Annotated in this window: 44 protein-coding genes and 2 pseudogenes (2 of these 46 running past the window's edge); 28 read left to right on the top strand and 18 right to left on the bottom strand. The window is 69.8% G+C overall.

Going from position 1 to position 57,671, the window contains the following annotated elements; all coding sequences use genetic code 11:
• The 5 genes from OHA11_RS45280 to OHA11_RS45260 all read left to right on the top strand — a co-directional run.
• Positions 1 to 426, top strand: partial view of an ABC transporter substrate-binding protein gene (locus OHA11_RS45280; RefSeq protein ID WP_266508184.1) — the 3' end only. It extends 912 nt beyond the left edge of the window; 426 of the gene's 1,338 nt are visible here — the last part of the coding sequence; its start codon lies off the left edge, out of view; the stop codon is at positions 424 to 426.
• A gap of 50 nt (positions 427 to 476) precedes the next feature.
• Complete coding sequence (locus OHA11_RS45275; protein WP_266508182.1) at positions 477 to 2,519, top strand: beta-galactosidase; 2,043 nt, start codon at positions 477 to 479, stop codon at positions 2,517 to 2,519.
• Positions 2,520 to 2,638: 119 nt separating this feature from the next.
• Entirely contained in the window at positions 2,639 to 4,684 is a 2,046-nt protein-coding gene (locus OHA11_RS45270; protein WP_266508180.1) for an RICIN domain-containing protein, read from the top strand.
• A 214-nt stretch (positions 4,685 to 4,898) separates the two neighbouring features.
• On the top strand, positions 4,899 to 6,590 hold the full coding sequence (locus tag OHA11_RS45265) for a dolichyl-phosphate-mannose--protein mannosyltransferase (RefSeq protein WP_266508642.1): 1,692 nt from the start codon (positions 4,899 to 4,901) through the stop codon (positions 6,588 to 6,590).
• A gap of 141 nt (positions 6,591 to 6,731) precedes the next feature.
• On the top strand, positions 6,732 to 7,136 hold the full coding sequence (locus tag OHA11_RS45260) for an ATP-binding protein (protein WP_266508640.1): 405 nt from the start codon (positions 6,732 to 6,734) through the stop codon (positions 7,134 to 7,136).
• A gap of 17 nt (positions 7,137 to 7,153) precedes the next feature.
• On the opposite strand, the gene OHA11_RS45255 is transcribed toward OHA11_RS45260, so the two are convergent.
• From OHA11_RS45255 to OHA11_RS45240, 4 genes and pseudogenes are all read right to left on the bottom strand, one after another.
• Positions 7,154 to 7,639 carry an ATP-binding protein gene (locus OHA11_RS45255; RefSeq protein WP_266508178.1) on the bottom strand — a complete coding sequence of 162 codons (486 nt, stop codon included), beginning with the start codon at positions 7,637 to 7,639 and terminating at the stop codon, positions 7,154 to 7,156.
• Between the two features lie 117 nt (positions 7,640 to 7,756).
• Complete coding sequence (locus OHA11_RS45250) at positions 7,757 to 8,128, bottom strand: PRC-barrel domain containing protein (protein WP_266508176.1); 372 nt, start codon at positions 8,126 to 8,128, stop codon at positions 7,757 to 7,759.
• Positions 8,129 to 8,314: 186 nt separating this feature from the next.
• Positions 8,315 to 9,248, bottom strand: a pseudogene (locus tag OHA11_RS45245) (anti-sigma factor RsbA family regulatory protein).
• A 337-nt stretch (positions 9,249 to 9,585) separates the two neighbouring features.
• The gene (locus tag OHA11_RS45240) at positions 9,586 to 10,491 is read right to left on the bottom strand and encodes a SigB/SigF/SigG family RNA polymerase sigma factor (RefSeq protein ID WP_266508174.1); all 906 of its coding nucleotides are present in this window, start codon (positions 10,489 to 10,491) and stop codon (positions 9,586 to 9,588) included.
• 403 nt (positions 10,492 to 10,894) lie between these two features.
• Here OHA11_RS45240 and OHA11_RS45235 point away from each other — a divergent pair, with 403 nt between their 5' ends.
• Positions 10,895 to 11,773 (top strand): RNA polymerase sigma factor SigF, encoded by an 879-nt coding sequence (locus tag OHA11_RS45235; protein WP_266508172.1) that lies wholly within the window; start codon positions 10,895 to 10,897, stop codon positions 11,771 to 11,773.
• A 134-nt stretch (positions 11,774 to 11,907) separates the two neighbouring features.
• Here the strand turns inward: OHA11_RS45235 and OHA11_RS45230 are convergent, their stop codons facing one another.
• A complete protein-coding gene (locus tag OHA11_RS45230) occupies positions 11,908 to 12,876 on the bottom strand; it encodes an alpha/beta hydrolase (protein WP_266508170.1) in 969 nt (322 codons plus the stop codon).
• A gap of 233 nt (positions 12,877 to 13,109) precedes the next feature.
• Between OHA11_RS45230 and OHA11_RS45225 the strand changes: the two genes are divergently transcribed.
• Positions 13,110 to 13,565 (top strand): MarR family winged helix-turn-helix transcriptional regulator, encoded by a 456-nt coding sequence (locus tag OHA11_RS45225; RefSeq protein ID WP_266508168.1) that lies wholly within the window; start codon positions 13,110 to 13,112, stop codon positions 13,563 to 13,565.
• Positions 13,566 to 13,616: 51 nt separating this feature from the next.
• Here the strand turns inward: OHA11_RS45225 and OHA11_RS45220 are convergent, their stop codons facing one another.
• Complete coding sequence (locus OHA11_RS45220) at positions 13,617 to 15,719, bottom strand: ricin-type beta-trefoil lectin domain protein (protein WP_266508167.1); 2,103 nt, start codon at positions 15,717 to 15,719, stop codon at positions 13,617 to 13,619.
• Between the two features lie 364 nt (positions 15,720 to 16,083).
• Here OHA11_RS45220 and OHA11_RS45215 point away from each other — a divergent pair, with 364 nt between their 5' ends.
• The 5 genes from OHA11_RS45215 (at position 16,084) to OHA11_RS45195 (ending at position 23,590) form a co-directional block, all read left to right on the top strand.
• On the top strand, positions 16,084 to 18,891 hold the full coding sequence (locus OHA11_RS45215; protein WP_266508166.1) for a beta-L-arabinofuranosidase domain-containing protein: 2,808 nt from the start codon (positions 16,084 to 16,086) through the stop codon (positions 18,889 to 18,891).
• Between the two features lie 63 nt (positions 18,892 to 18,954).
• Positions 18,955 to 19,506, top strand: a complete 552-nt coding sequence (locus tag OHA11_RS45210; protein WP_266508164.1) for a GNAT family N-acetyltransferase — start codon at positions 18,955 to 18,957, stop codon at positions 19,504 to 19,506.
• A 593-nt stretch (positions 19,507 to 20,099) separates the two neighbouring features.
• On the top strand, positions 20,100 to 21,539 hold the full coding sequence (locus tag OHA11_RS45205) for a family 2B encapsulin nanocompartment shell protein (RefSeq protein ID WP_266508162.1): 1,440 nt from the start codon (positions 20,100 to 20,102) through the stop codon (positions 21,537 to 21,539).
• Entirely contained in the window at positions 21,536 to 22,591 is a 1,056-nt protein-coding gene (locus OHA11_RS45200) for a family 2 encapsulin nanocompartment cargo protein terpene cyclase (RefSeq protein ID WP_266508161.1), read from the top strand. Before OHA11_RS45205 ends, OHA11_RS45200 begins: the two co-directional genes overlap by 4 nt.
• Positions 22,592 to 22,696: 105 nt before the next feature.
• Positions 22,697 to 23,590: a geranyl diphosphate 2-C-methyltransferase gene (locus OHA11_RS45195; protein WP_266508159.1), complete on the top strand. Its 894-nt coding sequence runs from the start codon at positions 22,697 to 22,699 to the stop codon at positions 23,588 to 23,590.
• A gap of 156 nt (positions 23,591 to 23,746) precedes the next feature.
• Here the strand turns inward: OHA11_RS45195 and OHA11_RS45190 are convergent, their stop codons facing one another.
• The gene (locus tag OHA11_RS45190; protein ID WP_266508158.1) at positions 23,747 to 25,405 is read right to left on the bottom strand and encodes an amidohydrolase; all 1,659 of its coding nucleotides are present in this window, start codon (positions 25,403 to 25,405) and stop codon (positions 23,747 to 23,749) included.
• 203 nt (positions 25,406 to 25,608) lie between these two features.
• On the opposite strand from OHA11_RS45190, the gene OHA11_RS45185 reads away from it, so the two are divergent.
• Positions 25,609 to 26,559 (top strand): TauD/TfdA family dioxygenase, encoded by a 951-nt coding sequence (locus OHA11_RS45185; protein WP_266508156.1) that lies wholly within the window; start codon positions 25,609 to 25,611, stop codon positions 26,557 to 26,559.
• A gap of 95 nt (positions 26,560 to 26,654) precedes the next feature.
• On the opposite strand, the gene OHA11_RS45180 is transcribed toward OHA11_RS45185, so the two are convergent.
• From OHA11_RS45180 to OHA11_RS45170, 3 genes are all read right to left on the bottom strand, one after another.
• Complete coding sequence (locus tag OHA11_RS45180) at positions 26,655 to 27,401, bottom strand: SDR family NAD(P)-dependent oxidoreductase (RefSeq protein ID WP_266508639.1); 747 nt, start codon at positions 27,399 to 27,401, stop codon at positions 26,655 to 26,657.
• A gap of 129 nt (positions 27,402 to 27,530) precedes the next feature.
• Positions 27,531 to 27,833, bottom strand: a complete 303-nt coding sequence (locus tag OHA11_RS45175; RefSeq protein ID WP_266508155.1) for an SCO4225 family membrane protein — start codon at positions 27,831 to 27,833, stop codon at positions 27,531 to 27,533.
• Positions 27,834 to 28,043: 210 nt separating this feature from the next.
• A complete protein-coding gene (locus OHA11_RS45170; RefSeq protein WP_266508153.1) occupies positions 28,044 to 28,688 on the bottom strand; it encodes a DUF6629 family protein in 645 nt (214 codons plus the stop codon).
• A gap of 157 nt (positions 28,689 to 28,845) precedes the next feature.
• Between OHA11_RS45170 and OHA11_RS45165 the strand changes: the two genes are divergently transcribed.
• On the top strand, positions 28,846 to 30,603 hold the full coding sequence (locus OHA11_RS45165; protein ID WP_266508151.1) for a DapH/DapD/GlmU-related protein: 1,758 nt from the start codon (positions 28,846 to 28,848) through the stop codon (positions 30,601 to 30,603).
• On the opposite strand, the gene OHA11_RS45160 is transcribed toward OHA11_RS45165, so the two are convergent.
• Together OHA11_RS45160 and OHA11_RS45155 are read right to left on the bottom strand one after the other, a co-directional pair.
• On the bottom strand, positions 30,573 to 31,490 hold the full coding sequence (locus OHA11_RS45160) for an endonuclease/exonuclease/phosphatase family protein (RefSeq protein ID WP_266508150.1): 918 nt from the start codon (positions 31,488 to 31,490) through the stop codon (positions 30,573 to 30,575). The genes OHA11_RS45165 and OHA11_RS45160 overlap by 31 nt on opposite strands.
• 83 nt (positions 31,491 to 31,573) lie before the next feature.
• Positions 31,574 to 33,307: a phospholipid carrier-dependent glycosyltransferase gene (locus OHA11_RS45155; RefSeq protein ID WP_266508148.1), complete on the bottom strand. Its 1,734-nt coding sequence runs from the start codon at positions 33,305 to 33,307 to the stop codon at positions 31,574 to 31,576.
• Between the two features lie 186 nt (positions 33,308 to 33,493).
• Between OHA11_RS45155 and OHA11_RS45150 the strand changes: the two genes are divergently transcribed.
• A complete protein-coding gene (locus OHA11_RS45150; RefSeq protein ID WP_266508146.1) occupies positions 33,494 to 34,288 on the top strand; it encodes an NPP1 family protein in 795 nt (264 codons plus the stop codon).
• Between the two features lie 13 nt (positions 34,289 to 34,301).
• Here OHA11_RS45150 and OHA11_RS45145 read toward each other — a convergent pair whose 3' ends face one another.
• The gene (locus tag OHA11_RS45145) at positions 34,302 to 35,183 is read right to left on the bottom strand and encodes an alpha/beta fold hydrolase (RefSeq protein ID WP_266508145.1); all 882 of its coding nucleotides are present in this window, start codon (positions 35,181 to 35,183) and stop codon (positions 34,302 to 34,304) included.
• A 383-nt stretch (positions 35,184 to 35,566) separates the two neighbouring features.
• Between OHA11_RS45145 and OHA11_RS45140 the strand changes: the two genes are divergently transcribed.
• The 4 genes and pseudogenes from OHA11_RS45140 (at position 35,567) to OHA11_RS45125 (ending at position 41,307) form a co-directional block, all read left to right on the top strand.
• Complete coding sequence (locus OHA11_RS45140) at positions 35,567 to 37,777, top strand: RICIN domain-containing protein (RefSeq protein ID WP_266508143.1); 2,211 nt, start codon at positions 35,567 to 35,569, stop codon at positions 37,775 to 37,777.
• 41 nt (positions 37,778 to 37,818) lie between these two features.
• A pseudogene (locus tag OHA11_RS45135) lies at positions 37,819 to 38,661 on the top strand (ThuA domain-containing protein); the annotation flags it as partial.
• Positions 38,662 to 38,849: 188 nt separating this feature from the next.
• Positions 38,850 to 40,715 (top strand): long-chain fatty acid--CoA ligase, encoded by a 1,866-nt coding sequence (locus tag OHA11_RS45130; protein ID WP_266508638.1) that lies wholly within the window; start codon positions 38,850 to 38,852, stop codon positions 40,713 to 40,715.
• Positions 40,702 to 41,307 (top strand): hypothetical protein, encoded by a 606-nt coding sequence (locus OHA11_RS45125; protein ID WP_266508141.1) that lies wholly within the window; start codon positions 40,702 to 40,704, stop codon positions 41,305 to 41,307. Before OHA11_RS45130 ends, OHA11_RS45125 begins: the two co-directional genes overlap by 14 nt.
• A 199-nt stretch (positions 41,308 to 41,506) precedes the next feature.
• Here OHA11_RS45125 and OHA11_RS45120 read toward each other — a convergent pair whose 3' ends face one another.
• The gene (locus tag OHA11_RS45120) at positions 41,507 to 42,028 is read right to left on the bottom strand and encodes a pep a2 (RefSeq protein ID WP_266508139.1); all 522 of its coding nucleotides are present in this window, start codon (positions 42,026 to 42,028) and stop codon (positions 41,507 to 41,509) included.
• Between the two features lie 303 nt (positions 42,029 to 42,331).
• On the opposite strand from OHA11_RS45120, the gene OHA11_RS45115 reads away from it, so the two are divergent.
• From OHA11_RS45115 to glgB, 5 genes are all read left to right on the top strand, one after another.
• Positions 42,332 to 42,661 (top strand): DUF5133 domain-containing protein, encoded by a 330-nt coding sequence (locus tag OHA11_RS45115; protein WP_266508636.1) that lies wholly within the window; start codon positions 42,332 to 42,334, stop codon positions 42,659 to 42,661.
• A gap of 156 nt (positions 42,662 to 42,817) precedes the next feature.
• Complete coding sequence (locus OHA11_RS45110) at positions 42,818 to 44,872, top strand: alpha-1,4-glucan--maltose-1-phosphate maltosyltransferase (RefSeq protein ID WP_266508138.1); 2,055 nt, start codon at positions 42,818 to 42,820, stop codon at positions 44,870 to 44,872.
• A complete protein-coding gene (gene treS / locus OHA11_RS45105; protein WP_266508137.1) occupies positions 44,869 to 46,599 on the top strand; it encodes a maltose alpha-D-glucosyltransferase in 1,731 nt (576 codons plus the stop codon). Before OHA11_RS45110 ends, treS begins: the two co-directional genes overlap by 4 nt.
• Before the next feature lie 14 nt (positions 46,600 to 46,613).
• A complete protein-coding gene (locus OHA11_RS45100; RefSeq protein ID WP_266508135.1) occupies positions 46,614 to 48,038 on the top strand; it encodes a maltokinase in 1,425 nt (474 codons plus the stop codon).
• Positions 48,039 to 48,123: 85 nt separating this feature from the next.
• Positions 48,124 to 50,286 carry a 1,4-alpha-glucan branching enzyme gene (gene glgB / locus OHA11_RS45095; protein ID WP_266508635.1) on the top strand — a complete coding sequence of 721 codons (2,163 nt, stop codon included), beginning with the start codon at positions 48,124 to 48,126 and terminating at the stop codon, positions 50,284 to 50,286.
• A gap of 241 nt (positions 50,287 to 50,527) precedes the next feature.
• On the opposite strand, the gene OHA11_RS45090 is transcribed toward glgB, so the two are convergent.
• On the bottom strand, positions 50,528 to 51,913 hold the full coding sequence (locus OHA11_RS45090; RefSeq protein WP_266508133.1) for an MFS transporter: 1,386 nt from the start codon (positions 51,911 to 51,913) through the stop codon (positions 50,528 to 50,530).
• A 270-nt stretch (positions 51,914 to 52,183) separates the two neighbouring features.
• Here OHA11_RS45090 and OHA11_RS45085 point away from each other — a divergent pair, with 270 nt between their 5' ends.
• Positions 52,184 to 52,501, top strand: a complete 318-nt coding sequence (locus tag OHA11_RS45085; RefSeq protein WP_266508131.1) for a TetR family transcriptional regulator C-terminal domain-containing protein — start codon at positions 52,184 to 52,186, stop codon at positions 52,499 to 52,501.
• A 94-nt stretch (positions 52,502 to 52,595) separates the two neighbouring features.
• On the opposite strand, the gene OHA11_RS45080 is transcribed toward OHA11_RS45085, so the two are convergent.
• Complete coding sequence (locus tag OHA11_RS45080; protein ID WP_266508633.1) at positions 52,596 to 53,180, bottom strand: TetR/AcrR family transcriptional regulator; 585 nt, start codon at positions 53,178 to 53,180, stop codon at positions 52,596 to 52,598.
• A gap of 164 nt (positions 53,181 to 53,344) precedes the next feature.
• On the opposite strand from OHA11_RS45080, the gene OHA11_RS45075 reads away from it, so the two are divergent.
• Positions 53,345 to 54,436 (top strand): DMT family transporter, encoded by a 1,092-nt coding sequence (locus OHA11_RS45075; protein ID WP_266508130.1) that lies wholly within the window; start codon positions 53,345 to 53,347, stop codon positions 54,434 to 54,436.
• On the opposite strand, the gene OHA11_RS45070 is transcribed toward OHA11_RS45075, so the two are convergent.
• Positions 54,336 to 54,947, bottom strand: coding sequence for a LysE/ArgO family amino acid transporter (locus OHA11_RS45070; RefSeq protein WP_266508128.1), 612 nt, complete (start codon positions 54,945 to 54,947; stop codon positions 54,336 to 54,338). The two genes, OHA11_RS45075 and OHA11_RS45070, sit on opposite strands and share 101 nt — an antisense overlap.
• Before the next feature lie 66 nt (positions 54,948 to 55,013).
• On the opposite strand from OHA11_RS45070, the gene OHA11_RS45065 reads away from it, so the two are divergent.
• Positions 55,014 to 55,943, top strand: coding sequence for a LysR family transcriptional regulator ArgP (locus tag OHA11_RS45065; protein ID WP_266508126.1), 930 nt, complete (start codon positions 55,014 to 55,016; stop codon positions 55,941 to 55,943).
• A 130-nt stretch (positions 55,944 to 56,073) separates the two neighbouring features.
• Here OHA11_RS45065 and OHA11_RS45060 read toward each other — a convergent pair whose 3' ends face one another.
• A complete protein-coding gene (locus OHA11_RS45060; RefSeq protein ID WP_266508124.1) occupies positions 56,074 to 56,607 on the bottom strand; it encodes a hypothetical protein in 534 nt (177 codons plus the stop codon).
• 627 nt (positions 56,608 to 57,234) lie between these two features.
• On the opposite strand from OHA11_RS45060, the gene OHA11_RS45055 reads away from it, so the two are divergent.
• A protein-coding gene (locus OHA11_RS45055; RefSeq protein ID WP_266508123.1) for a DUF4032 domain-containing protein crosses the window boundary here: on the top strand, positions 57,235 to 57,671 show its 5' portion. Its footprint extends 814 nt past the window's final position; the window shows 437 of its 1,251 coding nt (coding positions 1-437); it begins with the start codon at positions 57,235 to 57,237; its stop codon lies off the right edge, out of view.

Here is a 57,671-nt window from a genome sequence, read left to right as displayed (position 1 = left end):
GCCTGGACCAAGGGTGACAAGGCGAGCACGGAGAACGGCGGCAGCTCCCTGGCCCTGCCCACGCTCGGCAAGAACAAGGAACTCGCCTACGCCTTCGTCGAGTACGCCAACTCCGGCGCCGGCGTCCAGACCCGCATAGACGAGGGCGCATTCCCGGCGACCACCGCGGAGCTCCAGGACAGCGCGTTCCAGAACAAGGAGTTCGAGTACTTCGACGGGCAGAAGGCCAACGAGATCTTCGCCGACTCCGCGGCCAACGTCGCCTCCGACTGGTCGTACCTGCCCTTCCAGCAGTACGCCAACTCGATCTTCAACGACACCGTCGGCAAGGCCTACGTCGGTAGCACCAAGCTGACCGACGCCCTCAAGACCTGGCAGGACGCGTCCGTCAAGTACGGCAAGGAACAGGGCTTCACCGTCGAGTAGTCGACGCACGCCCCGACGCCGCCCCCTTGTGACACACCGGAAGGACCACGATGATCTCCACCCTCCTGTCCCAGCTGAACGGGCCGGACGGTGACTCCACCCCATGCCTCGCGTACGGCGCCGACTACAACCCCGAGCAGTGGCCTCGCGAGGTGTGGGACGAGGATGTCCGGCTGATGCGTGAGGCCGGTGTCAACGTGGTCTCCGTGGGGATCTTCTCCTGGGCCCGCATCCAGCCGGCCCAGGACCAGTGGGACTTCGGCTGGCTCGACGAGATCATGGGCCTGCTGCACGAGAGCGGCATCGGGGTCGACCTGGCCACCGCCACCGCGTCCCCGCCGCCCTGGCTCACCACGGCGCACCCGGAGATCCTTCCGGTGACCGCCGCCGGTGAGACGGTGTGGCCGGGGGCGCGGCAGCACTGGCGCCCCACCTCGCCCGTCTTCCGCACCCACGCACTGCGTCTGGTGCGGACGATGGCCGAGCGGTACGCGGACCATCCCGCGCTGGTGGCCTGGCACATCTCCAACGAGCTGGGCTGCCACAACATCTACGACTACTCCGACGACGCGGCCCGTGCCTTCCGCGACTGGCTGCGCGACCGGTACACCACCCTCGACGCCCTCAACCACGCCTGGGGCACGGCCTTCTGGTCGCAGCGCTACAGCGACTGGGAGCAGATCCTGCCGCCGCGGCTGGCCGCCTCCCACCCGAACCCCACGCAGCAGCTGGACTTCAAGCGCTTCTCCTCGGACGCGCTGAAGGAGTACCTGCGCGCGGAGCGGGACGTACTGCGGGAGATCACGCCGGACGTGCCGATCACCACCAACTTCATGGTGATGGGCAACACCAAGGGCATGAACTACCCGGACTGGGCGGGCGAGATCGACTTCGTCTCCAACGACCACTACGTCCACCCGGGCCCGCAGGACCGCGACGAGCTGTCCTTCTCCGCGAACCTCACCAGCGGTATCGCGAACGGCCGTCCGTGGTTCCTGATGGAGCACTCCACGAGTGCCGTCAACTGGCAGCCCGTCAACGTGGCCAAGCGGCCGGGTGACCTGGCCCGCGACTCGCTGCTGCACGTCGCGCACGGCGCCGACGCCGTGTGCTACTTCCAGTGGCGCCAGTCCGCGGCCGGTGCCGAGAAGTACCACTCCGCGATGGTGCCGCACGCCGGTGCCGACAGCGAGGTCTTCCGCGCGGTCACCGCCCTCGGCCAGACCCTCAAGGCCCTGGCCCCGGTCGCGGGCACCGAGCGCGAACCCTCCCGCGTCGGAATCGTCTACGACTGGGAATCATGGTGGGCGAGCGAGCAGGACTCCCACCCGACCGCCCTGCTCGACTACCGCCAGGAGGCGCTGGACTGGTACTCCGCCCTCCTCGCCCTCGGCGTCCGGGCCGACGTCGTCACCACCTCGGCCGACCTCGACCGGTACGACCTGCTGATCGCGCCCGTCCTGCACGTGATCCCGGCTCCGCTGGCCAAGGAGCTCACGCGGTACGTCGAGACCGGCGGCCACCTCGTCACCACGTACTTCTCCGGTGTCGTCGACGAGAACGACCACGTCTGGCTCGGCGGCCACCCGGGAGCGCTGCGCGACCTCCTCGGCATCCGTATCGAGGAGTTCGGGCCGCTGCTCGAAGGGGACAGCGTCGACCTGGACGGCGCCGGCCCGGGCACCCTGTGGACCGACCGGATCACCGTCACCGACCCGGCGGTCGAGGTGCTGGCCCGCTACCGCACCGGGACGTACGCGGGCAGGCCCGCCGTCACGCGCCGTGCGGTGGGCCGGGGTTCGGCCTCGTATGTCTCCACCCGGCTCGGCGCCGACGGGCTTGCCGGTCTGCTGCCGGGGCTGCTCGACCCGGCGGGCGTACAGAGCGAACTGCCCGCCGACGCACGGGGATCGGTCGAGCAGACCGTACGCCGCGGACCCGACGGCCGCTTCCTGTTCCTGGTCAACCGGACCGACGGGAACGTGCCGCTGACCGGCCTCACCGGAGAGATCCTGGTCGGCGACACGGACACCGAGGGCGGTCTCGTCCTCGGGCCCAGGGACGTCGCCGTGGTGCGACAGCCCGCCGGCTGACCCACTCCCCCGCACACCGCCGACTCCTCGAACGGCACCGCGCTGGTTCGAGGGCCATCCCTCCTGCCCGACGGGCGGGAGGTACACCGCAGCGCCAACACCGTAGTTGGGAGCACACGATGGCACGCCGCACCCGCAGCAGACGGCTCCTCGGAGCCGCCGGCCTCACCGCCCTGGCCACCGGGGCCGCTCTGGTCTCCGCCCCGTCGTCCACCGCACAGGTGACGGCGGCGGACCCCGCAGCCGTCACCGTCCGGCCCGACCCCTCGTACGAGCAGGAGAAGTTCGAGGGCTGGGGCACCAGCCTGGTCTGGTTCGCCAACGCCACCGGGGACTACCCCCAGGAGATACGCGAGAAGCTCGCCAGGCTCCTCTTCGGGGACGACGGCCTGGCGCTGAACATCGCCCGCTACAACATCGGCGGCGGCAACGCCCCGGACGTCGAGGACTACCTGCGCGCCGGCGGTGCCGTCGAGGGCTGGTGGAAGGCCCCGGCAGGCACCACCCGCGAGGACACCGACTGGTGGAGCGCCGACGACCCGGCGGACTGGAACAAGGACGCCGACGCGACCCAGCGCTGGTGGGTCGACCGCATCAAGAACGACATCGACCACTGGGAGACGTTCAGCAACTCCCCGCCGTGGTTCATGACGAAGAGCGGTTACGTATCCGGCGGGTTCAACGCCACCGAGGACCAGCTCAAGGCCGAGTCCGTCGACGACTTCGCCGCCTACATGGCGGGCGCGACCAAGCGTCTCGAGAAGGCCGAGGGCATCAAGGTCGACACCGTCGACCCCTTCAACGAGCCCAACACCGGCTACTGGAGCACCCGTCTGGGCGCCGACGGCAAGCCGGTCGGCGGCCGTCAGGAGGGGGCGCACATCGGCCCCGAGCTCCAGCAGAAGGTCATCAAGGCCCTGACTCCCGCGCTGGAGAAGGCGAAGACCAAGGCGGAGATCTCCGCGATGGACGAGACCAACCCGTCCATCTTCTCGACGAACTGGAACACCTACCCGCAGGAAGTGCGGGACCTCGTCGGCCAGATGAACGTCCACACCTACGGCACCGGCCAGCGGACCACCGTACGTGACCTGGCGAAGGCGGCCGACAAACCGCTGTGGCAGAGCGAGGTCGAGGGCGACTGGGGCGACGGGCAGAGCTTCACGGACATGCGGCCGGGGCTCGGCCTCGCCCAGCGCATCGTGGACGATCTGCGTGAACTGGAGCCCAAGGCCTGGGTGTTCTGGCAGCCCGTCGAGGACTACGACAACATGAAGCCGGGCGGCGAGTCGGCCAAGGGCGGCAACTGGGGCAGCATCCAGCTCCCGTTCAGCTGCACCTCGACGGACACCCTCGAATCGTGCCCGATCCACACGAACACGAAGTTCGACACGGCCCGGAACTTCACGCACTACATCAAGCCCGGTGACCGGCTGATCAAGACGGACGACACGTCCAGCGCCGCCGCCGTCTCCAAGAAGGGCAACGGCGCGACGGTCGTCCACGTCAACAGCACCACCGCCGCCCGCACGGTCACGGTCGACCTGTCGAAGTTCGGCAAGGTCAGCCGCAGTGCCACCGTCACGCCGGTCGTGACCAGCGCCGACGGCAAGCTCGAACGCCACAGGGCCGTCAAGGTGAGTGACCTCAGGGCCACCTTCACGGTGCCCGCGCAGTCGGTGACCTCCTTCGTCGTCAAGGGCGTCTCGGGTGTCGCGAAGGACGCCGCCGAACTGCGCAAGGGCCACACCTACGAGCTGACCGGCGTCCAGAGCGGCAAGTCGCTCACCGTCGCCGACAACGGCACGAGCCTGGTCATCAGGACCTCGGCTGGAGACGCGGCCGGCCAGGAGTGGAAGCTGCGGCAGATCTCCGGCGACACCGGCAACCGGCAGCGGTACGTGTTCACCAACGCGGTGGAGGGCAAGCGCCTGGCGGTCCGTGACGGCGCCCCGGTGCTGGAGGCCGACTCCGGTCCGCGCGACAAGGCCACCCAGTGGATCATGTCGACGACCGGCGACGGCACTTGGACCCTCGTCAACGCCGCCACCGGACGCCTGCTGGAGGTCGGCGGCCAGGCCACCAACGACGGTGCCGCCGTCACGCTGTGGACGCCCAACTCCGGCTCCAACCAGCGCTGGAGGGTCTCGGACGTGACCGACTAGGACCGGCCGCCGCCCGAAGCGGGGGCCCGGACGCGCCCTCCTTTCCGCACAGCCCTGTGCCCGCCGTCGCGCACGGCGGGCACAGACGTGCGTTCGCGGCCGTTTCTCACCCGGCCGTCTCGCCCGGCCACTCCATCGAGGGGGTGGCCGAAAACCCATAAGAGGAACAACCGTTCCCTACGATGACCCGGTGACCAGTGACATCGCGGCGCAGGTGGACGCCGAAGCCCGCGCGAAGACGGAGTCCTCTCCCTGGGTGAGGCGGCTGCACCGGTTCGGGTACACGGCCGGCCCACGGTCCGACACCCGCGACCTCCTGGTCCCGCCCTTTCCGGAACCGGGCACGCGCGTCGGGGAGGCCCTCGGCCTCAGCCCGGCACTGGCGTACCGCGCCGCGAGGGCGATGGGCTGGCTCGGTCCGGTCCTCGTCGCCCTCCTCGCCGGAGCGATCCGCTTCTGGCACCTCGGCCGGCCGCGGGCCGTGGTCTTCGACGAGACGTTCTACGCCAAGGACGCCTGGTCGTTGCTCGAGCTCGGTTACGAGGGGACGTGGCCGGACCGCAAGATCGCCGACGCGCAGATCCTGGCGGACCCTCAGGTGATCCCGCTGTCCGACGCCGGGAGTTTTCTGGCGCACCCGCCGATGGGCAAGTGGGTGATCGCCCTCGGTGAGTGGATGTTCGGTCTGAACCCCTTCGGCTGGCGCTTCATGACGGCGGTGCTCGGCACGCTGTCGGTGCTCATGCTGTGCCGAATAGGCCGCCGGCTGTTCCGTTCGACGGCACTGGGCTGTCTCGCCGGGCTGCTGATGGCGGTGGACGGCCTGCATTTCGTGATGAGCCGCATCGCTCTGCTCGACCTCGTCGTCATGTTCTTCGTCCTGGCGGCGTTCGGGTGCCTGCTGGTCGACCGGGACCGGGCGCGGGCCCGTCTCGCAAAAGCCCTGCCGGTGGACGCGGACGGCTTCGCGGGCCCGCACCGGCACACGGGCGAGCGTGCGGGGACGGGGGTAAGGCCGTGGCGCCTCGCGGCCGGTGTCTGCCTGGGCCTGGCGTCGTCCAGCAAGTGGAGCGGCCTCTACGTCCTGGCGTTCTTCATGGTGATGACCGTGCTGTGGGACGTCGGCTCCCGCCGCGTCGCCGGGGCCCGCCGCCCGTACCTGGCGGTGCTGCGCAAGGATCTCGGCTGGTCGGCGCTGTCCCTCGCACCGGTCGCCATGGTCACGTATGTCACGACCTGGACCGGCTGGTTCCTGACCGACAAGGGCTACGGACGCCACTGGGCGGACGACCGGGGCGGCCCGTGGTCATGGATCCCGGCCCCCCTGCGCAGCCTGTGGCACTACGAGTCCGCGGTCTACGAGTTCAACGTGGGGCTGAGCGACTGGCACCGGTACGAGTCCAACCCGTGGAGCTGGCTGATCCTGGGGCGGCCGGTGGCGATCTCCTACGAGACGGACTTCGCACGGGACGGCTGCCGCACCGCGTCCGGCTGCTCGGAGGCTATCCTCGCGCTCGGGACGCCCCTGCTGTGGTGGTCGGCGTGCTTCGCGCTCCTCTATCTGCTCTACCGGTGGGCGCTGCGCCGCGACTGGCGCGCGGGAGCCGTCCTGTGTGCGGTGGGCTCGGCCTATCTGCCGTGGTTCCACTATCAGGACCGTACGACCTTCTCCTTCTACGCGGTCGCCTTCGTGCCGTATCTGTGCCTGGCCGTCGCGATGTTGGTGGGCGCGATGCTGGGGCCGCCGGGGTCGAGTGAGAATCGCCGGGCCCGGGGAGCGGTGGGCGCGGGGGTCCTGGTGCTGCTCATCGTCTGGAACTTCGTCTACTTCTTCCCGATCTATGCGGGCACGACGATCCCGTACTCCGACTGGCACTCGCGCATGTGGCTCGACACCTGGATCTGACGTCATCCGCACCGGACCGGACGAGTAAGCCCCTTTGCCGTCGGGAAGCAGCAACGATGGGAAGCAAAGCAAGCGCCACCGCCCCACAGGGAGCCGGCTGGGGAGGGCGAGAGGGCGACCGAGCCGCGTTGGGACGACAAACTGCCTGCTGAGGAGACGTACACCCAGACCACCGAATTCGGCGGCGAACCGCCCGACGTGACGGGCGCACGACTTGCCGCGGAGGCGTTTCTCCTTGCCCTGACGCGCGCGTCCCCGCCGACCGAACCCGAGCGCTGGGACGACATCCTGCTGGTGGTCACGGAGCTGGCCGCGAACGCGGTGCAGTACGCACCGGGGCCGTTCGTCCTGCGCATGCGGCGTACGTTCGACGGTGTGCACGTGACGGTGCACGACACCAGCACCACACCACCGGCGCCCCGGCCCTTCCGCCCCGGCCGGAACGACGGGGGCGTGGGATGGCACCTGATCCATACGCTGTGCGACCAGGTGAGCGTGGTGACGGCCGAGAAGGGCAAGGACATTCACGTGTTCATGCCGTGGTGAGGAACGGTGAGGAACTCCTACGGCGAAGTCTGGAGCGGCACGACAACGCGGATGGTCTTGCCGCCTCCCGGACGTCTGTCGACGGCGATCTCGCGCGACAGCCGGATGATCAGCGGCCAGCCGTAGCCGTTGCCGTGGTGCACCGGGGGAAGGTGGCCCGAGCCGTAGACCGCGGCGGGGATGACGTCACTGTTGTCGTGCACGGTCAGCCTCACCCCCTCATGCGTGGGCGTCACCTCGAACCCGGCCAGCCCATCCCCGTGGCGAATGGCGTTCGCGGTCAACTCCGAGACGACGAGCAGGAGATCGATGAGAGCCGGCTCCGTCGCCCTGCGGGACGGGGAGTTCCATCGCTCCAGCACCACGGCCCGGACATGGGCACGGGCCATCGCCGCGGTCGTGACCGGAACCGCCGACAGCGACGCCCCGCCGGGCGTGCGGTCGGGCGTGCGGTCGGGCGTGCGGTCGAGCGACGCGAAGGCGGTCGTGTCGATTCGGTCCATATCGGTCGTCCCTGAGATCCGCTTCCTTTGTGCCCGGTCCCAGAACGGGGCCGTCCACATCCGCCTTCCCGCTGAGCGCGCACCCATGGGTGCCAATTCCCCGACCGGCGCACCGGGTCAGGACGCGCTCGCCTGTCGCGGAGGCAGATTCCGGTAGTAGTCGCCGACGCCGGCGAGGTATTCGGGGTCCAGCGTCTCGCGATCGGTCTTGAACCGCGGCGCTCGCTTGATCTCCTCCGCGGTGCACGCCACCCGGACCTGCTGGGCCTTCACGTCGACGGCGGTGACGAGGCCCGCGGGTATCAGCACGCTGCTGCCGAACAGCCAGACTCCGGTGTCGACGATCAGATGCCGCCACCCGGAGCCGTCGGCCTGTCGGCCCACGTGCCCCATCGTGCCGTCGGCCGCCACCACCGTGAAGCCCGCCAGCCGCTGTCCCTCCGTGTGCCCGCTGTCCACCGCGTACGACCAGATTCTGTCGGTGCCCACGCCGCTCCTTCGGTCTCGTGTCACGTCCGGGCGGAGGACCGCGGCCGGGACATCCGTCGCCCGCCGTGCCGCTCCCCGCCATGCCCCCACGGGCAGGGCTCCCCGCCATGCCCCCACGGGCAGCAAATACCCTGCTGCGGGACGGGCATTCGCAATAATTTCGCCGAAAAAGTCCGCTCGCGTGGTTTACGCGCGAGAGACGTAGCTGCGGATGGTCGTGCCGTGCTCTCCGGTGTGCACGCGCACCAGGTCCGACAGGTGGTGAACGAGCAGGAGGCCTCGGCCGCCGAGCTGATCGGGGGGTGCCGGACGGCGGCCTGCGAGCGGGTCGGTCAGGCGGCCGGTGTCCTGGACCTCGCAGACGATCTGCTCGCTCTCCGCCCACAGACGCAGTGTTCCCCCGCCGTCGGCGTGCACCACGCTGTTCGTGGTCAACTCCGCCACGACCAGCGCCAGATCCTCCAGGCGAAGCGCGCTCATGCCCCGTTCGCGTGCCTCGTGGAGCGCGAAGTCCCGGGTGACCGGCAGGGCTTCGACGTCGAAGCGGAACGTGGCCGCCCCGGGCGGACATCGCAGCGGTTCGTTGTAGCGCGAGCACCTTCGCGGGGTCGTAGGCGTCACTGGCCGACCGGTGGCCCGCGGTGATGACGAGGGGGTGCGTGGCGTGGGCATCGGCGAGTACGTGGTCCGGCAGCGACCGGGCGTCGTACGGGCACAGGATGATCAGGTCCCGCCCGCGGAACGCCGCGTTGATCAGGGCCTCGTGCTGGACGCAGGCCGGATACTCGGTGGCGGTGCGGCCGGACCAGATCGGTTCGCCGATGATGCGCACGCGACCGCCCCGGCGTTTGTCGGCGAAGGCCCGCAGCACCGACGGGATGATGCGGCCGGGGTTCCGGCCGGCTCTGGTCATGTCGACGAAGTGCACGGCCTCGGCCGCTGACCCCAGCGCCGTGGCGATCAGTTCCAGCCGCGGGACGGGGGCGGCCACCGCGACGGGCTCCGACGCCGCGAGTCCCGCCAGGAGGAAGGGCACTGTGCCGGCCACGTACTCCTGGTCACCGCGGTAGAAGAGCGCGGGATGGACGAAGGGGGCGTCCTCGGTCGCCGTCGTCGTCATGCCGCCCCACCAGTCGTCGGGGGTAGGGGCCGGGAGGGTTGTACAGTCCGCCGCCGCCCGGCCCGGGTCGCGTGGGCTTCGGGCCCGAAGCCGGCCGTCCGCCGAATCGGGCCGGGGTGACCCACCGCTGCGGGACCTCGACACGGACAACGATGTGTCCGTGCTGCCCATCGGGTCCACCGGTGCCACCCCGGGGGGCCACAATACGCCGTCGCACTGGCGTTCCATAAATGTGCCCGGGGCCTAGCCGACTACCCCGTGGTCCGGGCGCGCGCTCGAGCCCGGACCACGGGGTTCACCGGGCGACGGCTGCACCGTCGGCCTCGTGGGCTTCGCGTCACGCGGCCCTGGTCCGTCCGTCGGTGTCGGGGCGACCGGCTCGCGGCTGCTCGCCCAACGCCTCGTCCCTGACGCGCGCGCAGCTGCGGCTGATGAGCCGTGAGACATGCATCTGGGAGATGCCGAGCACGTCGGCGATGCGCGCCTGCGTCATGTCCTCGAAGAAGCGCATGTACAGGATGGCCCGCTCGCGTTCGGGCAGTCGGCGCAGTCCTTCCTTGGCCGCCTCGCGGTCGACGATCACGTCGTACGAGGAATCGACGTCACCCAGGGTGTCCGCGAGGCTGCAGGTGTCGTCCGCGGACGACAGTTCGGCGTCCAGGGACAGCGTGCTGAAGCTCTCCAACGCCTCCATCCCGGCACCGACCTCGTCCTCCGTCAGTCCGGTGTGCGCCGCGATCTCGGCCACCGTCGGCTCTCCGGCTCCGGGGTTCGACGTGAGTTCGCGACGGGCCAACCGCACCTTGTTGCGCAGATCCTGGACCCGGCGGGGCACTCTCAGCGCCCACATCCGGTCCCGGAAGTGCCGCTTCACCTCACCGGTGATGGTGGGCACGGCGTAACTCTCGAATGCCCCGCGCGAGGGGTCGTAGCGGTCGACCGCCTTCACCAGGCCCATGGCCGCGACCTGGCGCAGGTCCTCGACGGACTCGCCCCGGTCGCGGAACCTGCCGGCGATCCGGTGAGCCATGGGAAGCCACGCCGTCACCAGTGCGTCGCGTACGGCGTCCCGCTCGGGCCCGTCGTCCAGCTCGGCCAGCCGGGCGAACTCGGCCGCGGCGTCAGGGGCGTCGTCGTGCCGATGTTTCGCATGGGCGGACGGCCGGGCAGGTGAGTCCGGCCGAGCGGCCGTCTCGGTGCGTACGTGCCTGTCAGATCGACTTGTAGACAAATCGTTAAGCATAGGGATCCGCTCCTGAACATTGGCTTTGCGGGGGAATGCCGCAGGAGGAGTGCTGTCCGAGCCACCCGGAGGCCCCCGGAGCACACACCTGGTCGCTCCTACGGACGTGCCTCCGGTCCGAAGCACGAAAATCCGCTTGCCCGGGCTTCCCGAGGAGAAACACCGCTTCTCGAAATCGACCGCACCCCGTGGCGGCGAGTTCCGCGCACGGCAACGGGCTCCGACCAGGCCGCGCCCGTGGTCGGTGCCCGGCCCGGCCCCCGCCCAACAGCGGGAAGAAAAGGGCGACTTCCGGCCAGATCCGCCCTGGAGCTGCCCCCAATTCCCTCTCCGGTGGAGTGGGAGGCGTGAAGGAGGGCAAGCGGGCTTTGACACATCAGCGGCGACGAGTGGGGTGGACGGAATGGCAGCCGTGACGGCAGGCGACTCAACGGCCACGGCACAGGTGACGCAGACGGTCGACGAGACAGCACTCCCGCTCATCGACGAACCGTCGCGGATCAAGCCGCAGGACGCTCGCGATCTGTCCCGACAGTTCTTCGACCGCCTGTCCGTGCTGGAGGAAGGCACGCACGAGTACCAGTACGCGCGCAACACCCTGATCGAGATGAACCTGTCCCTCGTGCGGTACGCGGCCTCCCGGTTCCGTGGCCGGGGCGACTCGATGGAGGACATCGTCCAGGTCGGCACCATCGGGCTCATCAAGGCCATCGACCGCTTCGACCTGTCCCGCGAGGTGGAGTTCACCTCCTTCGCCGTGCCCTACATCGTCGGCGAGATCAAGCGGTTCTTCCGCGACACGAGCTGGGCCGTCCATGTGCCGCGCCGACTGCAGGAAGCCCGGGTCGAGCTGGCGAAGGCCACGGAGGAACTGCGGACCCGTCTGGGGCGTGCGCCCACGACCGGCGAGCTGTCGCAGCTCATGTCGCTGCCCGAGGAGGAGGTCATCGAGGCCCGGAAGGCGGCGAACTGCTACAACTCCTCATCGCTCGACGCGGCCCTCACCTCCGACGGCGACTCGCAGGGCGAGACCGTCCTGGCCGACTTCATCGGCGAGGACGACCGGGCGCTGGAACTCGTGGACGACCTCCAGTCCCTGACCCCCCTCATCGCCGAACTCGACGAGCGGGAACGGCTCATCATCCATCTGCGGTTCGTCGAGGAGCGCACCCAGTCGGAGATCGGCGAGATCGTCGGCATCTCCCAGATGCACGTGTCGCGGCTGATCAGCCGCATCATCAAGCGCCTGCGCGCCGGTCTGCTGGATCCCGCGGTGGCCTGAGGCGCCCACCTGCCGCCCACCTGGCGACCGCCGGTCCCGCATCGGAGTGAGCACCGCCCGGTCTCCCGTCCCTGTGCGCGATGCGCGGGGGCGAGAGGCCGGGGTAGTGGTGGTGGTAGTGGCCGCCCGGGCGGTCAGCCGGTGGCGAGGGCGCTCCTCAGCGCGGCCACGGCCTGGCCGACGGCGGCGCGGGCCGCCTGGGTGTCGGCGAGGGCGTTGAGCATCACGAAGTCGTGGATGATGCCCTGGTAGCGGACCGCCGTGACGGGGACGCCCGCCTCGCGCAGCTTGTTGGCGTAGGCCTCGCCCTCGTCGCGCAGGACGTCGGCCTCGCCGGTGATGACCAGGGCCGGCGGCAGACCGGTGAGCTGCTCGGTGGTGGCGCGCAGCGGGGAGGCGGTGATCTCGGCGCGCTGCTTCTCGTCGGTCGTGTACTGGTCCCAGAACCACTGCATGGCGTCGCGGCGCAGGAAGTAGCCCTCGGCGAACTGGTGGTACGAGCCCGTATCGAAAGCGGCGTCGGTGACCGGGTAGAAGAGGACCTGCTGGACGAGGGACACGTCGCCGCGCTCCTTGGCCATCAGGGTCAGGGCGGCGCTCATGTTGCCGCCGACGGAGTCGCCCGCCACCGCGATGCGGGAGGCGTCCAGTTGGTGGCCGGCGCCCTCGGTGACGACCCACCGGGCGACGGTGTAGTTCTGCTCGATGGCGACCGGGTAGCGGGCTTCGGGCGAGAGGTCGTACTCGGGGAAGACCACGGCCGCGTTCGCACCGACGGCGAGTTCGCGGACCAGGCGGTCGTGGGTGTGGGCGTTGCCGAAGACCCAGCCGGCGCCGTGGATGTAGATGATCACCGGGAGGACGCCGGAGGCGCCCGCCGGGCGGACGATACGGGCCCGGACCTGGCCGGTGGGGCCGCCGGGGACCGTGACCCACTCCTCGTCGATGTCGGGCTTGGCGATGTCGCCCGACTGCACCTCGTCGACCACCTTGCGGCCCTCGGCCGGGCCGAGGTCGAACAGATACGGCGGGTTCGCGGTCGCCTCGGCGAAGGCCGCGGCGGCGGGCTCCAGGACCGGGCGGGTGCCAGTGGTGTCGGACATGGCGATCTCCTCGGATCGGGTGCCGTGGGCAGGCTCCGACGGCGGTTTCCACCGGAGCGGCGGCACACCATGAAGGTAGCGCGCTACTAAGTCGTGCGCAACTCATTAGGGTCCGATAGAATCGAGGAGACTCGAACAGTGGAGTGGAGATCACCGTGCAGCGCACCGGAGCAGGCACTGGAACAGGCACAGGCACCCAAGCAGACACCCACGCGGGAACAGGGAGCGACACCGTGAGCACAGCCGGGGCCGAACCGGCCCAGGAAGGTTCCCTGCTCCTGGACGACCAGCTCTGCTTCGCCCTCTACGCGGCCTCCCGGGCGGTCACCGCCCGCTACCGGCCCCTGCTGGACGAACTCGGGCTGACCTATCCGCAGTACCTGGTCATGCTCGTACTGTGGGAGCAGGACGCGATCTCCGTACGGGACCTGGGGAACGCGCTCCAGCTGGAGTCCAGCACGCTCTCCCCGCTCCTCAAGCGCCTTGAGGCGAACGGCCTGCTGTGGCGTGAGCGACGGGCGGAGGACGAGCGTTCCGTCGCCCTGCGCCTCACCGACGCCGGGGCCCGGCTGCGGGACCGTGCGGACACGGTCCCGCTCGCCATCGGCGACGCCATGGGCCTGACACCCGAACAGGACGCCACGGCCAAGCAGTTGCTCCGCCTGCTGACCACAAACGTCACCCGGTGAGGACGCGCCCCTTAAAGGGCGCGCCCAGCCCCCACCGACTCGCGGACGAAACTACTGCCGGGTCCACTTCTGATTCGCGGCGCCACTACACGTCCAAAGGACGGTCTTCGTACCGTTGGCGGTCGCCGCGTTGTAGGCGTCCAGGCAGAGGCCGGAACTGACGTTGGTCACGGTCCCGTCGGCGTTCACGTTCCACTTCTGGTTGTTGCCACCGTGGCAGTCCCAGATCACGACCCTCGTGCCGTTGGTGCTTCCCGAGTCGTACGCGTCGAGGCACTTGTTGCCGTAGACCACGAGTTCCTTGCGCGCGGTGTACGTCCAGGACTGGTTGCCCCCGCCCGCGCAGTCCCACAGCTGGCCCTGGGTGCCGTTGGTGATGGTGTTGTTGTCGACGTCGAGGCAGCGGCTCGACTGCTGCCCGATGAACTCCGTGCCGTTGGTGCCGGGCAGCGGCCGTACCTCGATCGCGTCCAGGTCGGGTGTCCAGGCGGAGGCGTTGGAGAACGTCAGGGTGTTCGCCGAGCCCTTGGCCAGCGAGACCTCGACCGAGACGGTTCCTGTCGTGGTCCAGGAGCCGGTCGGCGGGAAGGAGACCTTGGTGGACGCCTGCCCGTTGACCTGAAGCACCGCCGTACGGGCCGTGCTGTCGCCGTTGATGTAGGCGATGTCGACGACCTTGGTGCCCGTGTCGGCCGCCGCGACACCGTTGAACCGCAGGGTGTTGGCTGAGCCGTTGCCGACGCCGCCCACCTTGCTGCCGCCGGAGCAGGTGGCGCAGGTGGCGTTCGCCGCGGAGCCGCTCTTGGTGTTGCCGGCCGCCTCGGCCTCGTACGTGGCGCTCGCCGCCTCGGTGGCGCCGGTGACGGTGAGCATCACCGAGTCCTTGGCGGGGACGCTGACCGTGTAACTCGTGCCGAAACTGCCCACGTTGGCCCGCGTCCAGAGGTTGCGGACCGTCGCCGACGCGTTGGTCAGGCCCAGGTCCGACCAGCGGACGGTCATGTTCTGCGCGCTGGAGGTGCGGTTGAGCAGGACGACGGCCCGCTTACCCGTGCCGGACAGGACCTTGCCGTACACCTGCAGCCCTGTGGTGTCCTCGGCGACCTTGACGCCCTGGAGGCCGCGCGGGTCCTGGTCGACCCCGATGACCTCCGGGTTCTTCAGGATGTTCGCCGACTCGGTGCTCATCGTCGCCAGGTTGTTGCCGGCGAGGAGCGGCGCCCCGGAGATGGCCCAGAGGTTCATGTGGCTGCGGTTCTGGGCGGCGGTGAAGCCGTCCATGCCGACCATCAGCATGTCCGGGTCGTTGTAGTAGCCGGTGTGCTGGGCAGTGGGGTGCACGTTCGCGTCGTAGTTGGCCAGCATGCTGTCCCACGACGGGGAGTTGCCGTGGAAGATGATGTCGGTGTTGGTCCGCCACAGGGCGGCCATGCCGGCACCCCAGTTCCACGGGTTCTGCTTGCCCCAGTTGCAGATCGACAGGGTCAGCGGCCGTCCGGTGGTGGCCGTCGCCTGTGCGGCCGCGTCACTGATGGCCTGGTAGGTGGTCCTGGCGTCGAGGCCCTCGACGTCGCCGCCGCACCAGTCGACCTTGACGTAGTCGAAGCCCCACCGCGAGAACTGGAGCATGTCCTGCGCGTAGTGGCCCTCGCTGCCGCTGCCCGGGGCCGCGGGACGGCCGGTCGGGAAGTAGTAGCCGCAGCCGTCCCGGCCCGCATCGGTGTAGATACCGGCCTTGAGGCCCTTGCTGTGGATGTAGTCGGCGATGGCGCTCATGCCGCCGGGCCACTCGGACTCGTCGATCGTGATGTTGCCCGCGCTGTCGCGGGTGCCCTGCCACCAGCCCTCGTCGAGATTGATGTACTTGTAGCCGGCCGCCGGCAGGCCCGCCGCGACGAACGCGTCGACCTGCGCCTTGATGACGTTGTAGTCGATCTTCGCGGCGAAGGTGTTCCAGGAGGCCCAGCCCATCGGGGCAGTGGGAACCGGGATCTGATTCGTCGTCACCGCGACCGGCCGGGCCCGGTCGAGATCGACGGTGCCCTGCTGCTGGAGGCCGACCAGGGCACCGGCGGCCAGGGCCAGAACGGCCGCACGGACCACGACGGCCCGGCACAGACGTCTCGCACGGGGAGCGAACTGCTGAAAGGGCATGGGGTTCCTTCCGGGGACGCGGCAACCCAGCACACACGATTGGTCGACATATCGAACTACGCACGAGTTGTCGAACCGGTGGGACGCCGAAGCTAGGGCCCCCACCACACGGAAGTCAACGGATCGTCACCACCGGATTTCCATCAGCCGCACACGGCCCGGGAGTTGGCGCTCTCCACAGACCCCTGGCCTCATGAAATTAACCGGAGTCGAACGCGCCGGAAGCGTTGACGTGATCCCACCCGAAACTTATGTTTTGGTCGAACTTCCGCACGCCGTACGGCATTTCGAACGTTTGATGCCTCCGCCCATCCGCCGTCCGCCCGACGCCCGGTCCCGACCCCCGCGCAGAGACGAGGAACGCATGGCCCCCTCCCTCCCCAGACGCAGGCTCCTCCAGGCCGCGCTGTTCGCCACGGCGGCCCCGGCGTTCTCGTACACCGCGGGAGATGGCTCGGCCGCGGCCGCCACGCTGCCCGCACCCTCCGCCTGGACGCTCCGGCCGTTCGAACTCAGGGACGTGAAGGTCGGTCAGGGCGTCTTCGCCGCCAAGCGTCAGCTGATGCTCGATCACGGGCGCGGCTACGACGTGAACCGGCTGCTCCAGGTGTTCCGCGCCAACGCCGGGCTCTCCACGGGCGGCGCGGTCGCCCCGGGCGGCTGGGAGGGCCTGGACGGCGAGGCCAACGGCAACCTCCGCGGCCACTACACCGGCCACTTCCTGACCATGCTGTCGCAGGCGTACGCGAGCACCGGCGACCAGGTGTACGCCGACAAGACAGGGACCATGATCGGCGCGCTCACCGAGGTGCGCGCTGCCCTGCGCAAGGACCCGGCGGTGCTCAGCGTCGCCGGGAGGTTCGGCACCGCGGTGGAGAACGTGCGCGGCTCCTACCAGTACGTCAACCTGCCCGCAGCCATGCTGAACGGCTCGGCGGCGATCACCCTGTCGGCCTGGGTGAAGCCCACCCACAACGCCAACTGGACCCGGGTCTTCGACTTCGGCAACAACAACACCCGCTACCTGTACCTGGCCGCCCGCAACGCGACCGGCGTACCGCGCTTCGCCATCACGACCAGCGGGCCCGGCGGGGAACAGGGCCTCAACGGCACCGCCGCGCTGCCGCTCAACCAGTGGAGCCACCTGGCGGTGACGATCTCCGGCAGCACCGGCACCCTCTACGTCAACGGCACCTCCGTCGCCCAGAACACGTCGATGACCCTCAACCCGTCGTCCCTGGGCACCCTGGCGAACAACTGGCTCGGCCGCTCGAACTTCGCCGACGATCCGGTGTTCGCGGGCGTCTACGACGAGTTCAACGTCTGGTCGCGGGCGCTGAGCGCGGCCGAGATCACGTCGCTGCAGAGCAACCGCGCCGCCGCCTCCTCGGCGGGCCGGGGCACGCTGGCCTCGTACGCCTTCGACGAGACCACGGGCGGCACCTTCGCCGACGCCTCGGGCCGTGGGCTGACCGCCACCCTGCGCCGTACGTGGGGCGGGCCGAGCCACGCCGGGTTCCTCGCCGCGTATCCCGAGACGCAGTTCATCGACCTGGAGTCGCGGACCAGCCCGGACTACACCAAGGTGTGGGCGCCCTACTACACCGCGCACAAGATCCTCAAGGGCCTGCTGGACGCGTACCTCGCCACGGACGACGCGCGGGCACTCGACCTCGCGTCCGGCATGTGCGACTGGATGCACTCCCGCCTGTCCAAGCTGCCCGAAGCCACCTTGCAACGGATGTGGGGCATCTTCTCCAGCGGCGAGTTCGGCGGCATCGTCGAGACGATCGTCGACCTGTACACGATCACCGGCAGGGCCGAACACCTCGCGCTGGCCAGGCTGTTCGACCTCGACACGCTCATCGACGCCTGCGCCGCGAACACCGACACGCTCGACGGACTGCACGCCAACCAGCACATCCCCATCTTCACCGGGCTGCTGCGGCTGTACGACGCGACGGGCGAGGCCCGCTACCTCACCGCGGCGAAGAACTTCTGGGGCATGGTCGTCCCGCACCGCATGTACGGCATCGGCGGGACCAGCACGGCCGAGTTCTGGAAGGCGCGCGGGGTCATCGCGGGCACGATCAGCGACACCACCGCCGAGTCGTGCTGCGCGTACAACCTGCTCAAGCTCAGCCGGATGCTGTTCCTCCACGAGCAGGACCCGAAGTACATGGACTACTACGAGCGGGCCCTCTACAACCAGGTCCTCGGCTCCAAGCAGGACAAGGCCGACGCGGAGAAGCCACTCGTCACCTACTTCATCGGCCTGACGCCCGGTCATGTCCGGGACTACACCCCCAAGCAGGGCACCACCTGCTGCGAGGGCACGGGCATGGAGAGCGCCACCAAGTACCAGGACTCGGTGTACTTCAGGAAGGCCGACGGGAGCGCGCTGTACGTCAACCTGTACAGCCCCACCACCCTGACCTGGTCCGAGAAGGGCGTCACGGTTACGCAGACCACCGACTATCCGAGGGAGCAGGGCTCCACGCTCACCTTCGGCGGCGGCAGCGCGGCCTTCGAGCTGCGGTTGCGGGTGCCGTCCTGGGCGACGAGCGGTTTTCGAGTGACGGTCAACGGCGGTGCGGTGAGCGGGACTCCGGTCGCGGGGAGCTACTTCGCCGTGTCGCGGACCTGGCGCGGCGGGGACGTCGTGAAGGTCACGATCCCCTTCCGGGCCCGGGTCGAGAAGGCCCTCGACGACCTGGGGCTCCAGACTCTCTTCTACGGTCCGGTCAACCTGGTCGCTCGCAACTCCGGTACGAGTTACCTGCAGTTCGGGCTCTACCGCAACGCCGCCCTCTCCGGTGACCTGCTGCCGAGCCTCTCCCCCGTGTCCGGCAAACCGCTCCACCACACGCTGAACGGCACGGAGTTCGCCCCGTTCTTCGAGGGCACCGAGGACCCTGCGCACGCCTACTTCAGGCGGTCCGAGCCCAAGGTCGTCTTCGGCACCACCGACTCCGGCGTCACCAACCCGGCCAGGTCCGACGGCACCACGCTCCTGGACGAGATCTGGGCCGGCGCCCCCTTCGGCACCAAGGCCGCACTGGTCTCGCGCGCGCAGAGCACGGTCAACTCCTGGGTGTCGGCGGGCCTTCTCAGCCAGGCCGACGGCCAGAAAGTGGTGACCACGGCACAGAACGCCTCGTACGTGTCCTGACGCGCTGTCCGTACATGGCTCCGTGGAAGCGAGTGGGCGTCACGGTCGTGGGACGATCGGGCCATGCTGCTGGAGACCCCCAGGCTCGTGCTGCGCCGCTTCCGTGCCGAGGACGCGGCGCCGCTGGCCGCGTACCGGTCCGATCCGCTGGTGGCCCGCTACCAGGGCTGGACCGCGCCGGTGTCGCTCGACTCGGCGGTCCGGATGGTCCGGGGGTTCGCCACGGGGTCTCCGGAGGACCCGGGATGGTTCCAGTACGCGATCGAGCTCAAGGCCGACCGCTTCCTGGTGGGAGACGTCGGGGTGTGCCTGCACGAGAACCTGATGCAGGCGGAGCTCGGTTACACGCTGGCCGGCGACCGGCAGGGGCACGGCTATGCCACCGAGGCCGTACGAGCGGTTCTCGGCGACCTCTTCGAGCGCCGCGGGCTGCACCGGGTATCCGCCGAGTGCGACGCGCGCAACGACCGCTCGGCCCGGCTGCTGCGGCGGCTCGGTTTCGTCCAGGAGGGGCTTCTCCGCCAGGCCACCTGGCTCAAGGGCGAGTGGACGGACGACCTGGTGTTCGGCCTGCTGGCCACGGAGTGGCCGCCGTCCGGCGGGGGCGGCGCGTAGGTCCTCGTACCCGGAAGCGGGCGTCGGACAACGGACGTTGGGCCAGTGGGACTGAGCTGAGTCCCCGTCGTCCGGAAACGCTGCCCGTGGTGTCCGAGACGTTCGTGCGCCCTCTGCGCCGGTGGCAGGGGGGCCGGGCGACCGGCGTAGGAGCACACACCCGTCGGTGGCCCGCTCCATGCGACGGATCCCCACCACTGGGGCGTGAACACGCCCCTTTCACGCGGTTCCCGACCGCCACCCGTGGCTGTTTGGCTTGACACGCAGCCCGGGCGGCCCAGGCGTCCGCACCGTCACGAGGTCGTTGTCGTGGCGTCCGCCTCCCCGGAATCCGTCCTCGACCTCCACCGCCTCCGTGAACTCACCCGAGGGCCCCGGCGCATCGCCGGGGTGATCCCGGAATCTCCCCGCCTGTCGCGGGGCGCGCCATGTCGGCCCGGGAGCCCGCGAACCCGTTGCCCATCGCCTCCTTCGCGGCCACGGGACACGTCCGGACCCCGTCCACGGCCAGGTCGTACGCGCCATCTCCGAGCCCGCCACCGTCGAGTGTGTGCTCGCGTCCACCCACGTCCGCTCACGTATTGGGAGGAAATGTGTCTGCCCCGGAAGGTTCCCCCGAAAGCGCCGCCGGCCCAGCCGCCGGATCCGCCGACGGACCACGGTTCACCAGCCTCAGCACCCAGGCTGCGCGTCAGCTCGCCACCACCACCAAGTCCGAACCCCAGATGCAGGCCATCACCTCGCGATGGCTGCTCAAAATGCTGCCGTGGGTCGACGTCAAGGGCGGCACCTACCGGGTGAACCGGCGGCTCCAGCTCCGGGTCGGCCGGGGCAGGGTGCAGTTCGAGCAGAACGGCGCCGACGACATCAAGGTCATCCCCGAGACACTGACCGAACTGCCCGCCCTGCGCGGCTACTCCGACACCGCCGCCCTGAAGGAGATCTCCTCCCGGTTCCGGGTCCGGGAGGTGCGGGCGGGCCAGGTCCTCTTCGACGCCGGGCAGCCCGTGTCGGAGGCGTATCTCGTCGTCCACGGCCGGTTCACCCGCTACGCCACCGGCAAGTACGGCGAGGAGGAGGTCATCGGGGTCGTCACGGACGGCGACGGGATGGGGGACGAGGCCATCGGCCAGGCCGACCCGCTGTGGCTCAGCTCGGTACGGGCCGAGACACCGGGCGTGGTGCTGGCCCTGAGCTGGGACACCCTCATGCAGTTCGTGGGGCGCACCCCGTCCCTGGCGGCCCAGTTGGACGCCTTCGCGGAGCAGCAGAGCAAGCCCATGAACCGCAAGGGCGAGGCCGACGTCCCCATGCAGGCCGGGCACGTGGGCGAGCCGACCCTCTCCGGCGGCTTCGTCGACTACGACCTCGTCCCGCGCGAGTACGAGCTGTCCCTGACCCAGACGGTGCTGCGGGTCCACTCCCGGGTCGCCGACCTCTACAACAACCCGATGAACCAGACCGAGCAGCAACTGCGCCTGACCATCGAGGAGATCCGCGAACGCCAGGAGTGGGAGCTGGTCAACAACCGCGAGTTCGGTCTGCTGCACAGCGTCGACTACGGCCAGCGCGTCAGCACCTACTCCGGTCCCCCCACACCGGACGACCTCGACGAGTTGCTGTCGATGCGCCGCAAGACCCGGGTGTTCCTGGCGCACCCGAAGGCGATCGCGGCCTTCTTCCGGCAGTGCAACCGGCGCGGACTCGTGCCCGGCACCGCGACCGTCGAGGGGCACGAGGTGCCCGCGTGGCGCGGCGTTCCGTTCCTGCCGTGCGGCAAGATCCCGCTCAGTGCGCAGCACACGAGCAGCATCATCGCGCTGCGCACCGGCGAAGCGGACCAGGGCGTCGTCGGCCTCTATCAGACCGGCATTCCCGAGGAGTACCAGCCCGGTCTGAACGTACGGTTCATGGGCATCGACAGCACCGCGATCATGAGCTATCTGGTCACCGCCTACTACTCGATGGCCATCCTGGTGCCGGATGCCGCGGGCATCCTGGAGAACGTCCAGGTCGGGCGGACCGCGGAATGAGCGCACCAGCGGTATCCGGTTCGCCACTGCGACTGCCCGGACCACCGAGCCTCGCTCCCGCGCGGGCCCGGCCGGGCGGGGCGATCCCCGGGCTGCGGTACCGGCCCGCCGCCCCCGCCGACCCGGAGAAGGCCGCGGAGGTCGACCGCAGGCTGGAGGCCTGGGCCCGTCGGCTGGAGATCTTCCCCAAGGCGTGGACGGGGGACTTCGCGGGGTTCCGGTTCGGCCGGGCCGTCGTCCTCCAGCATCCGGGGGCGGCCGACCTCGAACGCCTCACGGCGGCGGGCAAGCTCCTGCTCGCCGAGAACATCGTCGACAACTGCTACTGCGAGGAGGACGAGGACAGGGGCGGCTCGTCGCGGGGGCTCGGCGGCCGGCTGATCACCGCCCAGTCGGCGCTCGACCCCTTCCACTGCACGCCCGAGCTGGAGGAGCCGTGGCGGCACGGCGTGCAGGCCGACGGGCCGCTGCGCTCGTACCACTGGGCCCTCAAGGACTACGCCGCCGTCGCCACGCCCAGCCAGACCGACCGGCTCGTCCACGACCTCGCCCGGCTGCACCTGGGCTACCTCGGCGAGGCCGCCTGGTCCGAGATCAGGTACGTACCGCAGGTCTGGGAGTACCTGATGATGCGGCAGTTCAACAACTTCCGTCCCTGTCTGTCGATCGTCGACGCGGTGGACGGCTACGAACTGCCAGAGGCCCTCTACGCCCGGCCCGAGATCCAGCGGATCACCGCGCTCGGCGGCAACGCCACCACGATCGTCAACGACCTGTACTCCTTCACCAAGGAACTGGCCAACGACCCCACCCATCTGAATCTCCCGCAGGTCATCGCAGCCAACGAGCGGTGCGGGCTCAAGGCCGCCTATCTGAAGGCCGTCGAGATCCACAACCGGATCATGGAGGCGTTCGAGGAGGAGTCCGCGGCCCTGTCCGCCACCTCTCCCCTGATCGAGCGCTACGCCGAGAGCCTGGCCGCCTGGGTGTCCGGCAACCACGAATGGCACGCCACCAACACGCACCGCTACCACCTTCCGAACTACTGGTAGCGCCACTACTGGTAGCGCCGGCACTGGTGGCAGCCGCTCTCGCGACCGAGCTCCCTCGCCCCAACTCCCTTGCCCCATCGCCCTCCGCGCCACGAGGAGTCACCTTTGACCATCACCGACGCCCACACCACGGCCACGGCCACGGCGGCACCGGTTCCGCCCCAGACCACGTACCAGACCCGCGTCGCGGACTACTGGAACGCCGAGGAGAACCCGGTCAACCTCGAACTCGGACAGATCGACGATCTCTACCACCACCACTACGGCGTCGGAGACGTCGACTGGTCCGTGCTCGACGAGGACGACAGCGACCCCGTCCGCCGCCGCGCCCGGATCACCGCCGAACTGCACCGCCTGGAACAGCTCCAGGCCGAGCTCCTCGCCGCCCGGCTCGGCCCCCTCTCCCCCGCCGACCGTGTCTTCGACGCCGGCTGCGGGCGCGGCGGCGGGAGCGTGGTCACCCATCTGCGGTACGGCTGCCACGCCGACGGTGTCACGATCTCCAGGAAGCAGGCCGACTTCGCCCAGGAGCAGGCCCGTAAGCGGGGCATCGACGACAAGGTGTCCTACCACCACCGGAACATGCTCGACACCGGCTTTCCCTCCGGTGCGTACGCGGCGTCCTGGAACAACGAGTCCACCATGTACGTGGAGCTGGACCTGCTGTTCGCCGAGCACGCCCGGCTGCTGCGCCGCGGCGGCCGCTATGTGACGATCACCGGGTGCTACAACGACACCTACGGGCGGGCGTCGCGCGAGGTCTCCCTCATCAACGCCCACTACATCTGCGACATCCACCCCCGGTCGGAGTACTTCCGGGCCATGGCGCGCAACCGCCTCGTGCCCGTCCATGTGCAGGACCTGACCGCCGCCACCATGCCCTACTGGGAACTGCGCAAGCAGGCGGACCACTTGGTCACGGGCATCGAGGACACGTTCCTGACCGCGTACGAGAACGGCAGCTTCCAGTACCTGCTGATCGCGGCGGACCGCGTCTGACGCTACCGGGCCCCGTCGTGTCACGGATGCCATTGGCGAATCCCGTCAGACCTTCAGCAAGTGGGCGGTGAGTCCCAGCGACACGCCGTAAACCCGGCGTGTCGCTGGGACTCTCGCAACAGTTACTTCGCCCGGCGGATTCGCCACCGGCATCTGTCAGGCGTCGGGGGCCGCATACACCCGGCGGCCGTCGACGAAGGTCTGCAGGACGCGCGTCGCGGAGATCTCCTCGGGCGGTCCGGCGAAGGGGTCGCGGTCCAGGACCACAACGTCGGCGAGCTTGCCGACGGTGATGCTGCCGGTGGTGTCGTCGAGGTGGTTGGCGTGGGCGCTGCCCGCGGTGTATGCGGCGACGGCGGCGCCGAGGTCGAGTCGCTGGTCCGGGAGGAAGGCAGGGGTGCCCTCGGGTGCGTCGGGAGCGACGCGGTTGACGGCGACGTGGAGGGCCGCCAGGGGGTCGGGGCTGGTGACCGGCCAGTCGCTGCCCGCCGCGAGGGTGGCTCCGGCGCGCAGGAGGTCGCCGAACGGGTACTGCCACGCGGCCCGTTCGGGGCCGAGGAACGGGATGGTGAGTTCGTCCATCTGCGGTTCGTGGGCGGCCCACAGCGTCTGGAGGTTGGCGGTCGCGCCCAGTGCGCGAAAGCGCGGTACGTCCTCGGGGTGGACGATCTGGAGGTGGGCGAGGTGGTGGCGGGTGTCGCGCCACCCGTTCGCCGCGCGGGCCGCCGCGACGGCGTCCAGTGCCTCGCGCACCGCGCGGTCGCCGAGCGCGTGGAAGTGGACCTGGAAGCCGAGCGCGTCGAGTTCGGTGACGTACTTCTTCAGCTCGTCCGGCTCGACGAAGCTGAGGCCGGAGTTGTCGGAGGCACAGCCGCAGCCGGTGAGATACGGGCCCAGCAGGGCGGCGGTGTGGTTCTCGGCGATGCCGTCCTGCATGACCTTCACGCTGGTGGCGCGGAACCTCCCGCGGCCCGACTGCTCCCTGCGTTCCACGAGTTCGGGGATCTGTTCACCGCCGCGACCGCGGTCCCACCACAGGGCACCGACGACCCGGGCGGTGAGCAGGCCGCGGTCCACGGCCGCGTGGTAGGCGGGCGTCGGATCGGTCATGTTCGCGAACTCGCCGACGATGGCGTCCTGCCAGGCGGTGACCCCGTACGAGTGCAGCACCGCCTGGGCCCGTAGCAGCGCGGCGAGTTGTTCCTCGGGTGTGCGGTCGGGCATCAGGCGGGACACCAGGTGGGCCGCGCCTTCCTGGAGCATGCCGGTGGGGTTGCCGTCAGCGTCCCGCTCGATGCGGCCGTCGGCGGGGTCGGGGGTGCGGGCGTCGATGCCGGCCCGTTCCAGGGCACGGGAGTTGACCCAGGCGCCGTGGTGGTCGCGGTTGGGCAGGAACACCGGCCGGTCGGGGACGACCGCGTCGAGGAGTGCGGCGGTGGGGGTGCCGCCGGGGAAGGCTTCCATGGACCAGCCGCCGCCGGTGATCCACTCGACGTCCGGATGCGCGTCGGCGTACGCCCTCACCCGCCGCAGGTACTCCTGGGGGTCGACGGTGTCGTTCAGGTGGCACAGGCCCAGTTCGGTGCCCGCGCCCTGGGGGTGGACGTGGGCGTCCTGGAAGCCGGGCAGCAGCAGCCGTCCGCGGAGGTCCACGACCTCGGTACCGGTGCCGATCAACTCGTGGACCTCGTCGTGGCCGACGGCGACGATCCGCCCGTCGCGCACGGCCACCGCGGTGGCCCGGCTGCGCGCGGCGTCGACGGTGTGGACGGGTCCGCCGGTGAGGACAAGATCGGCGGCGTGGGGGTGGGACATGGTTCAACGCTCCGGAGGAGAGGGGTCGGGCGGCCGTACTGTCCATCGGGAGTTCGAGATGATCGGTCGTGGTCACGTACGAGTATCCGAGATGCGCGCCGAGGCCGACAGGGACGAAGCTCCGCGGACGCGCCCTGTCGTGTGCCGGACCGAGCGGTCATGCTTGGCCCGACGAGTCGGAACGAGCGATCAACGGAGCCCGTATGACGACGGACAGGGGCACACAGATCGAGGTGAAGCCGGTCGCGGGTCACATCGGCGCCGAGATCACGGGCGTCGACCTGGCCGGGGATCTCGACGACGCGGTGGTCGCCACGATCCGGGCGGCGGTGCTGCGCTGGAAGGTGGTGTTCTTCCGCGGGCAGCGCCTGGACCACTCCTCGCACGTCGCGTTCGCCCGGCGGTTCGGCGAACCGATTCGCCTCGGCAGACGCGGCAGCGCGTCACCCTCCGACTTCCCTGAGGTCGAGACGACGGCCGACCGGCTGGAACTCGGCGGACGCTACGGCATGGACCACGACGAGTGGCTGCGCAGGCGCCGGCACTCGCTGCTGCGCGGCTGGCACTGCGACCACGGCGCCCGCGTCGATCCGCCGGCCGCGACCATCCTGCGCGCCGAGGACGTGCCTCCGTACGGCGGCGACACCACCTGGTCCAACCTGGCGGCCGCGTACGCGGGACTCTCAGCACCTCTGCGCGACTTCGTCGACGGGCTGCGCGCGGAACACCGGCTGGGGGTCGGTTATCAGCCACGGCCCGGCGACGACGCGTACGTACGCCATCTGCTGGACCGGCAGCTCGCCTCCGACCATCCGCTGGTGCGGGTGCACCCGGAGACGGGCGAGCGGGTGCTGTTCGTCAACGGCTACTACGTCGAGCAGATCCTGGGGCTGTCCCGCATGGAGAGCGCGCCGCTGCTGGAGATGCTCCTCGGTCAGGCGACCCGGCCCGAGTACACCGTGCGGTTCCGCTGGGAGCCGGGGAGTGTGGCCTTCTGGGACAACAGGGCCACCATCCACCTGGCTCCCAGCGACACGACGCACCTCGACCATCCCCGGGTCATGCACCGGGTGATGCTCGCGGGCGATGTCCCGGTCGGCGTGGACGGCAAGCCGTCGGCACCGATCGTGGGGAGCGAACCGGGGCGCTGGTGAGACCACCGGGCGGGCCGGGAGCAGCGCGGTCCGGAGAGCGCTGTCCGGGGGATCGCGCGGTCCGGGCGGCGCGATCCGGAGGTATCGCGCGGGGCTCAGCCCGCCTTGGCCTGGGCCGAGATGCCGCCGTCCACCGGCATCGCGACACCGGTGACGAACGACGAGCGGTCGCTGCACAGCCAGGCCGCCGCCTCGGCGATCTCCCGGGGCGACGCCATGCGCTTCTGGATCTGCGGGGCGATGAACGCCTGCTCCAGGTGCGGGAACTGCTGCACCGCCTCGTCGATCATCTCGCTGCGCGTCGTACCGACCACCAGCGCGTTGACGCGGATGCCCTGGTCCCCGTACTCGGACGCCGCCGCGCGGGTGATCCCCAGGATGGCGTGCTTGGCGGCGACGTACGGGACGGAGGCACCGGTCGCGTAACGGCCCGCCGTACTGCTGGTGTTGACGATGGAGCCGCCCTTGCCCGACGCGAGCATCACGGGCAGCTGGTGCTTCATGCAGTTCCACACGCCCCGGACGTTGACGTCCATCGTGCGGTCGTACACCTCGTCGTCCATCTCGTGCAGCAAGGTGCCGACGCTGGCGTAACCCGCGTTGTTGAAGGCGGAGTCGAGACCGCCGAAGTGTTCCACCGCCGCCTCGACCACGCGGCGGACGTCGGCCGCGACAGCGACATCGCCCGGAACCGGGAGGGCCCGGCCGCCGGCGGCGGTGATCTCCTCCGCGAGCGCGTCCAGCCGCTCCGCACGGCGTGCCATCAGGACGACCGCCGCGCCCTCCTCGGCGAACAGACGCGCGGCAGCCGCACCGATACCGCTGGACGCGCCCGTGATCATGACCGCCTGGCCTGCGAGCAGGCCCTGCGGTCCCCCCTGTGTGATCTCTTGTCCGGTCATCGGGCGAGCATACGCAGGACGACATCGGCCGCAGCAGGGGCGAATCAGCCCCTCCGGTCAGCCTTCCGGTCAGCCCCTCCGGCCGCTGAACCGCCGCGCGACGATGTCGATGACCCACGCGTTGGCCAGGGTGGACACGACGAGTACGACGTACAGCCCGGCCATCGAGATGTCCGGCACGGCCAGGGCCACCAGACTGGTGGGGGCCGTGAACAAGAACGGGATCACCGCGGCGAAGTTGGCGTCATCCTGCGGCTGCGACGCCACGACGGCCAGCCAGACGATCAGCACGGCGGACGCCGCGAGGTACAGGCGGGCGGGCCAGGTGCCGAAAGGAGCGCCCAGCGTCCGGCCCTCGGTGACTGTGCTCATCGTGCTTGCTCCCTCGTACGAGAGGTACCGGCTGCCCCGGTGCCCCGCTGCGGTCCAGTCTCTTCGGACGAGATCGTCGGGGCCTGAGTTCGGATACTCATCAGTACGCCGCGGGTACTCACGTACTTGTCGCCGCTGGTGTCCTCCTCCGGGGACCCCGGGGCCCGGGGCCCGGGGACCTGCGCCACTGCGCCCAGTGACAGACACAGGTCACGATCCGGCGGACACGCGGGGCGCGCGCGGTGACACGACCCGCCCGCGCACCCAGCCGTACAGCACCACCGAGCACACCGCCGCGAACGCGCACCACGTCGAGACGAACTCCAGTTCCCACACCACCCAGCAGATCGCCGCGCCGACGGCTACCAGGCCGCCCATGAGCAGGAGCAGCCGGTCACCGGAGAGCAGCAGCGCGCCGACCGTGGCCAGCAGATAGCCCACCAGGATCAGTTCCGCCTGGGAGAGCCCGAGGACGTATCCGACGGTGTGGCCGCGGATGTCGGCCGTCACGGAGTGGGTGGCGAGGTTGTACGAGAGGGCCGCCGCGGTGCCGAGACCGGCGGCGAGCGGGATCAGCAGCCGACGCCGGGCATGCGGTGGCGCCGCGCACAGCACGCCCACCGGGACCCACAGCGCCAGCAGCGGAAACGCGATCACCGCCCAGGCCGCGGTGGCGGGCCCGGTGCCTCCGCCGGAACGCCAGACCACGGACTCGACCACCTGATGGACCCCGAGGAGCAGCGGCAGTGCGGCCAGCGGAAGGTCGCCGGCCCTGCGGGTCCGCGCCACGCAGGCCACTCCGACGGCGGCGATGCCGCAGCCCGCCACGAGATCGGCCGTCGCGCTCCAGCACATCACGCCACCACCAGGGGTTTCGTCTCACGGGCTCCGGCCCTTGCGGTGGCCACGCTACGGCCCGGTTTGGCGACGCCCGCGCTGACACGACCGCCATGGCCCTGACCGGCGGCAGGAGGATTGCCGGGACAGTAAGCGCTCTCTAGACTCGCGTGCGATGAACTCGGAATCCTCGGCACCGGAAGCCTCGGCGGACGACTCCTACTTCGACTACTGCCCCTGGGACTTCGCCCGTCGTGCCTCCGAGGAGCAGCGCGCCGCGCAGGCCGCTCTTCAGCAGCGACTGGCCGACGGCGGCGCGAGCTTCGGCCCGTGCTGCTACGTCTCCCCCGCCGCCGGTGTGTTCACCGACGTGCTGCGGCTGGGCGAGAACTCCTATATCGCCGGGCATGCCTACGTCACCGGCGAGATGACGGCGGGCGCCGACTGCACGGTCAATCCGTACGCCACCGTGCGGGGCCGGATCGTCCTCGGGGACGGTGTGCGGATCGGCGCCCACAGCTCCCTGCTCGGCTTCAACCACGGCTTCGCGCCGGACCGGCCCGTGCACCGGCAGCCCCTCACCAGCAAGGGCATCACCGTCGGCGACGACGTGTGGATCGGCTCGCACGTCGTCGTCCTCGACGGGGTGACGATCGGCGACCACTGTGTGGTGGGCGCGGGCGCCGTCGTGACCAAGGATCTGCCGCCGTGGACCATCGCCGCCGGCAACCCGGCCCGTCCGCTGCGCGACCGCCGCGGTCAGGGGCCCGCCAGGGTACGGGCGCCGGAGGGCGGCCTGGGAGATGCCGTCGCACGGTTCGCGGACCGGGCCCGGGGGCAGGCCGGCGATCTGCTCGCCCGCAACTGGAACGCGGACACCGGCCGCTACCGCGACCGGCCCGGAGCGGCCGAGACCGTCCGTGCGCACTGCGACGCCGTCGAGATCGCCGATCTCCTCCTGCACTCGCCTCCACCGCACCTGTCCGCCGCCGAACACGCCGAGCGGCTGCGCGCCCTGCAGGACCCCGTCAGCGGGCTCGTGCCCGAACTCGCCTCGGATGGCGGTCCCGGTGTGCTGCCCGCCCCGGCGGCGGACGGCTGGATCGACGACGGCACGGCCGAGTACCACGTACTGTCCGTGGGTTACGCGCTGGACCTGTTGGGCTCCCGCTTCGCCCACCCGGTCCACGTCGTACGGCACATGACGGCGGATCGGCTCGTCGCACGCCTCGACTCCTTGCCGTGGCGGACCGGGGCATGGTCGGCCGGGGCCTGGGTGGACTGCTGGGCGACCGGCGCGCACCGGAACCTGGAGTTGGGTGCCGAGGCGGGTGCGCCCGGCGCGTTGGAGGCGCTGTTCGGCTGGCTGGGCACCCGGGTGGGTCCGTGGACGGGGATGTGGGGCGAGGCCGCCTCACCCGCGGCGGGCCGGCTGCAACTGGTCAACGGCTACTACCGCCTGACGCGCGGCTCGTTCGCGCAGTTCGGGCTGCCCGTGCCGTATGCGGAACGGGTGGTGGACACCGTGCTGGCCCACGGCGGTGATCCGCGCTGGTTCGCGGCGGACCGGCAGAACGCGTGCAATGTGCTGGACGTGGCGCACCCGCTCTGGCTCGCCGGGCAGCAGACCCGCCACCGGGCTGCCGAGGCGCGGGCCTGGGCCGAGGAACAGCTGGCCCAGGTGCTGGAGCGCTGGCGGGACGGGGCCGGTTTCGGGTTCGGTCCACCGGGCGAGGGCGGTGGTGGTCCGGGCCGGGATCCGGGTCTCCAGGGCACCGAGATGTGGCTGGCGATCATCTGGCTGCTGGCCGATCTGGTAGGGGTGGCGGACCGGCTGGGATATCGGGCGCGTGGCATCCATCGCCCGGAAGCGGCACGCTCGGCCGCTCTGCGGATCCCGTCTCACCCAGCCCCGATCGACAACTCACCGTAATAGAAGCCGTGGTCGGAGCTGGCGGTCCAGCGGACACCGGTGTCGCGCCACCGTGCGGAGCCCCGCACACCCCAGGTGAGCAGGTAGTCGATCTTGCGGCCGTCGCCGTAGGTCGGGTGGAGGTACGGCGGCCCGGTCTCACGCGGGCCGCTCGCCTCGGTGGCGTCGTACAGGTCGTCCAACTCCCCCGCTTCGGGCGTGGCGTTCAGGTCACCGGCGAGGACGACCGGGCCGTCGGCGCCCAGTATGTGGGTGCCGTCCGGTTTCCAGCCGTGGCGGATGAACTCGGCCTGCTCCTCCCGTTCCCGGCTCTTCGTGGCGCCGACGGTCAAGTGCGTGCTGCACGCGGTGACTTGTGAACCCGGCAGGACCGGATGTCCAGGAGCACGGATGACGGCGCAGATGATGCCCCGCTCCCCGTTCCTGCCGTCCGGGTTCGGCAGCAGCGCCGGCGGCAGGAGTTGCGCGGCCGAGTGGAACAGGACGCTGTTCCCGAACGGCTGTCCGTCGGCGCAGTCGGTGCCGGTGTCGACGAAGGCGCTGCGCATGCCCAACTCCCGGGCGAACCGCTCCCCTTGGGCCTTGCAGACTTCCTGGAGGCCGATGAACAGCCACCGGTCGGGGTCGCCGAGCGTGAGCCGCATGATGGCGTCGGCCTCGTCCTTGATCCAGTCGCCGGCGTCGCCCCGGTGGCCGACGTTCCCGTAGATGTTGAAGGTGCCGACGTAGTACCCGGGGGTGGCCTTCGGCGCGGCGGCCCCTTCGGGCGGGGCCACCCTGCTTGCGGGGGCGGCTCCGCTTCCCGCGGGGAGTGCCACCAGAACGCACATCAGGGCCAGCGCCAACGCCCTGGCCCTGCCGCGTCTGTTCGTACGACGCGTGGTCATGGCTCGACGGTACGGTGCGCCCGTGGGCCCGGTTGGGCAAAGCGTCGGATGTGACTGGCCACACCTCAGGGGGCGGACGCGCGTCAGCGCCGCCGGTAGACCGTGATCGAGTGGCCGACGTTGTCGATCGGGGTGCTGGTGTCGAGCAGCGCGGTGAGCCGCCCGTCGGCCTTGGCCGCCGCGGAGTCGGACACGACGAGCAGCCCGTGCACCTCGCCCAGCGGGGCCTTCAGCGGGTTGGCCGCGTCGATTCCGTAGTACGCGGGCACACCGGCACCCTTGAAGACGAGCCACACCCGCTCGCCCGGGTGGTCCCGGCGGAGGCGATCGGCGAGGCGGCCGAGGTCCTGGCCCCAGTCGACGTTCGAGTCGTGCAGCCGCAGGCGGGTCTTCGACGGCCCGCCGAACGCCTCGTTGGAGTACGGCAGGTAGTACGGATACGTCCGCAGCGAACTGACGGCCACGAAGCACACCAGCGCGGCCGTCACGCCGTACACCCACCGTCGGCGGACGAGCGTCACACCGGCGGCGGCGACCGCCGCGAACATCGGTACGAAGATCGCGTACCGGACGCCGAGGTCGCGGGCGCCATGCATGGACACGGCGAGCAGCAGGGCCGCGGGGGCGAGCACGTACGGCGCCGCGGGCCGGAGCCGACGCAGTGTCAGCATCGCGACGGCGCCGGCGAGCCACAGGGCGAGCATGCCGAGCGGTGTCTTCACCAGGAGCGCGGCCGGCAGGTAGTACCAGAGCGAGCCCTCGTAGAGCCGGCCGAACAGGAAGCCCTGCCAGACCTCGTACTCGAAGCCGAACTGGATGCGCATGCCGTCCCGGTAGGCCTCCGGGAACGGCAGCCACGCGGCGATGCGGCCGCGCATCCCGGGGATGTCCGGCACGGTCTCGGGCTGTGTCCAGCGCAGCCGCGGGTCGACGACGAGATAGGTGGCCCACACGACGGCGACCGCCACGACCGCCATGCCGACGGCGGCCGCGGCGCCGTACGCGAGGCTGCGCATCCGTTCGCGTGCGCCGAGCCCGGGTGTCCTGCGGGCGTACCAGTACGACAGGACGCCCAGCAGCATCAGTGCCGGAACCATCGCGAGCATGCTCATCCTGGTGGCCACGGCCGCGCCCATCGCCACTCCGGCGAGCGGGAGGCAGAGGTACGGCTGTCGCCGCGCCCGCCACAGCAGCCATACGGACGTGAGCAGGAAGCCGGCCGCGGGTACGTCGAGGGTGGCCAGTGATCCGTTCGCGATGATGTCCGGTGAGAACGCGTACAGGGCGAGTGCCGTCAACCCGCCCGCCGGGCCGGTGAGATCGCGGGCGAACGCGAGGACGACGAGCCCGAGCAGGAGGGTCAGCACGATCACCGGGAGCCGTGCGTACAGCATGATTCGCTCCGGGTCGTTGCCCGACTCGTACAGCAGGCTGCGGCCCAGGGCCATCTGGCTGCCGACGAAGTGCGGGTCGAGGCGCGCGTCGGTGAACACCAGCCCGGAGGCGATGATCAGCTTGCCCAGGGGCGGGTGTTCGGGGTTGTAACGGAGGCTGTGCTGCTTGAGGTAGACCTCGGCCGTGGCCACGTACACGGGCTCGTCGATGGTCGGGGTCTGCTCCACGGCGGTCGTGACCATCGCGACCGTCATCTGGGCGAGGAGTGCGACGACGGCCAGCACGTACAGCGAACGCCTGTGGCGCAGAAAGCGCTTGAGTCCGTCGAAGCGGCCTGGCCGCCCGCCCGTTGCCGTCGATGTGGGCAGGTCGGGCGCGGTGTGCTCGTCGCCGTCGGGCCCGGTGATCCGCGGCGCGCTCATGCGACCCACCCTCCCATCATCCGCACCCCTCGTGGCGCACTTTGTGAGCGGCGCGCCCAAGTGTTGGGCCGTCCGTAACCGATGTGACGCCTGAGGCCTCTTGGCACGGGGGTGAAAACCCGCGACCCTGAACTGCACATGTCACAAAGGGGAGTTGGCCTGTACAGGGCCGATGAGGAGGACACTTTGAACGGCAGTCCGGCATCGAAGCCTTCCGGATCTCGGCGTCTGCGCCGGAGGTCGCTCGGCGTCCTCGCGGGCGCCGCCGCTTTGGTCTTCGCTTTCCCGTCCACCGCCCTGGCGGCCCCGCCCGGCGCTCTGCCCGCCAACGCGGAGGGACTGGACCAGACGTTCCAACCCGCCTACGACTACGACACGGACGGCTGTTACTCGACGCCCGCGATCGGTCCCGACGGCACCGTCAACGGCGGCCTCAACCCCAGCGGTGCCCTCAACGGCCAGTGCCGTGACGCCTCGGACCTCGACAACACCAACAGCTACTCGCGCTCCAAGTGCAACAACGGCTGGTGCGCAATCGTGTACGAACTTTACTTCGAGAAGGATCAGGCCGTGGCCGGCAGCGGGCTCGGCGGGCACCGGCACGACTGGGAACACGTCGTGGTGTGGGTGCAGAACAACGTGGCCCAGTACGTCTCGACGTCCAACCACGGCTCGTTCACGGTCCACAACCGCTCGGCGATCCGCTGGGACGGGACGCACGCGAAGATCGTCTACCACAAGGACGGTATCAGCACGCACTGCTTCCGGGCCGCTACCTCGGGCGACGAGCCGCCGGAGAACCACAAGGGGACCTGGCAGTACCCGCCGCTGGTCGGCTGGAACGGCTATCCCGCGGGTGTGCGCGACAAGTTGACGTCGTACAACTTCGGCAGTGCCACGCTCGGCATCAAGGACAGCACGTTCAACTCCCACCTGTCCTCGGCCAAGCCGTCCGGGATCGCGTTCGACCCCAACGCCTGACCGGACGTCACACTCAGGGCCCGTCCAGGCCGCCGTCCGGGAACGGCGGCCTCCCGGTCCTGCCGGGAGCGCCGCCGTCGGGGCCGTCCGGCAGGACCCGGGCGGCGAAACCGACGACGTCCTGGACGACCCGTTCGGGCTCTTCCCAGTACAGAACGTGCCCGGCGCCCTCGTACACGACGAGGACCGAGCCGGGGATCGCGTCGAGGATCCGCTGCTGGTCGGCGCGCGGCAGAACACTGTCCGCGTCGCCCCAGAGCACGAGCGTGGGGACGAGGATGCCGCGCAGTGTCGCCGCCAGGTCCGCCTCCAACAGGCCGCGCATGGTCTCGCGCCACACCCGTGCGGGCACCTTCAGGTTCTCCTCGGCCATCGTCGCCAGAAGTCCGCGGCCCAGCGGCCGGGTCGCGAGATCGCCGAGCAGGTCCTCCACGAAGGCGCGCGGCACAGGGTCTTCGAGTGCTCGGACCCTCTCCCAGAGGGCCGTAATGCCGGGCTTGTCGGCGAGCGTCGCGGGGGCGCCCACCAGGACGAGGCCCGCGACCCGGTCGGGATGACTGCCCGCGACCAGGCGTGCGGCTACCCCACCGCTCGACGCCCCGACCAGGACAGCACGGCGGATGCCGACCGCGTCGAGGAACTCCACCAGGTCGTTCGCGAAGTCCTCCGGACGGTAGCCGTCCGAGGGCCGTTCGGCGTCTCCGTGGCCCCGCTGGGTGGGGGCGTATCCGCGCACCGCGGCGGGGAGCCGCCGGAGCAGCGGCTCGAACATCCACCAGGAGTCGGCGAGGCTGTGCACGAAGACCACGGGGAGGCCGTCCGGATAACCCGCCTCGGCATACGGAAGGACGAGTCCGCTCCTCAGCTGGGCGGACTTCACCGCGATCGTGCTCACGGCGGCCCTCCTGACGTCGGTCGGCCCCTTCGCACGCGGACCCGCGGGGCGGCACCACGATCTCTCTCATCGTAGTGAGAGGTACGGCGGACCGCCCGTCCACGCCGGGACGGTCCCCCGCTTTCTTGGGGACTGCCCGGCCGCTCCCCTGGGCTCCTGGGCCCCTCCCCGGGGACCCCTCGGCTGCATCTCGCTGACGTCTCCGGACGCCATGTCTTCAATTCCTTGCGGGCCTGAGGCGATTTCTTGCTCTCTTTGCTTCAGATCTTGACGAGCTTGGTTCAGACCTTTAGGTTCACCGATCGCTAAGGCCCCACGCGTGCGCTCATGGTTCACGTTCCTGGACGGTGAGCGCTCAACCCCCCACTCGCACAGGAGAATCCGTGATCGGATCGACGAGATCACCCGGCCGTCGGATACCCACGTTCCTCGCCACCCTCGCCCTGGTGGCGTCGGCCGCGACCGCCGTGGCCGCCGCCCCGCCCACGAAGGCCGCACAGGCCGCCGCCCTCCCCACCGGCTGGGCCACCGTCGTCAACGCGGGCAACGGCAAGTGCGTCGACGCCCGCGCAGCCGCAACGGCCGACGGCACCGCCGTCCAGCAGTACGCGTGCAACAGCGGTCAGGCCCAGCAGTGGCAGCTCCAGGACACCTCCGACGGCAACGTGCGGGTCGCGGGCCGCGGCGACGCCACGAAGACCTGGGACGTCGCCGACGTCTCGGCCGCGGACGGCGCGGCCGTGCAGCTGTGGACGTACGGCGGCGGGGCCAACCAGCAGTGGCAGGCCGTCGCGGAGAGCGCCGGGACCTATCACTTCGTGAACCGGCACAGTGGCAAGTGCCTCGACGTGCCGAGCGCCTCGACCGCCGACGGCACCCAGCTTCAGCAGTGGACCTGCAATGGCTCGGCCGCCCAGTCCTTCCACGTCAACGCCGTCGACACCCAACAGCCGCCCGGGACACCGGACTTCGGCCCGAACGTGACCGTCTTCGACCCGTCCACGCCGGCCGCCACGATCCAGAGCAGCCTCAACTCCGCCTTCGCCCAGCAGGAGACCAACCAGTTCGGCACCGCGCGCAAGGCCTTCCTCTTCAAGCCCGGCACGTACACCGCGGACGCCAACGTCGGCTTCTACACCCAGGTCGCCGGCCTCGGCCTCTCCCCCGACGACGTCACGATCCGCGGCGCGGTGCATGCCGAGGCCGACTGGTTCCAGGGCAACGCCACCCAGAACTTCTGGCGTTCGGCGGAGAACCTGTCCGTGACTCCGACGTCCGGCACCGACCGCTGGGCCGTCTCGCAGGCAGCCCCGTACCGGCGGATGCATCTGCGCGGCAATCTCCAGCTCGACGACGGCGGCTGGTCCAGCGGCGGCTACATGGCCGACGCGTTGATCGACGGACAGGTCAGGTCGGGCTCGCAGCAGCAGTGGCTGTCACGGAACACCGAGTGGTCCAGCTGGACGGGCTCGAACTGGAACATGGTCTTCGTCGGCGCGCAGAACGCCCCGGCCACCAGCTTCCCCAACCCCCCGTACACGACGGTCGACCAGACACCCGTCTCCCGTGAGAAGCCCTTCCTGTACGTCGACTCGGCCGGCGCCTACAAGGTGTTCGTGCCCTCCGTACGCACCAACTCGCGCGGCACCACCTGGGCATCCGGCACTCCGGCGGGCGCCTCGCTGCCGCTGTCGGACTTCTTCATCGTCAAGCCGGGCGCGACGGCGGCCCAGATGAACGAGGCGCTCGCACAGGGCAAGAACCTGCTGGTCACCCCGGGCGTCTACCACCTGAACCAGACCCTCAAGGTGACCCGCCCCGACACCGTCGTGCTCGGTCTGGGCCTCGCGACACTCATCCCGGACAACGGCATCACCGCGATGACGGTCGCCGACGTGGACGGCGTCAAGCTCGCCGGGATCCTCGTCGACGCCGGAACGACCAACTCGGCCCAGCTGCTCGAGATGGGCCCGAGCGGCTCCTCCGCGGACCACGGCGCCAACCCGAGCTCCCTGCACGACGTGTTCTTCCGCGTCGGCGGCGCGACCGTGGGCAAGGCCACCACCAGCCTCACCATCAACAGCGACGACGTCATCGGCGACCATCTGTGGATCTGGCGCGCCGACCACGGCAGCGGCGTCGGCTGGAACACCAACACCGCCGACACCGGGCTCGTGGTCAACGGCGACGACGTCACCATGTACGGCCTGTTCGTCGAGCACTACCAGAAGCACCAGACGATCTGGAACGGCAACGGCGGCCGCACGTACTTCTACCAGAACGAGATGCCCTACGACCCGCCCAACCAGGCGGCCTGGATGAACGGCTCCACCCAGGGCTACGCCGCCTACAAAGTCGCGAACTCCGTGACCAGCCACCAGGTCTACGGCTTCGGCAGCTACTGCTACTTCAACGTGAACCCGGGCGTCACGGCGGAGCACGCCATCGAGGCCCCCAACAACGCGAATGTGCGCTTCCGCAGCATGGTGACGGTCTCGCTAGGCGGCACCGGCACGATCCGGCACGTCATCAACGACCGCGGTGGCCCGTCCAACTCCACCACCAACGTCGCCAACCTCGTCAGCTACCCGTGACCGTGAACAGGCCTGTACTCGTGAGAAGGAAGGGACGTTCCATGCTCGGAATCAGATCCTCCGCTCCGGCGCGCGTCACTCTGCGGGTCCTCGCCCTGCGGGTCCTCGTACTGCTGGCAACGCTGCTCGGACTCGCGGCCCCGCCCGCGCAGGCGACCTCCACGGCAGCAGCCCCCTTCAAGGTGCTCGCCCTCTACAGCGGTACGTGGGACGCCGCGCACATCAGTTTCGTCCGCGAGGCCAACCAGTGGTTCCCGGCCCGGGCCGCCGAGAACGGCTTCGCCTACACGGCGAGCACCGACTGGAACCTGCTGGCCAACGGCGGCGTGAACGCGTACCAGGTCGTCCTGTTCCTCGACGAGCTCCCGCACACCGCCGGCCAGCGGGCGGGCTTCGAGCGGTACATGCGCGGGGGCGGCGGCTGGCTGGGCTTCCACGTCTCCGCGTTCACGACCGAGGCACAGAACTGGCCCTGGTACCACCAGCAGTTCCTGGGCAGCGGGAACTTCAGGTCCAACACCTGGGGGCCGACGACCGCCGTCCTGCGCACCGAGGACCGTACGCACCCCTCGACCGTGAACCTGCCCGCCACGTTCACCTCGTCGGTCAGCGAGTGGTACAGCTGGTCGAACGACCTGCGCCAGAATCCGGACATCAAGATCCTGGCCTCGGTCGACCCCAGCAGCTTCCCGCTGGGCACGGATCCCAACCAGACCTGGTACAGCGGGTACTACCCGATCCTGTGGACCAACACGAAATACCGGATGCTGTACGCGAATTTCGGCCACAACGCGATGGACTACGCCACGAATACCCCTCTGTCGTCCACCTTCGCCAGCGCAAACCAGAACCGCTTCCTGCTCGACGCGCTGAAGTGGCTCGGCACCGGCTGAACCGTTCTCTCCTCACAGACCGTCCGGTCGGGTCGTTCGAGGGTTCGTGACACACCCACCGCCGCCGTGGGCTAGATTTCGAAAGCCCTCGATTCCGGATTCCCTCGGAGGGGCGCTCTGCAAGAATTCTGGAGCGGTACATGCACCCCTTGGAAGTTGTCCGACCGGTTTCGCCATTGATGCAGGGAGGGCTCGCGGACAGTCTCTACGAGACGGCGGACCGCGATCCCACCCTGTCGCAACTGGCGCGCCGCTCGGACACCTCGCCCGCGGACTGGTCCCCGGTGACCGCGGCCGAGTTGCGGGACGAAGTGGTGGACGTGGCCCGGGGTTTCATCGCGGCCGGGATCTTCCCGGGCCACCGTGTGGCCGTCATGGCGCGCACCCGCTACGAGTGGACGGTGCTCAGCTACGCGCTCTGGTCGGTGGGCGCCGAGATCGTGCCGATCTATCCGACGTCGTCGCACGAGCAGGTCGGCTGGATCCTCAAGGACGCCGGCTGCGTCGCGGTCGTGGTGGAGGACGAGCAGGCCATCATGACGGTCGGCTCCGTGTGCGCCTCACTGCCGACCCTGCAGCACGTCTGGCAGTTGGACGCCGGGGCCCTGACGGACCTCAAGGAACAGGGCCGGTCGGTACCGGTCACCACTGTGGAGTCGATGCGCCGGATCGTGCTGCCGGACTCGACCGCGGTCATCGCCTACACCTCGGGCACGTCGGGACCACCCAAGGGATGCGCCCTGAGCCATCGCAGCATGGCGAGCCCCTGCGACGCCCTGCTGGCCGGGTGGGGCCACACGGCGGCGCGCCCCGGGCAGCAGCCGGCGGTCCTCGCCTTCCTGCCCTTCTCGCACGTGTACGGCCTGATGGTCCAGGGGCTGTGCATGCGCGGCGGAATGCTGATGGGACACGAGCCCGATCTGCGCGCGGAGAAGCTGTCCGCGGCCCTGCTGTCCTTCCGCCCCACGTTCCTCTACGCCGTCCCGTCCGTCTTCGAGAAGATCTACAAGAACTTCCTCCGCAAGGCTCAGGAGGCGGGCCGCGGCGCCCTGTTCGAGCGCGCGGTCCGCACGGCACAGGACTTCGCCAAGGCCTCCGAGCGGCACCGGCTGGGAACAGGGCCGGGCCCCGGATTCGACCTGCGACTGCAACACACCCTCTACGAGAAGACGGTGTACCGGAAGCTGCGTGCGGCACTGGGCGGAAGAGTGTGCGGCGCGGTGTCGGGCGGCTCACCGCTGAACCGTGAACTCGCCCTCTTTTACTCGGGAATCGGAATTTTCGTCCATGACGGATACGGACTCACCGAAACCAGCGGCGGAATTACCGCCCAGCCGGTTGGCCGGGAGAAATTCGGAACTGTCGGACGTCCTCTTCCCGACGTGGAAGTCCACGTGGCCGAGGACGGGGAGATCCTGGTACACGGACCCTCGGTCTTCCAGGGCTATATCAACGACGAGACGAGCACCCGGGCCGCACTGCGGAACGGCTGGCTCGCCACCGGCGACCTCGGCCGGCTCGACGCCGAGGGCTATCTGAGCATCACCGGCCGCAAGAAGGACACCGTCATCACGAGCAGCGGCAAGAGCGTGGCTCCCGCGGCTCTCGAAGAACGTCTGCGGGTCCATCCGCTCATCCATCAGGCGGTGGTCGTGGGTGACAACCGGCCCTGCGTGGGAGCGCTGATCACCCTCGATCAGGAGTTCCTCGCGCACTGGCGCGCGGTCCTCGCCATCCCGGGCGAGGCCCAGGACCGCGAACCGCGCGAGGAGAACGCCCTGCGCGAAGAGGTCAAGCGCGCCGTCGCCGCGGCCAACAGCACCGTGTCGCGCTCGGAGTCCATTCGCGTGTACCGCGTACTCCCCGAACCGTTCGACGTGGCCAACGGCATGCTCACTCCCTCGATGAAGCTGCGCAGGGACGCCATCGCGCACCGCTACGCCGCCGAGATCGAGGCCATGTACCAATCGTCCTCGCGCGTTCCCCGGAGCCTCACGACCACTGATCCCTACGGCTGGGACGACACGGACAATGTCTTCGGGTGAGCGACAAGTACGGGGTGCCCGGCTGCCGGCGCTGGCCGGATTGACGGTACTGCTGGGGGTCACCGTGGCCTGTGGCAGCACGGAAGCGGGGGCGGGTACCGGGGCCCACACCGTCACGGCCTCCCCCACCTCCCGCCCCGCGCCGTCGCACGCTCGGTTCGTCGAGGAGATCGAGTGGGCCGACGGGCGCCGCGTGGGCATGTACTACGCCGCGGGACGCGGGCTCATGGAGCAGCACCAGGACACTGCGGGCGGGGCGTGGAGCAAGCCGCGTCTCGTGTACGCGACCGAGTCCGATCCGTGCCAGAGCATCACGCTCAAGGCGTTCGACGGTACGGTCGCGGCCATCGCGAACTGGGGCGTCTACTGCTCCGACGGTGAGCCGCCGATGGAGTCGATCGCCGCGGTAGGCACCGAGAACCTGTCGACGTGGGACACGAAACTCACCAAGGAGTTCGACGGCTGGGAGAAGGTCGAGGCGTCGGGCGACAACGAGCAGCTGACCTTCGGCAGAAACTCGACCGAGTGGCTGACCCGGCTGCGCTGGAGCCGAACGGACGGCTTCGGAGACGTGGAGGAGATCCGCCGGTAGGCCCCACCGCTGCGCAGCGACACGTTTGCTGTGCAACAACACGTTCTCTCTCGCAACGCCCCTCCCACCATGCCCCTGTGAACAAGCCATCGGCCCGCGGCGCCTGAGCGGTCGCGGGCCGGTGCGGCGTTCTCCCGGAGTCCGGATCTACCCGGAAGCCGGATCTACCCGGAAGCCGGATCTTCCCGGAGACCCGGATCTACCCGGAAGCCGCGACGAGGACCTCGTCCTCCAACAACCCGGGCATGGAAACCGCCAGCGCCCGTACGGGCATTTCGCGGGGCATGCGGCGAGCCTCCCGCAGACTGGGCACGGGTACGGCCGGGACCAGCGGGGCGCGCTCGATGGCGCGGGCCCGGCGCGAGAACCAGACGATCTTTCCGCCGGTGCCCGTGCCGCAACAACCCCAGCCGTCGCTCAGCGCGGCGATGTGGACCAGGCAGCCGCGCGCCGGGGACTCCGGGTGGAACTCCCCGTCGCTGTCGGCGATGGCGGTGATGAGGTGCTGGCCGTTCCACCACATCTCGATCGTGGTGTTCTTGTCCGCCGCGTGCTCCTCGATCGAGCGGAGCAGCATTTCGGCGCAGTGACAGACGGGTTCGACGAGGTTCTCAAGGTTCCAGTACCGGAGACGGGCGGCCAGAACGCGCCTGACCTGATCGACCCGCTCCGGGCTGACCTCGACGTCGAGGTGGTAGTAGCAGGGCACTACGGTCTTCATCGTCGTTGGCTCCTCACCGGCGAAGCTCTTGCTTCTCCTCGCCCCTGCGGGCCGAGCCCCGAACACGAAGCGTGAGCAGCGATCGCTCCTGAGTCAGTCCCAGAGTGGGAGCGGTACTCCATTCGTGCAACACGAGAGCGCACCGGATGTAGTTGAAGCGACAACAGGACGTCGAGTGTCGCCACGTGCACCATGGGTGAGGGCGTCGGCCGCTGTAGTCGGTCGATGCCTCTCCGCGCACAGGCTTCACGCACGATCCGGGCGAACTGTGCGCATTCGAGGGAGTGGAAGGTGACCAGTGAAATGCTGCTGCCTGCCAAAACCGAGGTCGCCAGGCATCTTGAGCTGTACCGAGCCTGGGAACGCATGATGCTCGCGGCCCCCGCCGACCGTGCGGCGCGGGGCAATTTCGAGGACACGGGCTACACGCTCTGCGTGCTGATGGGAAAGCGCTGCGCACGCGAGGCCGTACACGCCGCCGAGCGCTATCTGGCGGTCGGTCCGGGCGCCCGCCGCCGGGACCGGCCCAAAAGCGGCCCGGCCGACAACCGACGGCCAGGTCGACCCGGCCAGTCCGGTCGACCCGGCCAGTCCGGTCGGCCCGACGGACTCGCGGCAAGCCCGGTGACGTAGAGCGGCCAGCCTTCTGGCCCAACGGGAGCCGGCCCTGAGGCATAGCAGGGCCGGCGTCACAGCCACGCGTTTCAAGACCCAGCGGCGAGGACAGCGCAGCACGCCGGACAAGCCCAGATCGCAAGGGCAGCGAGAAAGACGACGGAGGTGAGATCCATGACCGACAACCCGGCCGACAGCCGCGTCCCCCCTGCTGGCCGCGTGCCCCTCGTTCCGATCGGCCGCGTCCCTGTGGTAGACGTCCGCCCGGCCGTCGACCGCGGCACCCGCCCGGCGAAGGCGGTCGTGGGTGAAACCTTCCAGGTCACCGCCACCCTCTTCGGCGAAGGTCACGACGCGGTCGCCGCGAACGTCGTCCTGCGCGATCCGGGGGGCCGCGCCGGCCCTTGGACGCCCATGCGCGAACTCGCCCCCGGCACCGACCGTTGGGGCGCCGACGTCACCCCCGGAGCGGTGGGCGAGTGGGCGTTCTGGGTGGAGGCGTGGTCCGACCCCGTGACCACCTGGCGCCGGGCCGCCGGTATCAAGATCCCGGCGGGCATCGACGTCGGACTGGTCCTTGAGGAGGGCGCCGAACTGTACGAACGGGCCGCCTCCGGGATCCCGCACGAGGCGGGCAGAGCAGCGGTACTGACCGCCGCGGACGCTCTGCGCGACGAGTCCCGGCCGCCCATCGCCCGCCTCGCCGCCGCACTCACCCCCGACGTGGACACGGCGCTCGCCGAGCACCCTCTGCGGGAACGGGTCTCCCGGTCGGCCCCGCTGCCGTTGCTGGTGGAGCGGGAGCGGGCGCTGTACGGCTCCTGGTACGAGTTCTTCCCGCGCTCGGAAGGTGCGGTGGCCGAACCCGGCAAGGCGCCGGTCAGCGGCACCTTCCGGACCGCCGCGCACCGGCTGCCCGCGATCGCGGAGATGGGCTTCGACGTGGTGTACCTGCCACCGATCCACCCCATCGGCACGACCTTCCGCAAGGGCCCCAACAACAGCCTGTCGGCAGACCGTTGGGATGTCGGGGTCCCGTGGGCGATCGGTTCACCGGAGGGCGGGCACGACGCCGTCCACCCCGATCTGGGCACGATCGAGGACTTCGACGCCTTCGTACGCACGGCCGAGAGCCTGGGCATGGAGATCGCCCTGGACTTCGCGCTCCAGTGCTCGCCGGACCACCCGTGGGTCCAGAAGTACCCGGAGTGGTTCCACCACCGCCCCGACGACACGATCGCGTACGCGGAAAACCCGCCGAAGAAATACCAGGACATCTACCCGATCGCCTTCGACAAGGACATGCCGGGCCTGGTCGCCGAGACCGGGCGGATCCTGCGGTTCTGGATGAGCCACGGTGTACGGATCTTCCGCGTGGACAATCCGCACACAAAGCCGGTGGTGTTCTGGGAACAGGTGATCGCGGACATCAACCGCACCGATCCCGATGTGATCTTCCTGGCCGAGGCGTTCACCCGCCCGGAGATCATGCACGCCCTGGCACGCATCGGTTTCCAGCAGTCCTACACGTACTTCACGTGGCGCAACAGCAAGGCGGAACTGACCGAATACCTCACCGAACTCTCCGGTGACGACGTCGCCGCGTACATGCGTCCCAACTTCTTTGTGAACACGCCCGACATCCTGCCCGGGTATCTCCAGCACGGCGGCCGGCCCGCTTTCGAGGTACGGGCCGTTCTGGCGGCGACGCTCTCCCCTTCCTGGGGAATGTACGCCGGATACGAGCTGTGCGAGAACACCCCGTTCAGGGCGGGCGGTGAAGACTATCTCGACTCGGAGAAATATCAACTGCGGCCCCGGGACTGGGAGTCGGCCGAGCGTGACCGACGCTCCATCGCGCCTCTCATCGGTTCCCTGAACCGGATCAGACGGCAGCACAGCGCACTGCGCCGGCTCAGGAATCTCCACTTCCACGACGCCGACAACGACGCGGTGATCGCGTACAGCAAGCACACCGAGTCCGACACGGTTCTGGTGGTCGTGAACCTCGACCCTCACCACACCCAGGAGGCCACGGTCTCGTTGGACATGCCACGGCTCGGCCTCGACTGGCACGAGTCGATGCCGGTGCGCGACGAGCTCACCGGCGAGACCTACCACTGGGGCAGGACCAACTACGTACGCCTTGAGCCCGGCCACCGAGCCGCGCACGTACTGACCGTCCTGCGACCGTCCTCACCGCCAACCGGAGGGTCACCCACACCATGATCGTCAACGAGCCCGTCCCGGACACGTTCGAAGACACCCCGCAAAAAGACCGGGACCCACAGTGGTTCAAACGCGCCGTCTTCTACGAAGTCCTCGTCCGCTCCTTCCAGGACAGCAACGGCGACGGCATCGGCGACCTCAAAGGCCTCACCGCCAAACTCGACTACCTCCAATGGCTCGGCGTCGACTGCCTCTGGCTCCCCCCCTTCTTCAAATCACCCCTGAAGGACGGGGGGTATGACGTCTCCGACTACACCGCCGTCCTCCCCGAATTCGGGGACCTCGCCGACTTCGTCGAATTCGTCGACGCCGCCCACCAACGCGGCATGCGCGTCATCATCGACTTCGTCATGAACCACACCAGCGACCAGCACCCCTGGTTCCAGCAGTCCCGCACCGACCCCACCGGCCCCTACGGCAACTACTACATGTGGGCCGACAACGACAAGCAATACCCCGACGCCCGCATCATCTTCGTCGACACCGAAGCCTCCAACTGGACCTTCGACCCCGTCCGCAAGCAGTACTACTGGCACCGCTTCTTCTCCCACCAGCCCGACCTCAACTTCGAAAACCCCGCCGTCCAGGAAGAAATCGTCTCCGCCCTGCGGTTCTGGCTCGACCTGGGCATCGACGGCTTCCGCCTCGACGCCGTCCCCTACCTCTTCGCCGAAGAGGGCACCGACTGCGAAAACCTCCCCGCCACCCACGAGGTCCTCAAACGCGTCCGCGCGGAGATCGACGCCCACTACCCCGACACCGTCCTCCTCGCCGAGGCCAACCAATGGCCCGAGGACGTCGTCGACTACTTCGGCGACTACAGCGCCGGCGGCGACGAATGCCACATGGCCTTCCACTTCCCCGTCATGCCCCGCATCTTCATGGCCGTCCGCCGCGAATCCCGCTACCCCGTCTCCGAAATCCTCGCGAAAACCCCCGCCATCCCCTCCGGCTGCCAATGGGGCATCTTCCTGCGCAACCACGACGAGCTCACCCTCGAAATGGTCACCGACGAAGAACGCGACTACATGTACGCGGAATACGCCAAAGACCCCCGCATGCGCGCCAACATCGGCATCAGGCGGCGCCTCGCCCCCCTCCTGGACAACGACCGCAACCAGATCGAACTCTTCACCGCCCTGCTGCTCTCCCTGCCCGGCAGCCCGATCCTGTACTACGGCGACGAGATCGGCATGGGCGACAACATCTGGCTCGGCGACCGCGACGCCGTACGCACCCCCATGCAGTGGACACCGGACCGCAACGCCGGCTTCTCCTCCAGCGACCCCGGACGCCTCTACCTGCCCACGATCATGGACCCGGTCTACGGCTACCAGGTCACCAACGTCGAAGCGTCGATGTCCTCCCCCTCGTCGCTGCTGCACTGGACGCGGCGCATGATCGAGATCCGCAAGCAGAACCCCGCCTTCGGCCTCGGCTCCTACACCGAACTGCCCTCCTCCAACCCCGCCGTCATCGCCTTCCTCCGCGAACACGGCGACGACCTCGTCCTGTGCGTCCACAACTTCTCCCGCTTCGCCCAGCCCACCGAACTCGACCTCCAGGCCTTCAACGGCCGCCACCCCGTCGAACTCATCGGCGGCGTCCGCTTCCCCGCCATCGGCGAACTCCCCTACCTCCTCACCCTCGCCGGCCACGGCTTCTACTGGTTCCGACTCCGCGCGGTAGCTCCCCACACCAAACAGCGATTGATGGTGTGCGCCTGAAAGGACGGGTCGCCATGCGCAAGGTCGTATCACCCCGCCCCAGCAGCCACAGTCCAGCTCTTCTGCTGACGTCGCTCGCGGGCCTGCTGCGGACGTGGTTGCCGGAGCAGCGCTGGTTCGCGGGCAAGGGCCGGCGGGTCACGGACCTGGCTCTGCTGTCGGTGACCGAGCTGCATCCGGGATGCCTGCATCTTCTCGTCAGTACGCGGCACGACACCGCCGCTCAACTGCCCGGGGACTGCTACCAGTTGCTTCTTGGCGTCCGGGAGGTCCTGCCGCCCCGGCTGGCCCACGCCCGTATCGGCCGGGCGAGCGAGGGACCGCTGGCGGGAATGATGGTGTACGACGCCCTTCAGGAACCCCGGTCGGCGGATCTGCTCCTGGAGCGGCTGCGCACTTCGGGCACGGTGGGCCCACTGCGGTTCGAGCGCGAGGCGCAGGTGACGATTCCCGCCGGTCTCACCCCGCGCCTCCTCGACGCGGAGCAGTCCAACTCCTCACTGGTGTACGGGGATTCGTACATCCTGAAGATCTTCCGGCGTGTCCAGCCCGGCATCAACCCGGATCTCGAAGTGCCCTGGGCGCTGGCCCGGCGGGGCTGCACGCGTGTGCCGACCCCGGTGGCGTGGTTCAGGACCTCGCAGCCGCAGGTGGCGACGCTGGGCGTGCTGCAGCCCTTCCTGCCCGATGCCGCCGACGGATGGACCCTGGCACTTGAATCACTGGCCGCGGGAAGGGACTTCACCGGCGAGGCGTACGAACTGGGGCGGGCGACGGCCGAGGTGCACCTGGCGCTGGCCGACGCGTTCGCCCTCGGGGCCCCGATCGGACGCCGGAGCAGACGGCTCGCCGCTTCGATGAACGAGCGGCTGGACGCCACGAGCCGGTCGGTACCGGATCTCCTGCCGTACGTGGCCGGGCTGCGGGGCGCCTTCGACGCGCTCGCCGTCCTCGACTCGGGCCGTCCGGCGCAGCGGATCCACGGCGATCTCCACCTCGGTCAGATACTGAGGGCCGGGGAACGGTGGTTCGTCATCGACTTCGAGGGCGAACCGGCCCGCCCGATCGACGAACGTCGGCATCCCCAGCCCCCCGTACGCGATGTCGCGGGCATGCTCCGTTCCTTCGACTACGCCGCCCGCAGCCGTCGCCCGTGGCGTCCGGAGTGGGCACGGCGCTGCCGGGACGCGTACTGCGCCGGGTACACCGCCCAGGCACGCTGGGACCCGCGCGCCGAGCCCGAGCTGCTGCGCGCGTACGAGACGGACCGGGCCGTGTACGAGGTGCTGTACGAGGCTCGGCACCGGCCCGACTGGCTGCCCGTGCCGATGGCGGCGATCGCCCGTCTCGCCGAGCGCGCCGCCCCCGCTCCCTCCGGCACCGGTCCACAGAAGCCGGTCCCGTCCTTCCACTCTTTCCACAGCGCTCAAGGAGGCTGAACCCGTGGCCCGCAACATCACCGCAGCCGTGACTCTTCCGGTGACCGAGGACGTCCGCCCGGCCACCCGGCCATGTGCGGTTCCCATGGACGCGACGGATCGGGAGCGTCTGCTGTCGGGCGCCCACCATGATCCGCATGCGCTGTTGGGGGCCCGTCCGGTGCCGGAGGGAATCGTCTTCCGCGCGTTGCGGCCGTTCGCCGTGTCCGTGGTCGTGTCGTTGGCGAACGGGCTGCGCATGGAGCTGGACAGCGAGGGTGACGGCCTCTTCTCGGGTGTGCTGCCGCTTGATTCGGTTCCCGAGTACACCTTGCTGGTGAGGTACGACGGCTGCGGTGAACTGGAGGTGCAGGATCCCTACCGGTTCCTGCCCGCTCTCGGTGAGTTCGATCTGCATCTGTTCGGCGAGGGGCGGCACGAGCAGCTGTGGAAGGCGCTCGGTGCCGAACCGATGGTCCACCAAGGGGTGGCCGGCACGCGCTTCACCGTATGGGCGCCCAACGCGCGGGGCGTCCGGGTGGCCGGGGACTTCGGCCACTGGGACGGGACCGCGTTCCCGATGCGGTCCCTGGGCTCGTCCGGGGTGTGGGAACTGTTCCTGCCCGGTATCGGCGAGGGCGCGCGGTACAAGTTCGAGATCACGTCCCGGCACGGCCACCGGTTCCTCAAGGCCGACCCGATGGCACGCCGGACCGAGGTACCGCCCGCGACGGCGTCGATCGTGACAGCGTCCCACCACGAATGGGGCGACCAGGAGTGGCTGGCGCACCGCGCGGACATCGCAGTGCACGAGGCACCCTTCTCCGTCTATGAGATCCATCTGCCGTCCTGGCGCCCAGGATTGACGTACCGTCAACTGGCGGAGGAGCTACCGGCGTACGTCAAGGACCTGGGCTTCACGCATGTGGAGCTGATGCCGGTGGCGGAGCACCCCTTCGGCGGCTCGTGGGGCTACCAGGTCACCGGCTTCTACGCGCCGACCGCCAGGCTCGGCACGCCGGACGACTTCAAGTACCTCGTCGACGCCCTGCACCGGGCCGGAATCGGCGTGATCATGGACTGGGTACCGGCTCACTTCCCGAAGGACGACTGGGCGTTGGCCCGCTTCGACGGGGAACCGCTGTACGAGCCGGGCGACTCGCGCCTCGCCGAGCATCCCGACTGGGGAACCTACGAGTTCGACTACGGTCGCATCGAGGTGCGCAACTTCCTGGTCGCCAACGCGGTGTACTGGTGCGAGGAGTTCCACATCGACGGCCTGCGGGTCGACGCGGTGGCATCCATGCTGTACCTCGACTACTCACGCGAGCCGGGCCAGTGGACGCCGAACGTCCACGGCGGCCGGGAGAACCTCGACTCGGTCGCCTTCCTCCAGGAGATGAACGCGACGGTGTACCGGCGGGTGCCGGGCGTGATGACCATCGCCGAGGAGTCGACCGCCTGGGACGGGGTGACCCGCCCCACCGACAGCGGTGGTCTCGGCTTCGGCCTGAAGTGGAACATGGGCTGGATGCACGACTCGCTCGGCTATGTCGCGCACGAGCCGGTCCATCGCAGGTACCACCACCACGAGATGACGTTCTCGATGGTGTACGCGTACAGCGAGAACTACGTCCTGCCGATCTCCCACGACGAAGTCGTCCACGGGAAGCGGTCGTTGGTGTCCAAGATGCCGGGCGACTGGTGGCAGCAGCGGGCCACCCAGCGGGCCTACCTGGGCTTCATGTGGGCGCACCCCGGCAAGCAACTCCTCTTCATGGGTCAGGAGTTCGCCCAGGGCGCGGAGTGGTCCGAGCAGCACGGGCCCGACTGGTGGCTGCTCGACCCGTCGTACGGGGCCGAGGCCGACCACCGGGGTGTGCGGGACCTCGTCCGGGAGCTCAATCGGCAGTACGTGGTGACTGGTGCGCTCTGGGAGCGGGACTGCGATCCCGCCGGGTTCGCGTGGGTCGCGGGGGGTGCGGCGGACGACAATGTCTTCGCGTTCCTGCGGTTCGGCGCGGATGGCTCGCCGCTGCTGGCCGTGTCCAACTTCTCGCCGGTGGTGCGGCACGAGTACCGGTTGGGTGTTCCGGAGGGCGTGGCCGGCTGGTGCGAGGTGCTGAACACGGACGCCGTGTGCTTCGGGGGGAGCGGCGTTGGCAATCCCGGCGCCGTCAAGGCTGACGCTCGGGGAGAGCAGGGGTGGGCGGCGAGTGTAGGGGTGACGTTGCCGCCGCTGGCTACGGTGTGGCTGCGGCCGGCGTAGCGTTTTTCGCCCCCGCCGCCCCTACCCTCCCCCACTCTCGGCTTCGCTCGAGCGGGGGGACCCCCATCGTCACTACTCGGGGGGCCAGCCCCCCGAACCCCCCGCTCCTCAAACGCCGGAGGGGCTGGTTACCAGCCCGTCCGGCGTTTGAGGACGAGCACGTTCAGCGCGATACGGGGGTCTGGGGGCGGAGCCCCCAGAAACGGACGGCAAGGGTAGGGGCGGCGGGGGCGAAAAAGGTCTACGTGCTCCCCCTGTACCGGCGCAACGCCGGCATCGTCGCCGCCAGTGTCAACATGGTGACGACGACGAGCAGGCCACCCCCGGCGACGGCCGCACGCGCACCCAGCGCGGAGCCGGCCGTGCCATGGAGCACGTCGGCCAGCCGCGGCCCCCCGGCGACGACGACCGTGAACACACCCTGCATCCGGCCACGCAACTCGTCGGTGACGGCCGACAGAAGAATGGCCCCGCGGAAAACCATGGAGACCATGTCGGCAACCCCCGCGGCGGCGAGGAACACCACGCCCACCCACAGGTTGGCGCTCAGACCGAAGCCGGTGATGGCCACTCCCCAGGCAACCACCGCGGCGATGACCATGAGCCCGTGCCTACGGGCCCGCGAGAACGTGCCGGACATGAGTCCGCCAAGCACCGCACCGATGGGAATCGCCGCGAAGAGAAGCCCGAGCGCGAGGCCCTCGCCGTACGGCGCATACGTCTGGGCGGCGAGTTGCGGAAACAACGCCCGCGGCATGCCGAAGACCATGGCGATGATGTCGGCGAGGAACGACAGCAGGAGCACCTGGTTGAGGGAGATGTAGCGGAAGCCCTCCGCGATCCCCCGCAGGCCTGCCCGGCCGGCTGCCGCCGTGGTGGTGACGAGGGGCGGCAGCGCGGGGAGCCGGTAGACCGCCCACACCGTGGCGCACAGGGCCAGGGCATCGATCAGGTACAGCTCGGCGAGGCCCGCGACCGGGATGAGGGCTCCGGCCAGCAATGGACCGGCGACGAGGCCGGTCTGCATGACGGTCGAGCCGAGCGCGTTCGCGGCGGCCAGTTCGTCCTCGGGGACCAGCCGGGCAATGGAGGCCTGGCGGGCCGGGGAGTTGAGGCCGAAGAACGCCTGCTGGACGGCGAGCAGCACCATCAGGACCCCGACCGATTCGAGTCCGGTGACGGCCTGTATCCAGAAGAGCAGGGACGTGACGGCTATCCCGATGTTCGTGACGAGGAGGAGCTTGCGCCGGTCCACGCTGTCGGCGATCGCACCACCCCACAGCGCGAAGACGACGAGCGGCAGGAGTCCCGCGAAGCTCGCGTAGCCGACCCAGGCCGAGGATCCGGTGATGTCGTAGATCTGCTTGGGTACGGCGACGGCGGTGAGCTGGCTGCCCACGGCCGTGACGATGGTCGAGGACCAGAGTCGGCGATAGGCGGGGCGGCGCAGCGGCCGGGTGTCCATGGCCCAACGGCGCCAGCCGCGGCTTCTCTTCGGTTGCGCCGGTTCGGCCGGTCCCGCCGATTCCACTGGCTCGACCGGTCCCGGTGATCCGGTCTGCGACTCGGCGCTGTTGTCCGCACCGTTCTTGCTCGTGTCCACACCCGTCCTGATTGCTCGATACATCTTTCGATTCGGGATCACTATCGCCGATACGGGGCGGCCTTCGCCGGGCGGACCGATCCGTGGACGGGCGGACGGGCCCGCCGCCGGCGAACCTGCCCCGCCAGGTCGGCACGGTGTCCAGATGCAGGCCGCTGTCGCGGGCGATGCGCGCCTCGGAGCACCCCGGGGCCGCGTACGGCAGGACCTGCACGCACATCCGGTTTCGCGGTGCCGTCAAGTTCACCGGCGGGGACGGCGGGCAGCACCTCCGTGTGCGCGCACGTAGAGGCGGTGGCAGATGCCACCGCCTCGGACCTCTGTCGGCGCGGCTGCCTGCTCGCCAAGGGCACCGCCGAGCTTTCGGAGCAGGATCCAGCCGTCGCGGCAACCGCCCGCCGGACGTTCGCGGCCATCGAGGAGCTGCTCACTTCCTGCATCGCCGGAGCACAGCGGGCGGGCGACATCAGACGCGACGAGAACCCCGCTCGGCTTGCCGGACTTCTCCTGGCCGTGCTGCGCGGAATCGAAGCGCTCGGCAAGGGCGGAAGCAGCCCCGACTCGCTGCGCGCGATCGCCGAAACGGCCCTGGCCGTCCTGCCCCGGCCATAGCAAAGCCGCGGTCCGGACCGGACCGCTTCCGGTCCGCAAGCCCTCAGCCGCCCAGACCGCCTGATCAACCCTCAAAGACTTCCGGAGCCGACCACTAAGCCGTCGCCAGGAGGGACCGGGCCTCCTCGCGGGCGTGGTCGAGCGCGCCAGGAAAGATGCGCAGACCATGGGCGACGAGGGCGCCCTCGTGCAGCAGCATCAGGGTGCGGCCCAGGGAGTCGGCCGAGGCGGGCGCGAGGGGGCGTACGAGGTCGGTGAACAGGGTCAGCATCCACTGCTTCTGGCCGGTGATGATCGCGTACGCCGGGTGGGACGTATCGTCGATCTCCGCATGGGCGTTGACCATGCTGCAGCCCCTGGGGCCCGCCGTGTCCATCCAGTCCCGTGAGGCGTCGAAGACGGCGAGAACGCTGTCGCGCGGCGTGCGGGCCGCGTCGAGGCGGGGGGCGAGGAAGGCCCGCCAACGCTCGTCGCGGTCGGCGAGGTACTCGACGACGATCTGGTCCTTGGAGCCGAACCGGTCGTAGAGCGTCTTCTTCGTGACACCGGCCTCGGCCGCGATGAGGTCGACGCCGACAGCGTGGATACCGCGGTCGTAGAACAGCCGCCCGGCCGCCTCCAGCGCGCGACGGGCGCCGGGGGTCAGCGGCACTCGGCGAGGCGGCTGCGCGGCGTTCACCGCGTGCGACGCATTGCTGGTCTTCGACGGATTCGAGGTGTTCGAAGTGCTCACCCCTCCAGAGTAGACCGATCTGTATACTCGATGCCAAGTATACAGATCGGTCTACTCTCGTCGGTAGGTCGTCGGACGGCTGGCCGACCGACCTGGAGGTGTGCGGTGTCGTGAACATCCTGCTGTCGATCGCGTTCGTCGGGGCCTGGAGCTCCGGTTTCATCGGGGCCAAGCTCGGAGCGGGCAGCGCTCCCGCGGTCACGCTTCTCATGTGGCGCTTCCTGCCGCTGGCCCTCGTTCTGGGCATCGTCGCCCTCAGCGTGACGCGGGCGTCGTGGCGTGGGCTGACGCCCCGCGACCTGGTTCGGCAGACCGCCGTGGGGGCGCTGTCACAGAGCGGCTATCTCCTCACGGTCTACTACGCGATCGAGCTGGGTGTCTCCAGCGGCACGACGGCCCTGATCGACGGCACTCAGCCCCTGGTGGCCGGAGCGCTGGCCGGGCCGCTGCTGGGCCTACCCGTGTCGCGCACGCAGTGGCTCGGGCTGGGGCTGGGCGTGACCGGTGTCGCCGTCGTCACCGCGGCCGACGCCGGGTCCGGGGCCGGGACGGGCGTCGCATGGTGGGCGTATCTCGTACCGTTCGTCGGCATGCTGTCCCTGGTGGCGGCGACCTTCCTGGACCGCCGGTCCCGTACGGACGTCCGGCCGATGGTGTCGATGACGGTCCATGCCGTCACAAGTGCCGTCGTTTTCACGGCACTTGCCGCGGCCACCGGAGGGATGGCACCGCCCCCGAGCGGCTCCTTCTGGACGGCCGTGGTGTGGCTCGTGGCGCTCTCCACCTTCGGCGGGTACGGGCTGTACTGGCTGATCCTGAGGCGGTCGGGGATGACCAAGGTCAATACCCTCATGTTCCTGATGGCCCCCGTCACGGCGGTGTGGGGCGCGCTGATGTTCGGCGAACCCTTCGGGGCGCAGACGGTGGTGGGGCTGGGCCTCGGCCTCCTGGCCGTCGCCGTCGTCCACCGAGGAGACCGCGGAGAAGGCCGCGGAGAAGGCCGCGGAGAAAGCCGCCGTGGAGGCCGCCGTGACAGCGGCCAGAGCGGCCAATGCGACCAGAACAGCCACAACGTCCAACAGCCTCCGGACGCTGGATCTTTCACATCCCGGCGAGCAGCGTGGCCCCGAGCCCGATCATCATCGCGGCGACCAGCGCGTCCAGGCCGCGCCACGCGGCCGGCCGGGCCAGGAAGCCACTGAGCAGCCGGGCGCCGAAGCCCAGCACGGCGAACCAGACCAGGCTGGCGAGGACTGCGCCGAGGCCGAAGGTCCAGCGCAGTGGGCCGCGGTCGGCCGCGATGGAGCCGAGCAGGAACACGGTGTCCAGGTAGACGTGCGGGTTGAGCCATGTCATCGCCAGGCAGGTGAGCACGGCCCGCCGTCGCGAGCCCGCCGTCCCCGCTTCCACGAGCAGCGCCGACGGGCGGAACACCCGGCGCACGGCGAGGCAGCCGTAGCCGATGAGGAAGGCTCCGCCGATCAGCCCGACCGCGGTCAGCGCCCCCGGCCAGGCCACCACCACCGCGCCGACACCGCCGACACCGAGCGCGATGAGTGCCGCGTCGGACAGGGCGCAGATGCCCACCACCGCGAGCACGGCGTCCCGGCGGATGCCCTGCCGCAGGACGAAGGCGTTCTGTGCGCCGATGGCGACGATGAGGGAGAGGCCGGTGCCGAACCCGGCGGCCGCGGCGGTCAGAGCGCTGGTCACGGCATCCACGCTAGGAAGGCCGCCGTCAAGAGTACAGCTAAAGATTCTTACGTATCATTAGCACTCGTGATGACAGAGCTTCCCCTCGACCAGGTGCGTACCCTGCTGGCCGTCGTGGACGAGGGCACGTTCGACGCGGCGGCCGCGGTGCTGCATGTGACGCCGTCGGCGGTGAGCCAGCGGGTCAAGGCGCTCGAACAGCGCACGGGGCGCGTCCTGTTGATGCGTACGAAGCCGGTCCGGCCGACCGAGTCCGGCGAGGTCGTCGTGCGGTTCGCGCGCCAACTGGCCCGGCTGGAGGACGAGGCCAGGACCGAACTCGGCATGTCGGGCTCCGACGAGCCGACGCGGCTGTCGATCGCGGTGAACTCCGACTCGCTGGCCACCTGGTTCCTGCCCGCGCTCGCCCGGGTGCCGGAGGAGCTGCGGCTCTGCTACGAGTTGCGCCGCGAGGACCAGGACCACACGGCGGCACTGCTGCGAGAGGGGCTGGTGATGGCGGCGGTGACCTCGTCGCCTGACGCGGTGACGGGTTGTTCCGTCCGGAGCCTGGGGCGTATGCGGTACGTCCCGGTGGCCGGCCCCGATTTCGCCGCGCGACGGCTCGGCGGGTGGCCGGACACTCCATTGCGGGACGTGATCGGCGGAGCGCCCGTGGTGGCCTTCGACCGACGGGACGATCTCCAGGACGCGTTCGTCCGTGGGCTCAAGCGCGGTCGTGGCGGGGCGAGTTCGCTGCGGCATCTCGTGCCGACCTCTGAAGGGTTCGTCGACGCCGTCGCGGCGGGCATGGGGTGGGGCATGGCGCCCGAGGTGCAGGCGGCGCCGCTGCTCAGCACGGGTCGGCTCGTCAATCTCGCGCCGGACTCGAAGATCTACGTTCCTCTGTACTGGCAGCAGTGGAAGCTCGACTTCCCCGCGCTCGCCGCCGTGTACGAGGCCGTCGCGGCGGCAGCCGCCGAGGCACTGGACGACGACGCGGGACGAGGCCGCTGAGCCTCGGCAGGGCAGCTGCTCCGCCTCTCCTGCCTTCAGGAGCCGGGCCCAGCCGGTTCCAGGAGGCCGAACCCTGCCCGCCTCAGAACGCCAGGCCCAGCCCGCTTCAGAACGCCAGGCCCAGCCCGCCTCAGGACGCCGGGCCCTGACCCGATTCCTTCTCCAGGAAGCTGATCACCTGGGCGGCGAGCCCGTCCGCGGTGGATTCGGGGCGGGCGCCGACGCCGACGGCCGGCTCGTGCAGCCCGATGCCGCCGGACCAGAGGTAGCGTTCGGTCCACTCGTCGTCGACCTTCAACTGAACCTGGATGTCCACGTGGGACAGGCAGCTTTCGGGGGCCGCGGCGTACAGGACGGCGGTGACCCGGCGCAGCGGATAGACGTCGAAGCCCTCGATGAACTGCGAGTTGCGCCAGTCCAGAAACGCGCTCTCGCCGTCGGTTCCGATACGGATGTCGAGCTGACCGTCTTCGAGATGAATGCCGAAATGCTCGGTCGTGCGATTTTCGACGGTCACCCGGAACCGGAAGTAGACCAGGCCCTCGGCCGCGTCGTCACGACCGCGCGGCGGCTCCGCCTTCTCCAAGCCATGGACGCGAACGCGCAGGCCGGAATGCTCGTCGTCGTACTCCTGCCAGTCCCCGACCACATTCGGCTCGTACACAGTTCACCTTTCGACCTCCGAGGGCTGCTGTCTATCTGTGCGCGCGACGAGGTGTCAAATGAGCGGAATGGGCGTTGGCCAGGGATTTTGCCCGGCTTGATCGCTGATCAAGCCGTGCCCAGCCAGAACCGCTCTCACAGGCGCCACGGAAGTCACCCCGGCGTGCTGCACATCACGTCCCCGGGCCACGTCCCCGAGCCCAGGCCGCCGACGCGGTCCCCGGCGGCTCGGGCGCCGGACGCTGTGCACTGCATTTGAGCCAGCCCGGCACGCTCGGCAGGCCGAACCAGACCGCTCGCATTTCCCTCGCATTCTCCCTGTTAATCGTCGAATCGCTTGAATGCCAGAATCCATTCAGCGCTCGCTGAAATACCCCACGAGCGGGCCAACCGGGTTGACCGGATGACGATTTCGGCGGCGTTTCCGAGGAGGCGTACAAGGACTACGCGGCATACGAGAAGTTCGAGGTCCGCGCGGCACTGGAGGCCGATCAGCCGGACTGACCCGAAGGGCGGGCACATCTCCCACTAAGGGACGAAACGGGCCACCATGTTGACGAAAGGGACGTCCAGGTGCGGAGATGCTCCTGCGACATGACGGCCGACCATGAGGCAGGGCGAGCACGCGATGGCATTGCAGATCAGCGCCACCAACCCGGAGCATCCCGCGCTCCTGCTCGACCTGCCGTGGCAGCTGCCCCTGGAGGAATGGCCGGAGCACTACCTCGTACCGCTGCCGCGGGGCATCTCGCGGCACGTGGTGCGCTACGCCCGCGCCGGATCCGAGGTCGTGGCGGTCAAGGAGCTCGCCGAGCGTCCCGCCCTGCGGGAGTACGAGCTGTTGCGCAGTCTCGACCGGCTGAACATCCCGTCCGTGGACCCCCTCGCCGTGGTCACCGGCCGCACCGACGAGGACGGCGATCCGCTGGAATCCGTACTGATCACCCGCCATCTGGGCGGCTCGATGCCCTATCGGTCGATGTTCGAGACGACCATGCGGCCCGCCACCATGCACCGGCTCATGGACGCGCTGGCAGTACTCCTCGTCCGGCTCCACCTCGCCGG

This window comes from Streptomyces sp. NBC_00878 (assembly GCF_026341515.1).
GTDB lineage: Bacteria > Actinomycetota > Actinomycetes > Streptomycetales > Streptomycetaceae > Streptomyces.
Note: the sequence above shows the minus strand (reverse complement) of the source record. Positions and strands in the feature narration are given on the sequence as shown.

Coding starts and splice junctions, on each gene's coding strand:
- OHA11_RS45275 (WP_266508182.1), top strand. CDS start 477: ATGATCTCCACCCTCCTGTCCCAGCTGAACGGGCCGGACGGTGACTCC.
- OHA11_RS45270 (WP_266508180.1), top strand. CDS start 2,639: ATGGCACGCCGCACCCGCAGCAGACGGCTCCTCGGAGCCGCCGGCCTC.
- OHA11_RS45255 (WP_266508178.1), bottom strand. CDS start 7,639: ATGGACCGAATCGACACGACCGCCTTCGCGTCGCTCGACCGCACGCCC.
- OHA11_RS45240 (WP_266508174.1), bottom strand. CDS start 10,491: ATGCTTAACGATTTGTCTACAAGTCGATCTGACAGGCACGTACGCACC.
- OHA11_RS45235 (WP_266508172.1), top strand. CDS start 10,895: ATGGCAGCCGTGACGGCAGGCGACTCAACGGCCACGGCACAGGTGACG.
- OHA11_RS45230 (WP_266508170.1), bottom strand. CDS start 12,876: ATGTCCGACACCACTGGCACCCGCCCGGTCCTGGAGCCCGCCGCCGCG.
- OHA11_RS45220 (WP_266508167.1), bottom strand. CDS start 15,719: ATGCCCTTTCAGCAGTTCGCTCCCCGTGCGAGACGTCTGTGCCGGGCC.
- OHA11_RS45215 (WP_266508166.1), top strand. CDS start 16,084: ATGGCCCCCTCCCTCCCCAGACGCAGGCTCCTCCAGGCCGCGCTGTTC.
- OHA11_RS45210 (WP_266508164.1), top strand. CDS start 18,955: ATGCTGCTGGAGACCCCCAGGCTCGTGCTGCGCCGCTTCCGTGCCGAG.
- OHA11_RS45200 (WP_266508161.1), top strand. CDS start 21,536: ATGAGCGCACCAGCGGTATCCGGTTCGCCACTGCGACTGCCCGGACCA.
- OHA11_RS45190 (WP_266508158.1), bottom strand. CDS start 25,405: ATGTCCCACCCCCACGCCGCCGATCTTGTCCTCACCGGCGGACCCGTC.
- OHA11_RS45185 (WP_266508156.1), top strand. CDS start 25,609: ATGACGACGGACAGGGGCACACAGATCGAGGTGAAGCCGGTCGCGGGT.
- OHA11_RS45180 (WP_266508639.1), bottom strand. CDS start 27,401: ATGATCACGGGCGCGTCCAGCGGTATCGGTGCGGCTGCCGCGCGTCTG.
- OHA11_RS45175 (WP_266508155.1), bottom strand. CDS start 27,833: ATGAGCACAGTCACCGAGGGCCGGACGCTGGGCGCTCCTTTCGGCACC.
- OHA11_RS45170 (WP_266508153.1), bottom strand. CDS start 28,688: ATGTGCTGGAGCGCGACGGCCGATCTCGTGGCGGGCTGCGGCATCGCC.
- OHA11_RS45165 (WP_266508151.1), top strand. CDS start 28,846: ATGAACTCGGAATCCTCGGCACCGGAAGCCTCGGCGGACGACTCCTAC.
- OHA11_RS45160 (WP_266508150.1), bottom strand. CDS start 31,490: ATGACCACGCGTCGTACGAACAGACGCGGCAGGGCCAGGGCGTTGGCG.
- OHA11_RS45155 (WP_266508148.1), bottom strand. CDS start 33,307: ATGAGCGCGCCGCGGATCACCGGGCCCGACGGCGACGAGCACACCGCG.
- OHA11_RS45130 (WP_266508638.1), top strand. CDS start 38,850: ATGCAGGGAGGGCTCGCGGACAGTCTCTACGAGACGGCGGACCGCGAT.
- OHA11_RS45125 (WP_266508141.1), top strand. CDS start 40,702: ATGTCTTCGGGTGAGCGACAAGTACGGGGTGCCCGGCTGCCGGCGCTG.
- OHA11_RS45120 (WP_266508139.1), bottom strand. CDS start 42,028: ATGAAGACCGTAGTGCCCTGCTACTACCACCTCGACGTCGAGGTCAGC.
- OHA11_RS45115 (WP_266508636.1), top strand. CDS start 42,332: ATGCTGCTGCCTGCCAAAACCGAGGTCGCCAGGCATCTTGAGCTGTAC.
- OHA11_RS45110 (WP_266508138.1), top strand. CDS start 42,818: ATGACCGACAACCCGGCCGACAGCCGCGTCCCCCCTGCTGGCCGCGTG.
- treS (WP_266508137.1), top strand. CDS start 44,869: ATGATCGTCAACGAGCCCGTCCCGGACACGTTCGAAGACACCCCGCAA.
- OHA11_RS45100 (WP_266508135.1), top strand. CDS start 46,614: ATGCGCAAGGTCGTATCACCCCGCCCCAGCAGCCACAGTCCAGCTCTT.
- glgB (WP_266508635.1), top strand. CDS start 48,124: ATGGACGCGACGGATCGGGAGCGTCTGCTGTCGGGCGCCCACCATGAT.
- OHA11_RS45090 (WP_266508133.1), bottom strand. CDS start 51,913: ATGTATCGAGCAATCAGGACGGGTGTGGACACGAGCAAGAACGGTGCG.